Here is a 57,671-nt window from a genome sequence, read left to right as displayed (position 1 = left end):
GTAAAGGCACCTGTTTGTTTTCCGAATTCCAGGGCCGCCTTTGTGTAAGGAGTCCTTCCACTGGCAGCAATGCCGATCACACAATCATCGGCCGTAAGCTTCACCCGTTTTAAGTCCTCCACTGCCAGTTCTTCTGAATCTTCTGCCCCCTCCACCGCTGTATACATGGCCTTATCACCGCCAGCAAGAAGGCCAAAGGCCCGGGTCGGGGATACGCTGTAAGTGGGAGTCAGTTCCACTGCATCCAGAGTGCCCATACGGCCGGACGATCCTGCACCGCAGTAAATGATCCGTCCGCCTTTTTTGAAACGCTCTACAATCCCATCCACTGCTTCCGCGATTTGGGGGAGCACCTTTTCTATGGCTTCAGCCACTTTTTTGTCTTCATTATTTATTAATGTAACGATTTCCAATGATTCCAACCTGTCAATGTTTAGGGTGGATTCATTGATTGATTCCGTTGTAAGCTTTTCTATATTGCACATAAAACTCCTCTATTTTTTTATTTTCAGCCCTGCTACCATCTTTCTGGTTTTGATCAGCTCCACCTCATAATGCTCTAAATTATCCTGGATCACTCCCATATACAGAAGATCCGCCATCATGATGGAGGTATGAAGAGAGGTAAATGCACCGATCCTCATGACCTTTTCGTTGTCCGGCACATGGAGGCATATATCTGCAAGATCCTGAAGGGGAGAATCTCTTCTGCGGGTGACCGCTATGATCGATGCTCCCTGTTTTTCTGCAATCCCGCAGGCATAAAGGACTTCCTGGGACTGCCCGCTGTAGGAAAATGCGATCACCACATCCCGTTTATCAATGTAGTTGAAAAACTCCACCATCATATTGATGTCCTGGTAAAAATTTGCATTGAGGTCGGCCCGCTTCAGTTTATGGAACAGATCATAAGCAGGCAACGAGGAACTTCCGATCCCCACCAGATAAATGCGTCGGGCTTTCTTAATTTTGTTGATAGCTTTTTTTAATGCATCTTTATTCAGCTGATAGAAAAAATCCTGAAATGCCGCACCCACCAGGGCATCCATTTTCCGGCACAGCGTATCTAAATCATCTTCTTTGGAAATAATGGGGTCTACCATATCTTCCTTATCATTTTGGGCATCAGTTGCAGCAAGTGCCAGCTTAAAACCTTCCAACCCATCAAAACCTAGTTTTTGAACATAACGGATCACAGAGGCGGAGGATACCCCGCTTTTTCCTGCAATATCCACTGCCGTCATCCCAAGACAGTTTTTGGTATCTGACAATACAAAATCTGAGAGTTTCTTCTCTGCCTTACTCATTTCATTGTATTGTTCTCTTATCTTTAACCGTACTGATTCCATTCCGCCTCCTCCTGCATCCGATTTGTTTTACAGCATGTTTAATATCGACTGGTCCGACTCATTGGGCAGCATCTGAGCCGTTACACTCACTCCCAGCTGTATCATTTCCCGGATATCCTTTTCATCGTCTTCCGTCAAATTCACTGACTTTTTAATGGGTCTGCTGCCTTCTCTTTTCGCCACATTTCCCACGTTAAAAGCTTTGATCGGAACATCAGAACGAATCAGCGTTGCCATATCCGTCACATTCTTTGTTATAAGAAATACCTTATCCTCTTCGTAGGCCTTTTCTGCAAATTTTTCAGCAGCCCGTTTTAAAGACAGGATGGAAAGCTTTACTCCTGCCGGTTTTGCCATCTTAAGGCCTGCAATGATTAGTTCATCCTTTACTGCTTCATCGTTAACCACAATGATCCGAGACGCTCCTACGGTATTTGTCCAAACCATAGCCACCTGACCGTGGATCAGTCTCTCATCTACTCTCGCATGCACAATTGCCATGGATCTTCCTCCTTATCTTTTCACTATTCTTCCAGTTCACATGCATCATCCGATGTATGAAAATACATCATATGCTGTTTTCCCATTTCCATGGAGGCATCCAAAAGCTCTCGGATATCCGAAATCATACCCCTGGACATGTAGGCATGAAGGACCAGAGGAAGATTGATGCCTCCGACTACCTCCATATTTTCATGGATACCGGACATTTTCAGTCTGGAAGCCATATTAAAGGGAGAGCCTCCCGTCAGATCCGCAAGCACTGCAACCGATTCACAGTCCTTAAGCCTCTGGATTGCTTCCTTTAACTTTTCTGTCAGAAGTTCCGTGGAATCCTCCGCTTTAAAATCAACAGCTTCATAATATTCCGTCTCTCCAGCCAGCAGCTTTAACCCGCTGGTTAAACCAGAGGCAAATTCACCATGACCAGTTACTATGATTCCAATCATACCACTATTTCCTTTCCTGTTTCAACTTCCATTTTTCTAAAATAAACCAGCCACATAGGTCAGCATGGATTGCAGATTACCAAGTATCATGCCTAAACCAATGAGAATAAAAATTAATTTTGTAGAGTTCACCTTTTTCTTTCCAAGTAACCAGTATGAAAATACTACGATACCAAGAGGAAGCAGGGAGGGCATGATTTTATCCAGCATATCCTGAAGTGCAAAGGTTACTTCTCCCATGGTAAACTGCAGATCCGTACGGTACTTGATTACAGAAGGGATCAATGCCCCTACCACAGTCAGACCAAGGATGCTGGCCGCCTCTGTAATAGGAGAAATTTTATCCGCAAACCCGGTTGCCATTTTTCGTCCTGACTGATAGCCAATGCAGGTAAATTTATACCTAATCCATAATACCCCGGCACATGCAATGAGAGGTATGATAAGTCCAACGGGATTCCCCTGCATAGCTATATAAGATGCAATGGAGAACACGATGGCCCGGTATATGGCGATGAACAACGTATCACCGACTCCTGCAAACGGTCCCATAAGTCCGGTCTTTAAACCAGTAATAGCCTCTTCCGCCTCAATTCCCAGTTCTTCCTCCAGTGCCATATCGGCACCGATGATCAGATGAGACATTGCCGGAGTGGTGTTAAAATATCCCAGGTGCATCTTCAGTGCGCGTTTCATCTTCTCGGGATCTTTTGAGTACAGCCGCTTTAAAACCGGCATGATGACATAGGCATATCCAAGTCCCTGCATCTTTTCATAATTCCATCCAAACTGTAAAGTAAACAAATTGCGCAGATATACTTTATTGATGTCGCTTTTTTCCAATTTCACGCTTCCTGTCTGGTTTTTGTCAGCCATCGATTTCTACCTCCTCATCATCCAAAGTCTGTACTGCCACCCGTTCTCTAACTCTTGTAAGATGAAGAGCAGCCAGTGCCAAGCCGATCAATGCGGCCGCCATAACGGTAAAAGTAGCGCCTCCAAAGGCAATCAGCACGAATCCGATGATAAAATATGGATAGTATTTTTTAATGGGCAGATAGCGCATAAGTATTGCCATACCCATTGCAGGAAGAATGGCGCCTGCAGTTTTAAGTCCTGTCATAAACCAGGCCGGGATAATGGCATTAACTCCAGTTACCACTGCCTCTCCAAAAATCAGTCCCAATGCGACCGGAATAACTCTGGAAAGGACCCAGGGCAGCAATCCCAGTAAATTTGCCCGCTCCACTCCTTTATAATCCGCCTTTTCCGCGCAGCGATCTGCGTAATGCTGTAAGAATGAGTTGGTCATCCTACCCAGAATATCCATCTGAGTCAACAGCAATCCGATGGGAATAGCAAGACCGATTCCGTATTCTGCTCCCTGTCCGGAAATAATTGCATAAGCGGTACCCATAATCGCTCCTGACAAATAATCCGGAACCGTAGCACCTCCATAAGTAGCAACTCCCAATGTCATAAGCTGCAATGTCGCACCAACTACCAGACCTGTTGGCAAATCCCCCAATAATGCCCCGGTAATCACAGCCGCAAACAACGGGGTATACAATCCGCATTGAATGGAAATCTGATCAACCACAGCAATCACGGTATACAGAATCAATCCAATAATAACCAGCAAAGAAACTCCCTGCATGTTTTACCTCCTTTTCCTGCCTCATGCCTTCACTCCATAGGCAATGTGTATGGTTTTTTATAGTATAAGCGCTTATATTTAGTATTATAGCATGTATGTAATCATTTTACAATATATCAAATAAATTAGTTTTAAATGTAATTATATTACATTATTCGATAAAGTAATTTGTTATTTAAAGAAATAAAAGGGCTTATTTAAGTGTACACCACCATATAAGAAGTCAAAAACAAGGTATCGACCGTCTCGCCCGATACCTTGTTTTACTTTGTTTAACCGTCATATTGAAATAAAATGATTTTTTATTGTATCTATCCGATCAATAATTAGGTTTTTCAAGCTGGCTGGACTGATCGAGATAATCCTTTCACCGTAAATCGTGAAATAATCGGCGATAAACGGTTCTTCTCCTTTGTTATAAAAACCTCTTACATAATATTTCCCATTTTCCTGATACAGCTCCATTGATGGATAATGCTCTTTATAGAATATATCCACGCCTTTGGCCGTAACACCAACCTCAAAGTCAATGGAATCATGATCCCGAAACATTTCTTCTGGGGAAATAAGTAATTCAGAAAGCGTCTTTGCTGTATATTTATCGCTAGGCTGTACAAAATGAATTTTATCGCAGCGGAATACTTGCGGCTTTTTCGTTTGGAAATTGTACGCCGTTGCATACCACTGTCCATAGGCAGAGGTAATATCAAAGAACTGAACATAATACTGCTTCTCCAGTTCTCCCTTTGTATAGAGAACTTCACACGGGTTTTCATCAACCGCCATTTGCAGAATATCTTGCAAGCGGTTACATTCATTCTTGCTTTTATAACTGCCTAAGCTAAAAATCAATTCCATTTTTCGTAGTTTTTTTATTCGTTCTTCTGATATACACCCTTCAAATTTTTGCTTTAGCTTTTGGACGTTCAAGTGAAAAGGCGTCGATTGATAAGCGTTAAGCGTCTGCATGGCAAAATACAACGCATTGACCTCGTCAATCGTAAAAACAATTGGGGATAATAACCGATTGGGAAGTATACCATAATATCCGTTCCGCCCAGACTTAGAGTAAATCGGCATGCCGATTTCTTCTAAGGACTGAATATCCCGAAGTGCTGTACTTTTGGAAATAGAATATCTATCCATTATGCTTTTAAGACTGAAAAACTTTTTATCGTTTAAGTAAATCATCATATCATTCAGCCGTTCTGATTTTTTCATGGATTTTTCCTCTTTCTGATTAAATGGTTTCACAAAATGAAACCATTATACATTATACTGCAAACATAGCAATAAATAAAGCAAAGGAGAATTAATTATGAACGCAAAACAAGAATTCACCCGAATGATCAACACTCAAACCGAAATTGCTTTGGCTACTTGTACTGATGGCCACCCCAGTGTGAGGATAGTAAATTTCTGCTTTGACGAAGCCGCCAAAGTGTTGCTCTTCACCACTTTTGGAGATAATGAGAAAGTAAAGGAATTGGAAGGCAATAATAAGGTAGCATTTACAACCATTCCCCACGTAGGCAATGAGCATATTAAAGCGAAAGGCATGGCTAAAAAAAGCAACAGAACGATATTTGACGTAGCGGAACTTTTTATAAAAAAAATCCCAGGCTACGGAGATATGATAGAACAAGCTGGAGATTACTTAGTTCTCTATGAAATTTCCTTTGAATCAGCCGATGTCACCTTAGATTTTGAGAACAAGGAAACATATGATTTAGCTGATTGATCATGAGCATAAATATATAGAAAGAATGGCACAGCCTTTGCGCTGTGCCATTCTTTCTATTTTATGATAGCCTGATACTCTCCTTGATCTTACAATTCTTCACCGTTGGTTTCTATCACTTTTTTATACCAGTGGAAGGAATCCTTTCTGGATCTGTTTAACGTACCATTTCCTTCATCATCCTGATCCACATAGATGAAGCCATAGCGTTTCGTCATTTCCGATGTTCCGCAGCTGATTAAATCAATGCAGCCCCACGTCGTATAGCCCATTAAATCCACGCCGTCGGTTACTGCCTCCTTCATCTGCTTTACGTGCTCACGGATATAGTCTATCCGGTAATCATCATGAATGCTTCCATCTGCCTCCATCTTGTCCCTGGCTCCCAGTCCATTTTCAACCAGGAACAGTGGCTTTTTATAACGGTCGTACATTTTGTTCAGTGTAATACGAAGCCCGATAGGGTCAATGGGCCACCCCCACTCTGTCAGCTTTAAATAAGGATTCTTGATCGGGCTGTCCAGTTTTCCAGCCAGTTCATTTGCATCCGGCCTGTCCTCTGTAACGTGGGTCATGTAATAGCTGAATGCGATGAAATCTACCGTGTAATCCCTGATGATCTGAAAATCTTCCGGTTCAGTTTCCAGTTTTATGTTCTTTTCTTTGAAATACCGTGACATGTAGGAAGGATATTCTCCTCTTGCCTGTACCTCCGGATAAAAGAGGTTGATCTGGTCAGCCTTTAATGCCTGCAACTGATCCTCCGGCTTGCAGGTCTTTGCATAGGACTCAATCCGGTTGATCATACAGCCGATTTTCGCATCAGGCATGATTTCTCTTCCCGCCTTTACTGCCAGGGAACTGGCCACAAACTGGTAATGAGATGCCTGGTAAGCCGCCTCTTCTAAGTGATCCACTCTGTCAGGAAAACTTCCAGCCCCGGTGTACAGGCTGTTTAAGTTCATATTCATTTCGTTAAATGTGATCCAGTATTTCACGTCATTCTTGTATCGTTTGAAACATGCGGCTGCAAACCGGACGAAACAATCAATCAACTCCCGGCTCTGCCAGCCGTTATACTTTTCTGACAGAGTGATGGGCATTTCATAATGGGACAATGTAATAAGGGGCTCTATGTGATACTTTTTCAGCTCGGCAATCACCTTATCGTAAAATGCAAATCCAGCTTCATTTGGCTCGGTTTCCAAACCCGTTGGAAAAATTCTCACCCAGGAAATGGAGAAACGGAACACCTTAAATCCCATTTCCGCAAACAGTGCAATATCCTCCGCATAACGATGGTAGAAATCGATTCCCCAGCGCTTGGGAAATTTATATTTATCCTCATGGCCCCGGTACTCTTCCAGTTCCTTTGAGGTAACATTGAAAGTAAAATTGTTTACTTCTCCTGTTGCATAGGGATCTTTATAGGCTGCATAATCCGATGTGGACATTCCTTTTCCATCTTCTTTATAGGCTCCCTCGATCTGATTGGCAGCGGTTGCCCCGCCCCATAAAAAACCTTCTGGAAATCCGTAGTTTACTTCCTGTTTCATAATTATTCTCCTTTTTTGAATCGTATTTGAATTGATAGGAACTGCTTGTCTTATATTGGAATGTTACTGGAATGCGATCAGGACCTCACTGGTTCCCGCCTGTGCCATATCCATAGGGATATCCAGTACATTCACATATTCATCTGAATTTGTTACAATTATGGGAGTGATGGGATTTAAATGGTTCTCCCTGATGAAATCTAAATCCACCTTCATCAAAGGCTCTCCCTTCTCTACCCACTGATCTTCTTTTACGAGGACTTCAAAGCCCTTTCCCTGGAGATTCACCGTATCTATCCCGATATGGATCACTACGTTTACCCCTCGGTCAGAGATCAGACCGATGGCATGCTTTGTAGGTGCTATCATTTTTACCTGTCCTTGAAAGGGTGCTTTCACTATCCCTTCATCCGGTATGATTGCGATCCCTTTGCCAAGGATGCATTCCGCAAACATCTTATCAGGAACCTGATCTAGACCTACCGCTTTTCCAGTCATGGGAGCAGCAACCGGTATTTTTACCATCTGCCCTTCATAATCCTGGGAGATTTTATCAACCTCTTTCTCCTTCCCCTCTACCTTTTCCTTTCCTTCCATAGGAAGCAGCAGCGTTATGATAAAAGCAGTGAGAAATGAAGCAGCAACACCGATACACGCCCAGATAAAGTTGTTTAACTCCCCTTCTTTCAAATAAGTAGGCAAAGCGGTAATTCCCGGAATGCTGAACGCATAAGCCTTAACATGAAAGATTCCGTAAATAGCTCCTCCCACAGCTCCACCTGTCAATGCGGCATAGAAGGGCTTTTTATATTTTAAGTTCACCCCATATATTGCAGGTTCCGTAATGCCAAACAATGCGGATAGCGCACTGGAAAATGCAATGGATTTCATCTTTTTATCTTTTATTTTAAAAGCAGCTCCAAGTACAGCACCACACTGTCCCATATTACTTACAATACTCATGGGAAGCAGTAAGATATCGTAGCCAACACCGCCCAGCCCATCAAAGGTAGACGGGAAAAACGCATAATGCATGCCGGTTATTACGATGACCGACATAAGCCCTCCCATCAGTAAGCCGGCCACTGGACCCGCTACTCCAAATAAGGCGATGAAAAAGGCTGCCACATATTTGCCTACATAACTTCCCAGTGGTGCGATGAATACAAGAACCACAGGGGCTGTTATCAGAAGGGAAGCCACTGGCGTCACGATCAGTTTTAAAAAGCTCGGTATAAAGCGGTCTATAAATTTGTATACGATGCTCAGTAACAGGACACCCAAAATAATTGGGATCACCGTGGAATTGTAATCCATTACGGGAATATTCAGAAAAAGGAATTTCACCGTACTGATCCCCTGCCCGCTTAAATTCACAAATGCAGGATACATGATGATTCCGGCAAGAGTCGCAGACAGATGTTCATTCACTCCGAATTTCTTTCCCGCTGAAAAAGCAACCAGAAATGGAAGGAAGTAATAGGTGGCATTGGAGATCATGTCTAATACAAAATAATTATTTGATTCCGGATTCAGCACTTTAAGAAATATCAGCAGGGCCAGGATCCCTTTTATAATTCCGGCTCCTGTTATCGCAGGTAAAATGGGATTGAAAATACCTGAGATTACACCGAACAGAACGTTGATCGGATTTTCCCTTTTTTTATCCTTCTTCGTCTTTTCTTCCGAAGTAACAATAAGATCTCCCAGCTCTTTCTTTACCCCTTCAAATACCTTTAATACTTCATTACCGATGATCACCTGAAATTGATCCCCCTGAAATTGGGCTCCTAAAACACCGTTTAAAGCCTGTATGGCCTTCACATCTGCTTTTTCCCTGTCTTTTAAGTGAAAACGCAGCCTGGTAATGCAGTTCCAGGCCTGGGTAATATTATCCTTTCCACCACAATAGAGGATGATTTCCTGAGCTAACTTTAAATGTTCCATACACAAAGTCTCCTTTTCGTTTTATTTTTGGTAGTCACTCGGATATTCACAATCCGCTTTGCTACCTGCTCATAACCTCATAGCTGCTAAGGCAGCTTGTCAGAAGGGACTTGAACCACTTCTGGCACAAGTAAGTCCTATCCACCACTTATGCCTTCCCGGTATTGAAATGGGAGACTTACTTTATGAGGTTAAAATAAACCCCAGTTCGCAGACAATGCCTAATTGAATAGTAACACTCTTGTTTTAATTACTTGTTTGTAACATTTGTTATTCTTTCGATGTGAAGCAGTAAATAAATGATTTCATCCTTGGAAACATCCCAGGCATAAGCATCATAAAGATATTTTGCAATCTTAACGGCGCATTGATAACTTTTTTTATAACGGATTTTTACCGTTTCCAATAAATCTTCGTCATTTAGTCCTATGGTGTCCTTCATATGCGTTTCCTGCCGTATGATAAAATACCTCAGATGCACGATAAACCTGGAGTAGTATAAAGAATTTTCATCCAATATCAATTGAAAATGGTAGCTGACAATATCCAGGATCCGGCTGATGATCTCTGTAATCTTTAAGGTATCACTCATATCCTGACTTTCAAATTGTGCATTTACAAAATGAAGGGCTATAAAGGATGCCTCCTGCGGCGGCAGTTTAACCTTAAGACGTTCCTCAATTAATTTCACCCCCTTTCCTCCGATTTCATATTCCCTTGGATATAGGTGGGGGACTTCCCATTGCAGCGGATTGTCCACATTCTGATTTTTCTTCGCCCGCTCAATAGCAAAATACAGATGATCGGCAAGTATGATTAAGATAGAGGCATGAAGCTGTTTTTCCAATATCCTGGAGCCATACTGTATGATTTCTTCCGTTACGGAAACGATGTCTTCCGACAGGTTCTGAACCATGGAGGCCAGCCGTTTATTGCTGCCGTTGATAAAAAACTTACTGACAGAAGATTCTGGAACCATATCTCCCCTCTTCCGGTTGAAACCGATCCCGGTTCCAAACAGCACAACTTCGTTATGATTCTCGTCGTAGGCAAGAACGATATTATTATTCAGTGATTTAACAAACTCGAACATAAAACACCTCCTTTCTCTTTAAAATTAAACTGTTTTAAGTAACAATTATAAAAATAGGACAAAAAAAATCACCAAACACCAATATCCACTATTATGCGGACATTTGCATTTGATGATGCCTGATCGAGTCAGTAACACTCACTATTAACTTGTCTTCAATATAGCATTATTCCGTCATATTGTCAAGAGAATGATTCTAAGGTTTAAATGAACCCGACAAAACGTTATTAGGCAAATGATTGGACCTGCAGTATTATTGCAGTTTTACCGAAATCTTCCTACTAAACAGCCCTCCTGTAAAATATGCCCTTGCATAGCAGCCAATAAATCCCGCTTTCTGGATTTGTCTGGCAGATCCAACATGCAATCCAATGCATATACATTGAACTGATAGAGATGAGACCAGTTGAACGGCGGTTTTGGCCCGCGGTATCTGTTTCTTCCGTATCCATGTCCCTGAGTTGCCCCATTAAGTTCTGCAATATGGGATCCATGAGGGATGTTTTGGGGGATTGTCTCCATGACGGGAATATTCCAAATAACCCAATGATTATATGCGGGAATTGGGTGTCCCATATCATCCATTATGATAGCCAGGGACTTGGCGTTTTCATTTATGGATGACAGATGCAGCTCTGGTGAAATATCCTCTCCGCGCCCTGTATATTGAATCGGTATAACTGCTTCGTTCTCAAAAGCCGGACTGGTTACTATTAGTTGGTTTTTCATATTATCATCCTTTTCTAAGTGAAACTCAGTGAATCCACTAAGCTCATAATTAAATCCATTTATCCATATATTATACAAACCTTCCATTTATGAGGCTCCCATGCAGATAATCTCTAAAAAAACGCTGACGGATATCATGCGATACAACGGAATCACTGTGTTTACCTATGCGATTCATTATCCCCAGTTTACCACCTCATGCAGTTCCGACGCAGCGCAGAGTATTAATAAATTCTATGAATTCCGGTCGAGACAGTCTGAAGTCTACTGCCGAACCGTGCTGTATCCTCAGGCCGTAGATCAGGCAAGGTACGTACAAAAAAATCAGTTTCCCTTTAACAGCTATCAATTTTTATCGGTTTTTCAGACCACATACAATAAGAACTGCATCACCAGCCTTTATACCGACCAATATACGTATCTGGGAGGAGCCCATGGAAATACAACCCGGGATTCCCAAACATGGGATTTTAATACCGGCAAGCAGCTGAGCCTCGAGGATTTTTTCCCTAACAATCCCCAATTTACGGAATATATTTTTAAAGGAATACAACAGCAGATAGAAGAACAGATGAAAACAGGCTCCTCGCAGTATTTTGATGACTATGCATCTCTTCTGCGGGGTAACTTTAACATCAATGGATTCTTTATTAAGCCATCGGGGATTGTCATCTACTATCAGCAGTATGATATCGCTCCATATGTAAGAGGAATCCCGGAATTTCTCTTTCCTTTTCAAGAAGGCTCTCCCAATGCCTGACTTTTTAAGCCAATGATATACACAGTGTACATCTTCACAAAGTGTTCACAATTCTATCAAAGTTTTATCATATTTCCCCGGTATATTAATAATTGCAAAGGGCAAAACCTTTTAAATTAAACTTTTTTTCATACAAGCCGGCAGGATCCCCCCATCTTGCCGGCTCCCTCCATATCTGGCCGTATTTACGCTTCCTCATCATATGCTTCCAAAGCTATGGGCAAGGACTTAACTATTGTATTCCCAACAGCGGGTAATCCCACCAGAATACTGCTAATAATTTCTTCTCTTGTTGCTCCTGTGGATTTTGCCATCTTAACATGGAACGGCAGACCGCTTTCAAGACCAACGGCAGCCATCACCGCAAGATAGGCAAGTTCTTTCGTCTTTTTATCCAGTGCGCTTGCACCGTCCACTTTTTGTACCATTTCCATCCAAGCCTCTTGTACCTCAGGTGCTTCTTTTGCAAATGCCTGAAACGCTGGGCTAACCTTCATATCATCACATCTCCCTTTTTAACTATTGAAATATTCCTTCCATGCCGGAAGCTTTTTCATGCTGCTTTCGGCCATTTGGGCCGCAGCCTTTTCATCAAACCCCTGTGTTTTGATGATAAAGTTAGTCATACCTGACTTCTTCTCTTCAAACGATTGCATAGAGCCGTCAGGTCGGGCGCAGTGTACACAATAATCTTTCGTTGTGTCACCGCAGGCAAATTCAGAAGCATCTGCCATTGGCATACCGCAAGCAATACAAACTTTCATTTTAAATCCTCCTTTTATTTTTTAATCAATTTTAAAAATGTTACCGTAAGTTCTGAGCCATACCGCTCTATAATCGGCGTATCCGGTGAAAACAAATCTTTGTTTAATAAATAATAATGGATTAGACCCACCCATGTATTAAACAACAGGTGAACAGGGATGTCCTTACATGTATTGTTTTCGCGTTCAAATACCTTGTTAAAATGGTAGGCAACAATGGATTGTATATTGGAAAACGTTAATCTTGCCTCCTCCGGCAATAAACTCCTTTCAGCGATCAATCGGATATAAAACTTCTCATGTCTGGCTAAAACATCTAAATGAGCCTTCAACAACTCTTCCATATTATCTTTTGTTTCCGCCAGGCGGTGTATCTCCGATCCCAAAGCATCACCGAAATCCTGTATCAGACAGCAAAGCAGTTCATCCAGTGATGAGAAATGGACGAATATAGTGCCGTGAGATACGCCCGCTTCCTTTGCAATAACAGCTGTTGTAGCTGAAAAGCCTTGTTCGGAATAAATCTGATATGCTGTTTCAAGTATCTTTTTTCTTGTATTTTCTTTTTGCAATTGCCTTTTTGATTTCAAACAATGACCTCCAACTCAGTGAGTGTATACTTATTATATTTTATTTTATATTGAGCGTCAAGATATTTTTAAATATTTTTTATATCTGACAGTTACAACTTTAAATCCTTTAGCGCAGGCAGAAGTTTTTTATAGAATCTATTCTATTCTCTGCTTACCAGGGGAGACAGCCTTTTCCTATATCTAAAATCGAATTAATGAAGCAGTACGGATGCCTTCACCGATTCAAAGCAATTATTTACTTCAGCAGTAATTATCGTACATTTTTGCTTAATGCCCATTTAACATGACATTCAAATGATTATATAGTTATGTAAAATCTTTTTTATATTATTAATTAGTTATATCAAATCATTTTTAATCGTTTATTTAGTACTTTTAATAAGGTCGTGAAGCAACTTAACGCTGATCCTTAGACTTTAACACTGATCCTTAAACTGTAGAGGGACTTTCAAAGCAAGATGGATCAGGCCGCCTCCGGACTACTGGTGCTGATAAATATTTATGTATCTACTATGGTAAAGTAAAAGAATACCTGGATTCTTTTAATGAAAACAGGTATTCTATACTTTTTCTATTCTATACTTTTTCCTATCTATATTCTTTGTATCCCAGGCCAGTATGATACGGTTCACAACAAATATGGTATACTCCACCTTCATACTTATCAAGGATTAAAAAGCAGGGGTGAAATTATCCTTTTGGATATTCTCACCCCTGCTTTCCAGGACACTCACTCCGTATTTACTGGTAAAGATCCCGGAACTGCACCAAGTCCACCTCCGGAATCTGCACTTCATCCTCCAGCTCTTTCTCATGTTCTTTTAACAGTGTCAGGAGTTCCCTTACTCTTCCATCATACTGTTCCTTAAATACCAAATTATCGGTTTCAAATACATCCTGATCCAAATCATAGAACTCTAAGTAAGTTTCATCCTTGAACAAATCTACGATCAGTTTATCCTTCCCTGCTACAACACAACGACTGAAATTGCCCCTCGACGCATTCCCGTCATACTGGATAAATACAGGCAGCTCATCCAATTCTTCGCCGTCTTCCAAAAGGGCCTTGAGGCTGCGCCCATCCATCCTGTGACGGGGTGAAATCGAATAATAATCACATATGGTAGGCAGAAGGTCGATGTGGCTGACCGGTGCCTTTAAGTGCCTGCCTCCGTTTCTTCCTTCTGGAAGGCGGATGGAAAGGGGCGTCCTTACGGACTCTTCATACATGCACATCTTCTGGAACAGACGATGTGCCCCCAGCATCTCTCCGTGGTCGGACGTAAAGATAATGACAGAATGATCGTAAAGGCCTTTTCTCTTTAATACATCGAGCACCCGTCCCACACAATCATCCAACAAAGCCACCAGGCCTAAGTAAACGCGGAAGGCTTCCTCCCACTCCTCCATGGAATACTGATTGCCGATCACCCCGGTTAAATTATATTTCTGCAGGGGAGACTGGTGTGGATACCAGATCCCTGTATTCTCCGGGAGGCGGACCTCCTCTTTTCTGACTCTGGAATACCATGGCTCCGGTACATCAAGGGGCGGATGGGGTGCCAAGTGCATCATGCTTAAAAACAGCGGCTTATCTGTATTCACTTCCTCAAGCGCTTCCACGGCCCGGTCAGTAAAATAGCCGTCGAAATAATAGGAATAGCCTTCTTCGTACTTCCCGGTGGAGGCATTGGAATAGCTGCGCACCTGGGTATAGGTTCCGCCGTTCATCTCCGGAACCTGGGTGCGGAACCGATTTCCCCCTGGTAGACGCTTCCCCTGTTCATTTAAGAACTCCTTATAGGTCTGCTCAGTAGTCAGCCATCTGGTTTTGGATTCCGGACGCTTCTCCAGCGGCTCCCCTTCCATGAAGAGATGCTGCTTCCCGCTATGGATGCATTCCATATCCAGCCGCTCCATCATATCATAAAGATTATCTATGCCGGCCCTCACCTTAGCGTAGGCCTTCTCCGGCTTGTACCAGCCATTAATAAGGCTTCCGTTCCTCCCCGGATAGGTCCCTGTAAACAGAGCTCCTCTGGCAGGGGCACATAAGGGGCAGGCACAGTAAGCGCGGTCGAATACCACGCTTTCTCCCATGAGCCGGTCTAAATTAGGCGTTACTCCAAGTCCCAATACATCATAGCGCAGCTGGTCCGCGGCAATGACGATCAGATTATCTCTTTCAAATCCAGAATTTTTCATAGTTTTCTTTCCTTATTCTTCTTCCCCGGCCTTCTTTTTCTTCTTATATTGGAAGGGTGTGACGCCGTAGGTTTCTTTAAATACTTTAATAAAATACTGGGATGAGCTATAGCCCAGCCTGGAAGCGATCTCCTTCATGCTGTAATCCTGGTCGATCAGCTCCAGCGCCCGGTTCAGCTTCTTTTCCCTGATATATTCGGTATAGCCTTTACCCATCAGCTGCCGGAACATCCGGCTTAACACATCCGGACGGATGGAGAGGCTGTCTGAAAGATAATCAAGAGAAATATCATGCTCTAAATGATCCCTTATGATCTGTTCCATCCGTTCCTTAAGATCCCCGTTCTCCGGTCTTTTCTTCTGGCGGATATTCGTCAGCAGTACCTCGCAGATCCTGTTCACCCATTCACAGTATGCGTCTATATCTGACAGCTGCTTATAATACTCCCGGATATCATAGCCAAATACAATCCACATATCCAGCTGGTATCTCTGTATGGTCTGATAAAGCAGCGTCACCAGGTCGCGAAGAGTGGACATACAGTAATCAATGGTGTAATTGCCCGTCAAAAAGGAGACCTTAAGTGCTTCAACGTGGTATTTGAAATCCAGGATATTTTCACTGTTAATATCTTTTTCTATCGCTGCGAATAGCTTCAAATGGCTGCCATTGCCTTTTCTCTCAGGGATCTTAAGCTCATCCCAGGACAGCTGGACCTCTCCGGAATAGATGAACCGGTACCGAGCGGCCTCGCTGGCGCTTAAAAAGCTCTTCCTCAAATTCTCCGGATCCAAATCCTGAGGCACTCCGCATACAAAGCCAAGAACCTCCACGTACTGTTTCAAAATCTCCAGAAGGATCGCCTGCACCTGTTCTTCCCGTTCTCCGTCATACACAGTAACCGCAGCCAATTCTCCTTTGTTTAAGGTGGTAAAGAAGACCCGCCCGGTGACGCCGTGACTGTTAAACTCATCCTGCAGGCCCTTTAAGGTCAGTTCTTCCCAATCCTGTACCTTCAGATAGACGATGTAACAACAGACACGGCCAGACTGGCAGTCGGAAAACAGCGTCTCATAGGCCTGGTCTGATTTCCTGTTCAGGATCAGAGAACGCAGGGAATTCTGGTACAGGACCGTCTCCGAATTTTTCACCGTCTCACTTAAGCCGGAGATCCTCTCCGACAGCACCGTTAAGGATCCGTCAAAGCCCTTGCCTTCTCCGCCTATGGCGATGCCTGCTTCCCGGGAAACGGTTAATACCCTCTTGCGGTACACATAATAATTTAAGTAGGAAACAACTACCAGAACCATGATATTAAAGAGGATCGAAATGGCAAAATTCAACAGGAAAATCCTGCTTTTTACATTAAAATCTGCCAGAAATGTACTCTCCGGCATGTAATAGACATAGTTGAGCCTGGTCAGCGCAGAAGATCCGGAAAATACCATGTTTGGTTCGCCGTTCAGCTTCATCTGCACCGGCCGGTCTTCCTCCCTCTCCGCCAGGGGAATCTTGCTTATATTATTCAGGACTTCTAAAACCCTCCCCTGATCCGCGCCGGATCCCGACTGGTAAAGGACCCTAAAAGCTTCGTCTGCCAGCACAAAGCTTCCACTGCTCATATCTATGTAATCCTGCAGGCTGTCCGGCGTGATATGGAATGCAGCTACAACGCTCTGCCCCTTCCATTTCGGCCGGGAAATCCGTTTGACATAGGTAAGTACCGGCGCCTTGGTCGGATAGACTGCATTGGACAGGGGGAAAAAGTACTGGTTTACCTTAAGCTTATCAAAATCAAAATACCAGGGAAGGTATTGGTTCACCTCTGTTTCATCCTGGATAAAGTGGATCTTGTCATAGCCCGTGACGATGGTCTTCGTCCCTTCATAATAAATATCCATGCTGACGACATGAGGGTATACCTTCCGCATCTCCTCCATCTTTACCTGCAAAGCCAGAATATCTTTGGGAGAACCGCTGATGGACTGCATCTGAGGCAGAAAGATTGGCTCGTTGGGTTTCACATCGGAAAAATAAAGCTGGGGGATATCGATTAAGGACTGCATCACCTGCTTATCAATATTCTTAAATGCCAGGTTCATGACCCGTTCATTATAGTCTACAAAGCTTTCCAGATAGGCATTTTTGTTCATTTTGTGAAATACAAAATAGTTAAATCCGGAGAGAATGGTGATGCTGAAAAGATTGATACACAACAGGATATAAAATATGGAAAATTTTTTCGTCATGGAAAGCCTCCCCCAAAAAGATATTGATATTCTATTGTAGCATACTTCTCTCCGCTTGTCTTTCTTAGCCTTTTACGGAGCCTACCAACATGCCTTTTACAAAATACTTCTGTAAAAACGGATAGGTACAGACGATGGGAAGCAGAGACAGGACGAGCGCCGCCATCTTCATGGTCTCCGTGTGGATGATCACATCCACCATCGTCTCCATATCTGCCGTCTGGCCATTGGTCAGGATGGTCTGGAGTACATATTGTAGTACATAAAGATTGCTCTTGGTCACATAGAGCATGTTATCCATCCAGGAATTCCAGTGATGTACACAGTACCATAAGGAGATGGTGGCCACCACCGGCTTTGATAAGGGCAGGTAAATGCCGAACAGAACCCGCCAGGGGGTCGCTCCGTCGATCTTCGCTGACTCCTCCAGCTCTACCGGAATACTCATAAAAAAGTTCCGCGTAATAATCAGGGCAAAGCCTGTGATCAGGCAGGGCAGGATGTAAACCAGGAAATTATTGGTTAAATGGAGATTCTTGATCAGTAAGTATTTGGGAATCATTCCACCAGAAAAATACATGGTAAATACCACAAACAGCATCAGGCCCTTCCGGTAGGGAAGGTTTACCTTAGACAGGGGATATGCGGTTATGATGGTAATCAGTACGCCGCTGGCTGTCCCTATGGCAGCCCTTAAGATGGTATTTAGATAGCTGTGCCAGAAATTATTATCCGTAGCAATCTTTTTATAGCCTGAAAAATCAAATTTCGTAGGAAGCAAGTGGAACCCTGTGGCATTCACCACCGAAGCCGGGCTCATGGAAATCGTGATAACCTGCATAAAGGGAAGGATGATCGCAATCACCAATATGGCTGCCATCCCATAGGCAAAGCCATCCACAATCCAGTCTTCACGGCTTCTCTTTCTTTTTCTGACGGAAGCCATCTCGCCGTCATTATTCTTTTTCTTTTTCATTTTTATCCTCCTTACCACAGTGCGTAGTCATTCGTCTTCCTGGCTACATAATTGGTCAGGATCACCAGAATAAAGGAAATCGTGTTTTTAAACAAATCCACTGCCGTGGTGAAGCTATACTGCATCTTCTGGATACCCATGCGGTAAACGAAGGTGGAAATCACGTCACCTACGGAATATGTACTGGGGGTCAGGAAGTTATAAACCTGCTCAAAGCTGTCGTTTAGGATCTTGCCGGACTCCATGATCAGCATAACCGTGATGATAGGCGCCAGCGCCGGTAGGGTCACATGGATGATTTTCTTAATTCTTCCGGCGCCGTCCATCTCCGCCGCCTCATACAGCGTAGGATCCACAGCAGTCACTGCCGCCAGATATACGATAGAGCCCCAGCCAATGGATTTCCATAGGTCTGACAGCACCAGCACACCCCTAAAGCACTTGGGCTCCGCCACGAAGAAGATGGACTCCAGCCCCAGGTTCTGCAGCAGGATATTGATGGGACCTCTGGACGGGGAAAGGAATTCGATGATAATTCCGGACACCACAACCCAGGAAACAAAATGGGGCAAATAGGAAATAGACTGGGCAAACTTCTTAAACGGCATACATTTAATCTCATTTAAAATAAGACTTAAAATGATAGGCGCCGGGAAACAGATTAAAAGCTTATAAAAGCTGATAATCAGTGTATTCTTCAGCACAGAGACAAAAAACGGGTCGCTGAAAAGCGCCTTGAAATGCTTAAGGCCCACAAAGGGACTGCCGCTGATCCCCTTTAGCGGATAATAATTCTGAAATGCGATTACCAGGCCATACATGGGGCCATAGCAGAATATCAGGAAAAACAGGATGCCGGGTATCAGCATGATGTAATATTCCTTATAATGTGACATATTGTACAGGAAGCCTTTTTTGACGGGCTTCCCCTTTGCTGTAACTGCTGTCATATGAATTCCTCCGTTAGAGAAGGACAGCTGCGGATACTCTCCTCTCGCAGCTGCCCTTCTATGCCCCGCTTAGTTATTTGACTGCGGCAAGTTTTTCAGCATAAGCCTGCTGAACTGCTTTTTCTGCTGCTTCACCGCCTGCTTTCTTGAATTCTTCCACAAAGGTATCAAAATAATCGATTGGCTTTGCACCTGTAATCATATCGAAATATGCCTGGTTGGTGAGAGAATCCAGAGTTGCGATGACATTGGAGACCTCTTCTACCGGCGGTGCATTGAAGCGGTAATATCCGTTTCCGGTCACATCATGGCCGAATTTTCTCTTCTCCGGTGTCACATTCTCAGCAAAGGTCACAGTGCTGCCGAAATCCACCTGAAGCACACCTTCTTTTCTCAAGTCTGTGCCTTCCATGATCCTGATAGGACCCTGGTCTGCCATCTTCCAATGCTTTCCTTCTAATCCATAGTTAACTAATCTCGCATAATCCATGTCAGAATAATATGCATCAAGCATAGCCAGGAAAGCATCTACGATGCGCGGGTCACTGGCTCCCTTGGTGGTAAGACAGGTCATACGTCCGGTTAAATTCCAGCCCTCTGTTCCGGACTGTCCGTCTGGACCAATGGGTGCCGGCCCGATTACGATATCTCCATCAGGATTGAGGCCCTTGAATTCCTTCATGCAGACACCCCAGTTCTCCTCATTCTTCGTGTCGGTGCTGGCATTTAAGTAATGATAAGGCTGTGCGGAGGTCAGACCGATCTTCCCATTCATGAAGGAATGAGAAAGCCATGCATATCCGCCGTGGTTTTCGCCTGTGATAAATTCCTTGTCGATAAGGCCCTTGTTATACCAGTCATGTAGCTTAGCAAGGACTTCCTTGGCTTTTGGCTGGATATAAGGAAAGTACGGTACATTATCCTCGCCCAACTGCATCTCCTCTACTTTAAAGCGGGGGTTGCCGCCGGTCACGCAGCGCAGGCCATAAGCACCGAAAACAGCACCGAAGGTACGCTCTGCCATGGCTGCCGTATCCTTCTTTCCATTTCCATCAGGATCCTGCTCCACAAATGCGGTCAGTACCTTTTCATACTCATCCAGGGTCTTTGGAACCTCAAGACCTAACTTATCCAGCCAGTCCTTTCTCCAGAACATTGCCATGGGAACTGCATCCATGGGGTTTGTCACACCGTAATTCTTGCCCTTGTAGACCAGGGTGCTCCACAGGGATCCATCGTCGTAGGCATCTGCAATCTTTGCATAGTTTGGTGCCTTCTCACGGATCTCTTCTATAGGAAGCTCTCCAATGATTCCGCCGTCTACATAATCAGGAAGCTGGCTTAGGTTATCAATTACCAGAACGTCCGGCATCTCGCCGCCGGCAAATCTGACATTTAAGTTTTCCTGGTATTTATTGGAATCCACATACCAGGCTTTTAAATCAATATTGAAGCGGTCCTCAATTATTTTCACCACTTCTGCATTATCATCCACCTCTGCGGAGGTAGCGCCTACCAGCCATGTCATCTGTACCGGCTCGCCTTTCTCCTCTGCTGCAGCGGAAGAATCCGTGGTCTGAGCCTGGGTGCTTTCCGATGGCTTTGAAGAACAGCCTGCCAGAACCGAAGCTGCCATCATTGATGCCATGAAGCCGGCAATCAGTCGTTTTGATTTCTTCATCTCTTCATAATCTCCTTTTTAACATTGATTTTTCAAATTTTTTCTTTGCATGTCACATCATGATCAGGTTGGGACCGCGTTTGTTTCTGAGCACATGCTATCATACCATTTTTCTGATGGCAACCCATAAAAAATTGAAAAATAACACTTTTTTGAAATCCCTTTTTTACATGCGAAACCCTTGTAAATACTGGACTTTCTGTTCCTCATACAATTTTTCCATTTCAATTTCCACCTTTTTGATGGTGATTTTATGGGATTTCGCCCATTTATCATTCGTCTATCATTTGTTACCTGCAAAATATTGGTATTTTGCAAAAAAATATGGTTGAACGTTATTTTTTCATTTCCTATAATTGGCTTAACATGAAATTAGTTTTAATATGGCTTAGAAAGGAATCCATCACCTATGCAGCAGAAACGCCAACCAAACATCCTGTTCCTCATGACCGATGAACACCGTCCCGATCTGGCGGGCTGGGCGGGAAACCCGGTCATCCGGACACCAAACCTTGACCGGCTGGCGAAAGACAGTGTCATCTTCGACCATGCCTACACCCCCTCCCCGGTCTGCATCCCCGCCCGTCAGTGTCTCATGAGCGGACAGCTGCCAAGAACCTGCGGATGCCAGGTCTTTGGAGAAGACTTACCTCCCTTTTATCCGACCTTTGCCCGCACCTTCTCCGAACACGCCTACCATACGGTCTGCTGCGGGAAGCTCCATCACAACGGCCCTGACCAGATGCAGGGGTGGCTGCGCCGGATCGGCCGGGACTGCCGCATCACCGAACGGTTTGTACCGGGCCTTGATACAAAAGAGCTGTCCCGGGTCAGGATCTCCCAGGCAGACCACCGCTGGACCAATGCAAAGGAGGTGCAGCGCTCAGGTCCGGGCCATGCGCGCAATACGATGGATGACGAATATACCCTGCAGGGTGCTCTGGATATCCTGGAGGAAATCTTTGAATCCCCTTACTATGACAAGCCTCAGCAAAACCAGCCGCTTCTATTAAAGGTAAGCTTTGTCCTTCCCCATTACCCGTATTTCTGCCGGGAGGACTTATTTAAATACTATTTAAACCGGGTACCCATCTACGGGGCAGAGCAGCTGCTTTCCGGCCACCCCTATCTGGACACGAAGCACCTGGAGATAGGAAAGGATGTAACGTTAAGGGAGGTGCAGCGCACCACAGCCGCTTATTATGCCATGATAGAAACAGTAGACGGCTACATCGGGCAGATCCTTGAAAAGCTTGAGGAAACAGGCCAGGATCCGGATGACTGGATCATCCTGTTTACCAGCGACCATGGCGAAATGCTGGGAGAACACGGGATATGGGCCAAACACAAATTTTATGAAGCAAGTGTGAGAGTCCCCCTGTTTCTCCGTTATCCAAAGCGCTTTGCTCCCCGCCATGTTTCCGAAAATGTGAATCTCTGCGACTTATATGCTACACTTTGCGACCTTTGCGGCATACCCATCCCTCCGGGGCTGGACAGCCGCTCCTTAACCGGTCTTATGGACGGCAGTCAGGACGACTGGAATGATGAAAGCATCAGCCAGTACTTAGGAGAATACTTAATGATCAAAAAAGGACCGCTTAAATACCAGTATTATGGCCCTGACATGCCGCCGGTACTCTTTGACCTGGCTAAGAATCCGTCAGAGACGATAAATTACATCGATGCGCCGGAGTATCAAGAAGTCATAAGAGCTTTTAAGCAGCGCAGTGCAGAGCTGGGATTTGGAGCACTCACATCCGGTCCTGTCTGCCCATAGCAAAAGGAGGAAAAACCATGACAGAAATCTACCCTGCAATCAAAGATATCCTTCCGGAAGGAATGAGTGTCTCCACCCTGCTGTCTCTTCTTCGGTCACGAGTGCTGGAGGCCAACCAGCAACTCACCGCCCTGGAACGGGGGCAGCTCGTTAGGGAACAGTTTCCCGAGCTTGCCGCGGACACGCTGCGCCTTGCAGACGAAGCCCTGGCCGGAAAGCTGGTCCTTCCCGGCACAGGCCCGGCGCTTTACTACATAGGCAATCCCCCAAAATGGACTGTGAATCCTGCAGGGGATAATGAATACACCTTTCATTTAAACAGGATGCATCACTGGAAAACCATGTGTGAGGCCTACAGCCTGACCGGAGATCTCCCATATGCCGAAAAGGTCATACAGGAGATCACCGACTGGATCGACCGCGTACCCTGCCCAGACCTTATGGTTGAAACAGGGGCTAACGCACCCGGCCGCTTCGACGGTCTCACCCCATGGAGGGCCCTGGAGGTGGGCATCCGCGGATACCGCACCTGGCCCTATGTGGTGGAGCTATTGATAGATACTCCCTATATGACGGAAGCCTTTCTGGAAAAGCTGCTTCCATGTATCTACGTCCATTGCCGGATCCTGTATGAGATATCCCCACTCCTTTGGCCCAAGGCAGACCACAACCACTACCTGATGGAGAATTTAGGGCTGCTTTCTTTCTCCTGTCTCTTTCCGGAGATGAAAAACAGTGAAGTTTTCCGGATCCATGCCTTAAGAGAACTGGACCGTTGTATGGATGCCCAGAGTACCCCATGCGGCGGACAGATCGAGGGCTGCCCCTCCTATCATAACGGCTGTGTCTTCTGGTTCGCCATGCGGAATGTATTCTCCAGAAAATATCATATGGAAGAATCGGAAAGCTACACCAGGAGACTTAACAGCATGTTCCTCCACTCCATCCACGCCACCCGTGCCTGCGGCGGCAATTTCCCCTGGGGCGACAGCCACACAGCCGACAAGGAAACCATGTGCCTGGCGGCCGTATCCTGCTATATGGCCTCCGGCAACCGGAACTACCTGGCTATAGCAGCACATTTTTATCCCATTGCCTCCATCTTATCAGACATCCGGGACAATTTGTGGCGGATTCCGGAGATTGGCCGTTTAAAGGAAGATCTGACCTGGGCAGAGAAGCATCCCCAGTGCCCGGAGCTTCCCCTTCTGGCCTGGCAGAGGGATTTAAACCAGGTATATCTGCGTACCTCCTGGGAAAAAGATGCCTTAAGTCTCATGACCGCCTGCCGCACCCCTGTGCAGAACCAGCACGCCCATATGGACCCGGGCGGCTTTGATTTCACCGCCTACGGACTGCCCCTGATCTCCGACCCGGGGATCTATACCTATAAAAGTGATGAAAACCGTTACCGTTTCAAGCGTACGGCTTCCCACAACTGCCTCACGGTAAATGGTGCAGATGCCTGGGAATACCAAGGTTCCTGGGCATATGGGCCGCAAAAAAAAGGCAGCATCTGTGCGGTGGAGCAGACAGAAGGGGTAACCTGCATCACCTCCCGCCATGAAAATTACGCCCCGGCCATTGCCACAAGGCACTTGGCCCTGGTAGATAACCGGGTCCTGGTGATCATTGACCATGTGACCGGACTTTCACAGACGGATATAGTTCAGATTCACTATCACTTAAACCGGACCGAACTGATCCACAGCGGAATGCGCTCCCTCATTTCCCTTGATGATGGCCCTGCCATCGAACTGGCGGTAGGGGATGATCCGGCCGATTTGGTAATAGAGGATGGAAAAATCTCCACTATTAACGACGTCTGGCATGATTCTAAGCTGGTCTGCTTCCATATGACCCCTGATGAAAACGGAGAATGCTGGTTCACTGCCCTGGCTGTCCCCCATCCTCAGTCCCCCGGAAAGCAGACGGCATCGGTCCGGCAGCTTCCGGCAGACGGACGCCTCGTGCTTGAATGTCATGCAGACAACCGTGCCTTCCGTCTGACCCTGAACGGGAACCAATTGATCAGGGAGGAACTTTAAAAAGACCACAGTTCTTTTGAATACATAATACAACATGGTGGAAGACGCACATCATTTTTTATTACTATTTGCCGCAAGCGTCAGCGGCGGAATGGAGATTAATATGACCGAAACCAATTCCCACACTGCTTATTCCACGAAGGGTATGCTTCATCATCGGCTCATCCCTGAACGGGAAGCAGAAGTTTCCGATCACCAGCTGTTTGAGGCCCTGGATTTGGAGCTGCCCGGGCTTTCAGCGGTGAAATCTGCCTGGAGGCGTGGCGATACCGCCGCTGCCAAAAAGGCCCTTGTCGGCTATTTTGAAACCCGGAGCAATGTGGTCTATTACTATGATTACCGCCGGCTCCCCCTCCAGAAGATGGAGCCGGATGAGCTGCCCTATGCCTATCAGTCCTCTCTGGGCCTTAGGGGCAGCTTAAAGGAATTCTGCCTGCGGTCCGGGAAAAGCATGATGGAACACCGCTATCTCCTGCCCGGAGACAGAAAGGTAGAGGATTTGGGGCCTGCCTTTGAATCCATGATCCATTTTAATTTCCTGGAGGATCAAGGCAAACGCCACCGCCACAGCCTGAACATGTTTGTGAGAGGCCAGTTCCTCGAAGCCCTCTGCGTTCTGTATCATGAAGACGGGGACCGGAACGTCCTAGCTTCCTTCACTGAAATCGTCCATAAATTTTTCGAAACCTATTCGCTGGTGGTCGAGGATCCGTCGCCGGAGGCAAGCCGTTTCCAGTTTACGGAGGATCGGGATGCCATGAGCGTGGGCTGGCTGACCATGGTGCTCATCAGCCTGTTTTATACCAGAGTTCCATATGAAATCGACACAGACACAGCCTTCGGGCTGCTGAAGCATATCTGGTTTCTGGGCATCCAGTTCCAGCGTTTTGAGACAGATAGTTACCGCCCCTATAACCACCACATGTGGGAGCGCGGCCTTGTGCCCTTCCTCCTTAGCATCCTGCTGCCTGAGATTCCGGATTTCCGAGCCTATAAGGAACGAGGTGCCGGGATCGTATGCCGCCATATCAAAGAGGATTTTAACGAGGATGGCGGCTACAACGAGCATTCCATCGCTTACTGGTCAGGCGCTGCCGTAGGGGAAATGCTGTTTCGCGGGATCTATCTGGCAAAGTTAAACCAGGAGCAGCTGTTAGATAAGGAAGCGGACAGGAAAATGTACGCCACCTTTTCCCTCCTAGCTATGCTGGCCCCTCCCGGTCCCTTCTATCCCGCTCTGGGCGATAATGGAGGCCCTATGGTGGATCCCATCCTGGGATTAGGCAAAAGCATCCTGGATCATCCCATGTGCACAATGCTTCTAAAGGCCAGAGCTGCCGGGCAGGAGACTGATCCAGCCGTGGTTCCTCTGGACATTTGCAGCCAGAGAGCCGGCTTCCTCTGCAGCAAAAGCTCCTATGGCCCCAAAGGGAACTATCTTCTCATGTCCGCCAAGACGGGCTGCGGCTGTTCCGGCCACAACCACATGGATATGCTGTCTCTGTTTGTCACCTTCCGTGGTGAAGAATTCATCGGAGAGCCTTATAGCGGCAAGCTGTATCATTCCATCCGCATGGGCAGTCCGCACCGTGGATATATGTACAACATGACTTCCCACAACACGGTCCTGGCCCATCAGGAGCCTGTACTGCCGGATTCTGTGTACGCCAACAAGTGGGGGGTATACCGACCGGGCTCTCCTGTGACAGACTTCCGGCCGGAACCTGACGGCATATATGTCAGGGCTCACCATGATGCCTATACCTACTGCCGTCATACCCGCAGGCTTTTATTCCACCGTACACGGGGACTTATTGTACGGGATGAAATGGAACGGGGAAGCCGCCAGCCGGCACCCCACATAGAACGCTGGCACTTAATGCCCGGGACTGTCTGCAACGTACTGGATGAAACTTCCGTCCTGCTTGAGAAAAACGGAGTCTCCATCTTGTGCGTATGGTCCGGCTGTCAGGATATCCGCGTATGGAAAAACACCGTGCTTTGCCCGGAAATATACCCCTCAGAGGATCTGCTTGCACCGATTTTAGACATCTCTTTTGCGGCGCCCGAGGATAAGAAAGCAGATATCAGCACAGTGGGCTTAAGTCTTCTTATGCTGGATGTGACAGACGCCCCGGACAGATCCCCGGCCGCGCCCTGGCCCATAAGCAGCTTAAAGGCGCAGCTGGAAGCTGTGATTCCCATGATGGAGGATAAAGAAGCGCTGAACCATTTTCCTTCGCTGTAACCGAAGAACCACACCAATGGAACCCATTAAAAACAACCGCACTGCAGAATGAGAGGAAACCATGACCAACGAACAATTGATGAAAAAACCCGAACTCACCCAGGAAGAGGCAAACACTGCGCTTTGTCTCGCTATCCGCCAGACAGAGAGCTGCCTTGACGAATTTTCCCAGCAATTCAAAGCCATATTCTCGGAAAACGGCTTCTACTCCCCCGCCCCCAACGAGCAGTGGACCAATGGATTCTGGACAGGCGAATTGTGGCTGGCCTATGAAAATAGCGGGGATGACCGCTTCCGTGAGGCTGCTGCCAGGCAGGTGGACAGCTTTCTTACGCGCATCGAAACCGGAAACCGCACGGACACCCATGACCTGGGGTTTCTCTACTCCCTTTCCTGTGTGGCAGGCTATAAACTGACAGGGAACCAGACTGCAAGAAAGGCTGCGCTCCTGGCCGCCGACCAATTAAAGGCCCGCTTCCACCAGAAAGGCCGTTTTATCCAGGCCTGGGGCTCTTTAGAAAACCGGAATAATTACCGGCTGATCATCGACTGCCTGCTCAACCTGCCGTTACTCTATTGGGCCACAGAAGAAACCGGACTTCCTGAATACGCCGATGTGGCCATGGCCCATCTGGAAACTGCGATAAGCGTTATCATCCGCCCTGACTACTCCACTTACCACACCTATTATTTTGATCCTGATACCGGAATGCCCTTAAGGGGCGTTACCCACCAGGGCTACTCGGCGGATTCCGCCTGGGCCAGAGGTCAGGCCTGGGGCGTCTATGGCCTGGCCCTAAGCTATCGTTATACAAAAGATCCCAAGTATCTGGAAGATTTTAAGCACGTGACCAATTATTTTATCTCCCACCTTCCGGAGAATCTGATTCCTTATTGGGATTTCATTTTTGAAGAAGGCAGTGAGGAGCCATGGGATTCCTCCGCCTCCGCCATCGCCGTATGCGGCATCCTGGAGATGTGTAAGTATTTACCGGAAGCGGAAGCGGCCCCTTATCTGGCTGCCGCCAAACGGATGTTAAAAGCTCTGGTGAACCTCTGCTCCGTCACTTCGCCGGAAGTTTCCAATGGCCAGCTGCTCCACGGCGTTTACGGAAAGAAGACTCCTTATAACGACTGCATCGATCACGGCATTGATGAATGCAATCTCTGGGGCGATTACTACTATGTGGAAGCCCTGACCCGCATGACCAGGGACTGGAATCCCTACTGGTAGGAGGATGCTATGAATGTAATCACCATTTTATCAGACGAACATTCTTATGAGATGATGCACTTTGTTAACCACTCCCTTTTACGGACACCGAACCTAGACCGGCTGGCCGGGGAGGGCATCGTCTTTGACAGCTTTTACTCTACCTGCCCTGTGTGTGCACCGGCAAGGGCCAGCTTCTTTACCGGGAATTATGTACATCAGCTTGGAACCTGGGACAATTCCACCCCATATGACGGGACCGTGGTGGGTATCTCCCACCACGCGGTGAGAAACGGGCGCACCTTCGCCTGCTTCGGCAAGACCCATTTTCATCACGAGGGCAGCTATGAATTTACTTATGAGTCACTGGCCGGCTACATGCACAAGCCTGATATCGGCTGCTATTTCAGGGATCAGAAGATCGGAAGGATAGGGGCGGAAAAACGCTTTGAGCGGATTGGTATCAAGACCGAAGAAAGCTTTGACGACCGGGTTCTGGCAGAAAGCCTGTCCTGGCTGGAAGCTCACCGGGATGAGGATAATTTCATGCTTTATATCGGCTTTCTGGATCCTCATTTTCCCTTTTATGTAAAACAGGAGCACTGGGACTACTATAACTCCCGGATCACGGAAATCCCTGATGAACTGCGGCCGCCCTTTACATCCCTCAACCCTTCCCTGGAATGGATGCGCACTTATTTTAAGTGCGAACAGGTTCCAGAGGAAACCATCCGCAGGGTCCTGGTGGGGTATCACTGTGCCATCGAAGAGTTTGATGAGCGGCTGGGCGTCCTCTTAGACGCCATCGACCGTCTGGGTCTGCGGGGCAATACGGCAGTCTGCTATTCCAGCGACCACGGCGAACAGCTGGGTTACCATGGAATGTGGTGGAAATGCTGTATGTTTGAGCAGTCTGCCCATATCCCGCTGATTTTCCGGGTTCCAGAGACTAAAGCAAAGCGCATTCCCGCGCCTGCCAGCCTGACAGACCTCTATCCTACCTTCTGCGATTTGTTAAACATCCCGCAACCGGAAGGGATCGCCGGACATAGCCTCATGAAGCTAATCAATGACGGCATAGACCCGGACCGGCCGGATTTCGCTTTCAGCGAATATCACGCCCATGGCATCCCGGATGGGATGTTCATGATACGCTGGAGGCAGTATAAATACGTATTTTACTGCGGCGACAAGCCTCAGTTGTTTGATTTAAAAAAAGATCCGGGGGAACATGAAAATCTCCTGGAGACCAGCTCCGACGACCCGGAGGTCCAAAGAATATCGGACAGCTGCCACAGACGTCTTCTCTCCGTCTGCGATCCCCATGCAGTCAACACCCGGGCAAAGGAATTTCAGAAACGTATGAAAAAGGAGATGGGACTGGAGGATTATGCTTCAGAAATGGGGCAGTGGGTCCCCCGCCCGGAAGCCATTGTTCCGGGAAAAAATAAGATCATTTAACCAAATCAAGCATAGAATCGGATTGCGAATATCCGATGGACTAAGAATAAGAAAGGATATCAACTATGAATATATACTGGGGTGACATTCACAACCACTGCGGCATCACCTACGGCTACGGCTCCCTCAAAAACGCCCTGACCGCCGCCGCAAACCATCTGGACTTCTGTGCAGTCACAGGCCACGCCATGTGGCCGGACATGCATGAACGGACGGAGGAAACCGCCTTTGTTGTAGATTTCCATAACAGAGGCTTCCAAAAGCTTCGGGACCACTGGCCGGAAGTAAACGGCTTCATGGCTGCCGCTAATTCGGACCGTTTGGTGACCTTTCAGGCCTACGAAATGCACTCTTCCCATTACGGAGACCATCATCTGGTGAGCCCGGATGACGCCCTTCCCCTGATTTACCGGGATTCACCCAGGGAGCTTAAGGAGGACTGCGGCTGCCGTTCCCTCACGGTGGCCCATCACATCGGTTACACGCCCGGCTACCGCGGCATCAACTGGGACGAATATGATGAGACCGTCACACCCCTGGTGGAGGTTTGCTCCAAGCATGGCTGTGCCATGAGCGAGACTGCTGCCTATCCCTATTATCACAACATGGGACCAAGAGACAGCCGGAACACCGTTTACGAGGGGTTAAAAAAGGGTCACCGCTTCGGCTTTGTCGGTTCTACAGACCATCACGCCGGCTATCCCGGCTCCTACGGTGACGGCAAGCTGGCGGTGCTGGCAGAGAAAAAAGACAGGGAAAGCATCTGGGATGCCCTGGTAAACCGCAGGACCTACGCCGTTACCGGCGACCGGATCCGGTGCGCCTTTGATGTAAACGGTTGCGTCATGGGCTCCATCGTAAACCATTCTTCCGCCGCAAGGGAAATCCACTATTCAGTAGAAGCCTGCTACCCCATCGACAAAATCGTGATCTACCGAAATCTGGAGCCTATCCGCATCGTAGAGGGTCTCCTCTTAAAACCCCAGGCTGCAGACCGCCGTTATAAGGTGCGGGTAGAAACCGGCTGGGGAAACAACTCAGACTCCTTATACCGTTTCGACTGCTCTGCCGATATCGAGGACGGCCGCCTTCTGGGAATAGAGCCCTGCTTCAGGGGGCGCAGCGTCCTGGCCCCTTCCGCAGAAGACAATACCTCTCAGGATGATATCAATCAGATTGACAACCAGATCCTTCACTGCGGGGAAACAGACGCCGCATGGCAATGTGAAACAGTTAAGAATCTTTCCACTCTCCATCCCCAGACCTGCGCCGTTGTCCTGGAGATCGAGGGAACGCCGGATACGAAAGTCCGCTTCTCTATCAACGGTCAGGAGACATGCCGCACAGTAAGAGAGCTTATGGCCGCAGGCTGCAGCGCCCATATGAAGCCATACCACAGCCAGGCTTATAAGATCCATACGGCCATCAGCGCTTCCCAGTACATGGTAGAGGATACCTTTACGGACACAGCAAAAGGCCCCAGAGACTTTTACCATATGGAGGTATCACAGCAAAATGGGCACTGGGCCTATGTAACTCCGGTTTATTTCCAGTAGGTGATTTCGGGGCTAAAAGCATGTTTTTAGTACGCTCCATGTCCGCTTCGTTCTTTTACAATGTAAAATAAGGTGTCGGAAGACACCTTATTTACTTATGATTATAGTTGCACCTTGAAAACGGATTATATTTTTAAATATATTGGGTTCTGTCCTCCCTCGCATCATAGGTCAGGGCTCGTCCTGCCGCCTGCACGGTCCTGGTTTTCTTTTCGAAAACTGGATTCAAAGATTTTGCATATTCCATGAAGATTTCCAGTGTTTCAAACTCCTCTCTCCCCCCGCAGATGCAGCAGTATGCCATTTCATCCCCGAAGCACCGGTACTCACAGCCAAAAAGCTGGTCATCATGGGGTTTTAAAGCTCCGCTGCACCAGAGGGCCGTATAGCCGCTCCCTTTTTGTCCGAACAGCCAGCTCTCCTCTGCCTCCATGCGGTCGAACTTTACCCCAGGCCAGAAGACATGGGTGAAATGGATGGGATGCTCCTTTGGTATAACGTATACGGCCAGGAGAACTCCATCCCCTTGCGAAATGGCCGGCATGACCCCGTTTCCATACCAGTACCCCGGTCTCATCTCGCTGGAATCGCATGTGCCTCCTGGGTGATTGGTAAACACCTCTGTCTCGCTGTCCAAAGCCGCGCTCCATAAGTGCTGCTGATAGCCGTAAACCCCGGGCTCAAAACATGTGGTCCCATGGAACCGTTCGTTTAAAGACTTCGTGTACTCATGAGAGCCCTTATCCACCGTTTGTACTTCCTCTAAAAGAGTTAAGTTCTCCCAGCGAACGAAGCCTTTGTCCTGTCTCGGGGACTGTACCGAGGTCATGCAGTAATTCCGGTTCTTTTCCAGACGGACCAGGGCGTTGCCGGTGGCGTACTCGGTATTTAACTCCCCCTCCATCAGCACATCAAGTCCCTCCGGAATCTGGTAGCCGCTAGTGGCATAAAAGGCCAGCCAGCCCTCCCCATAGGAATAAGGCACCTTTGGATTCACCAGGTTCATTAGGGCCTGGGCTCCCTGGAGAAACGGATAGATCACCTGGCGGTAAACTCTTCCCATGGGAGCGATCACAGAACCCTTATAGGTATGCTGGGATAGCATGATCAGAAGCCGGTCCGTCACACGGGCCGCCCGGACTTTTATCTCCTCTGTTGTATAATCGACTGCGTTTAAAAGCCCCGCAAAGGTCACGCACATATAGACCGTACTTAAGAATTCTTCAAAGCCGTGAAGCTCCACATCGGCGAGCCACTGCTCCAACCGCCTCTTTCCTGCCTCATAGAGCTCCCTTCCGGTCATGTGAGCGCGTGTAAAATACTCATCCGGATAAAGCTCTCCGGCATTCATAGCGGACACATAGAACATGAGGGAGTGGTTTTCGCTCCAGAAACACATGGCATCAGGCCCTTCCTGGTCCATCCAGTAACGGTAATGGAGGAGTACAGATTTCACCCGCCGCGAAAGCGCCTCATCCATATTATAATTTTTCATATACCGGATCAGGCCGCAAACCAGGAAATCGGAACAGTCATAACGGCTCTCAATCTGGTCCAGGGTTTCAAAAAGCAGCCTTCTGTCTCGCTCATCTTCTGTGCCCAGAGCCTTTCTGGCCAAAATGTTGGAGATGGAAAAACCAAATTTTCCGCCGCGGCTCAAGGACTCCACGGCAGCGGTCCGCCGAAAGATCTCTCTCTTGTTTTTCTCAAAGTCAAGGCCGGCAAGGCTCTTTGGGCGGATTTCTCCGATGTCCTCCATACGCCTCATAAGCCTCTGGCCGTTTATCTGGCATTCCACAAGAACATAGGGGCGGTTTCTCTCCAGAATCACATCTTTTGCTCCCGCGACTGAAAAGCGTTCAATCTTCGTCCCTGCCTGGCTAAAATCCGGACTCATGGAATCATAGCCCAGCGTTGTCCCCTCTAAAGCCGGGCCATTAAAATGCAGGGAGTGATTTTCCAGCCTTATGCCAGACATCCAGACCGCCTGTTCCATGACCGGTACGGTATTTTTTGCGTCTGGCAGAGTCTGGATTATCTGATCCGCCCCGTCTAATATCTGGATTCCGAACAGGGTCCTGGTGTCCCTGACCCCCAGGGTCTGAAGCCGTATATAGAGAAGATTTTCCCCATTCTTTAATGGCAGCGATATCTCCTGCCTGCGGATGGGTTTATATACCGCAGGCTCCATCACGCACACCTTATCATTTCCGCACCAGATGTCCAATGAGGCGTAGGACCAGACGGCAGCCTTAACCACCATATCACGGGGGGCCATGAGGATGGTGCAGGCGTCCAGCTCCACCCTGGTGAGTACCGAATAAAAGGTGCTCAAATCCACGAACCAGTTTCCGTAATTATAATAATACCGCCATGGAAGCCCCAGTCTCCCGGACTCTCCCAGGCGGATTTCTCCTAAAGGCCTTCTGTCCTGCTTCTCTGTTACGATGGAACGGAGATATTTTTCATAACGGAGCTGGTTTTCATCCGCTGTGCTGTCCGCAAAAGGGGTTTCCTTTAATCCAGAGACCAGATATTGAGTGATGAATCCTGATTCATTGCATTCGTATCTCCTGTAATCCTGCTTTTTTACTTCCATTTCCTTCCCTATCCTTTCACTGCTCCGGCTGTCATGCCGCTCATAAACTGTTTGCTGGTAAAAATATAGATGATCACGATCGGAATAATGGAGATGGTGGCCCCAGCAAACATCAGATTCCAGGCTGCCGTTCCGTCGCCGCTGTTTTTCAGCATGGTAACTCCCACGGTCAGGGGCCGCATTTTTTCATTAGACATGGTAAATACCAGGGGCATGATGTATTCGTTCCAGCCGGCCCGGAAGGAAAGCAGTCCGGTGGTGGCCAGGATTGGCTTTAACAGGGGCAGAATCACCTTATAATAAATCTGAAAGAAGGTGCAGCCGTCTATTTTTGCCGCGTCGTCCAGTTCCTTTGAAATGGTATTCATATATCCTCTCACCAGGAAAATATAGGTGGCCTGGCCGGTTCCGGCCGCGATGAGAATGACGCTTAATAAAGAAGTGTTCATCTTCACCTTCACTGCCAGCTCAAAGAGGGGTCTCAAGGTGACACTGCCCACATTGACGAACATGAAGGCCACAAACAGGCTGTAAAGAAGCTCCTTTCCCTTGAAATTCTTCCTTGCGAACACGTATCCAGCCATACTGGAGGACAATAGAGTCACCAGCATGACGCCCACGCTGATAACCACGCTGTTCAAAGTATATCTGGCGAAATTGGCCTTGTGCCAGGCCTGCTTGTAGTTTTCCAGCACAAATGTTTCCGGCAGAAGCTTCGTTCCGCCCCGCAAGAGCTCTGCGTTTTCCTTGAAAGACCCGAACATGATGTAGATCAGGGGATATAGGGTCAAAGCCGCCACCAGGATTAAGAAAACTTCTATGAAAAGGTGGAGCGTTTTTGTCTTTTTTGAATATACCGTATGGCTCTTTTCCATGAGACCTCCTTAAATAACATCATCCAGCTTCCTGGCAACGAACATGTAAACAGCGGTTACGATCCCGATAATCAGTGCCGCCACGATGCTCAGCATGGTGGCGTATCCAATCTGAGGAGTGGTACTGGAGCTGAATATCAGCTTGTAAATATAGGAAAACATAACGTGGGACCGGTTGTTGGGGCCTCCATCGGTCAGAACCAGGATGGACTGGTAATCCTTGAAGGCGTTGGTAATCGCCAGCATCAGGATCACCTTGAGCACAGGGCTCAGCATGGGCAGGGTGATTCTAAAAAAGGTCTGTATGCCGTTTGCCCCGTCTATCTTGCTGCTCTCATAGACTTCCTCCGGGATGCTGGTCATTCCGGAAATGAACAGGATCATATAGTTTCCAAAGCCGCCCCATACCGCCACAATCACAATGGAGAGCATGACGATACTGGCGTTCCCCAACCAGTCAATTGGGGCTCCTATAATCCCCAGTTTCTGCAGGGAGGCGTTCAGCACACCGTTGTAGACTGCAAAGATGAAGCCAAAGATCAGACTGTAAATAGCGGCGCTGATGACGGTAGGCATAAAATAAATTCCCCTGAAAATACCGGTTCCCGTAAGCTTCTGGTTCAGCAGAACCGCCAGGAGCAGGGATAGGGGAACGATGAATACCAGCTTTAAACCCGCGTACTCAAAAGTATGGACCACACTCCGCCAGAAAGTGGTATCCCCTAGCATCCGGACGAAGTTCCTGCTGCCCGTGAAATAAGCATTAAAGCCGTTGTAATCATAGCACACATAGCGGAAGAGCCAGAAAAAGGGATAGACCGACATGGTCACCAGCAGGAACAGGGAGGGCAGCAGCATGAAGAACGCAGCAAAATCCCCCCGGCTCCCCGCCTTTTTAGCCCTTTCCGATACGTTTAAGAGTTTCTCTTTCATGATTTTCTCCATTCTTTGCGCGTTTTTGGACCTTTCATCCAATTCAAAGGGGCTGCTGCGCTGAGCGCACATATTCACATTTTTTAGAAAGCCGGCTGATCCAGCGATCATCAACCACGATTCTCATATAAAATCTATGAATATGCGCTCAGTGCCACAGCCCCGCGTCACAATTTGCCTATCAGATTATTCGGTGTATTCAATGGTTCCCTCGCCTGGGTGGAGTGGATCAAAGTCCTGAATGACAACCCGTTTCAGCTTACCCAGCTTGATGTCATTTTCCAGGGCTTCATTGTAACGCTTGTTTAAATCAGTGATCGCATCATCAGCGCTCACATCTCCCATGATGGCTCTCCAGATCACGGTTCCGTAGTCATCGCCCTCCAGGGAAATAGCCGGCACAGCAGGGTAAACGCTCTCATAATCGGTCAGCTTGAAATCAGCCAGACGTCCGGTCTTGGTTTTGTCGATGACTCCATCCATGTAGCTGGAAATGGGGAGGTAAAGCCCTGCCTCCAGATAGCCCTTTAAAAATTCCTCGCTGCTGAAATACTTGATAACCTCCCAAGCCTTATCCTTGTTTTTGCTGGATGAGAACATCATATAGCCCTTCTGTGGCTGAATAGACTGGGCTCCCTTTCTGGTTCCGTCTAAGGACGGGACCTCGGCCACGCCCCAGTCAAACTTGTCGATGGGGAACTGGGAGGTGAACACGCCCGCCTCCTGAGAGGCATTTCCCCAAATGCCGAACACGCCTTCTACGAACTGGGCCCTCATGGCATCCACACCCTGAGAGGTGGAACCCGGAAAAACGCTTCCGTTTTCAAAGAACTTATGGGCAGTTTCAATGATGGGCTTATATCCATCAAAATTAAAGGTTCCCGTTTTGTAGTCATAGCGGAATATTCCGCTGGTTTCCGCTGTGCCCTCCAGCCAACGGTTGAAAGGAACTGAGGAAGTGAAACCGACCCCGTAATAGGTGCCGTTTCCATCCTTCGTGATTTTATCAGCCAGCTCTACTACGCCGTCAAGGGTATTGGGGAATTCTGAATAGCCGGCCTTTTCCACCAGATCTTTATTGTACTCAATCCTGGTGCCGCTCCTCATCCCTGTGGGAATCCAGTATACATTTCCGTTGATCATATTGATGCCCTCGAACTGGAGCTTGCTTGCTTCGGTCACCTTCTCATATTCCTCATCCTTGATGTAATCATTAAGGGGATCGATGATTCCGGCTTCCACAAAGGTTTTTAAATCGAAGCCGCTGGTGGCTCCGCCCACGCCAGCGATGTCAGGGGCCGTCCCTGAGGAATAGGCCAGTGCCATCATGTTGGGATAATCATCGGTGATCACGTTTAAAACGATCTCAATTCCCTTGTCATTGGTGGTGTTGAATTCCTCAATTTTGGATTCCACATATTCAGAATCGTGGCGGTCCTGAGTCCAGACCGTAATCACTGTCTTTTCATCCGATTTCGTATTCTCTGCCTTGGATTCTGTCTTTTCTTCCGCCTTGGTTTCTGTCTTTTCTTCCGTCTTCTCCTGAGCCTTACCTCCGCCTCCGCAGCCCGCCAGGCTCACGGCCATCATCCCTGCCAACAGAATGCTCACCATCTTTTTTCTCATAAGTCCTCCTTTTCCTGCACCGCCTTGAAATTTTGTTAAGCCTCCGGCATTGTACCAAGGTCTGTTTATTCCCACAGCAGCACTTTTATTGATATAATTAATTTATCATTTTTTCCTGTACATTTTAATGACATATTCTAATAAATATGTTGCATTTTCCATGATATCGCACATATTTCATTGATGATACATACCGTTAATGATATAATTTATACAAATACCCACTCATAGATACCTTACTGGAAAGGAGACCGTCATGAACATCCTTCAGCCCATCACCGTCGTCATCGCTGATGACGAGGCCTCCATAAGAAACGGCCTGAAATCTTCCATTACCTCTATGGATCTGAACATGGAGGTGTTGGGATCCGCCAAAAACGGAATGGAGGCGTGGAAGCTCATCCGCAGCTTAAAGCCTGAAATCGTTGTGACCGATATCCGCATGCCCGTCCTGGACGGTCTGAATTTAATGAAAAAATGCCGGGAGAACCATATGGATATTGACTTCGTCATTTTAAGCGGCTACGACGACTTCACCTATGCCCAAACTGCCATCCGCTACGGGGCCAGGGCCTATGTGCTAAAGCCATTTAAACTTCAGGAGCTGGAAGAAGAACTTAAGAATATAAAAAAAGAGATTGAAGAAAAAAGGAGAAAGACATCGCTCCCGGAGAGCAGGGAGCAGGACTCCTTAAGAGAGCTCTCCAAAAATCTTTTCTTAAACCAGCTGATTCACAATGAATTTCATCATCCCGCTGACGTGGAAAGCGGAATCGCCCGATCCGGCCTTTCCTTGACAGACTCCCCATGCCAGATTCTGATTTTTTCCCTGCAGCCCCAAAAGGAGCAGCCCAGGCTCCCTGATGTAAACGCACTGGGCCTTCTAAAAGAGATCATCGCAGAACATACGGCCTCCCTAAAAGGGGAGGTATGGGAGAATAGCGCCCTTCAGATAACAGCTCTCATATTCCCGGACTGTGAAAAGAAAGGCCTTGCCTTTTCGGCCGCTGAACATGTGATCAATGACTGGAAAAAAAAGGAAGGGGCGGCCCTGCTTGCAGGCATCGGCACCCTGGAACCGAACTTGATCTGCGCCGGCCGTTCCTTCGGGATGGCGGTCACCGCTCTGTCCTATCAACTCTATGATACAAAGAAAGAAATCTTCGACCAGTCCATAATCTGCAGCCAGGCCCCCTCCATATCCACCAGCAGCATTGACACCTCTCCTCTTTTAGAGGCTATATGGAAAAATGACCGGGCCGCCGTTAATTCCTATTGCCAGGCGTTCTATCACTCCCTGCTCTATGTTTCCATGCCTCCGCCCAGCTTCATCAGGGGCATGAGCATATTCCTGGTGACTGACCTGCAAAACTCCTTGAGGAAGCAGGTCGAACAGGGCCTAAGCCTCACCCTTACGCCTCCCTATGCCAAAATCAATGAGCTGTCCACCTTCACACAGATCGAGGGCTGGTCTGTTTCCCTGTTTCTGGAATACGGACAGGCCCTGGAAAAATACAAGGCTTCCGGCAGGGACCGGGTCATTTTCCAGGCCAAGGAATTCATACGCCGGAATATGAACCGGAGAATCCAGGCTGAGGATGTGGCCGCTGTCGTGAATTTAAGCCCTCCCTACTTTGCAATCTATTTTAAATCCAAAACAGGCGTCAACTTTAGGGACTATGTTTTAAACGTCAAGATGGATCACGCCAAATACCTTTTAAACACAGAAGATGCCAACATCGGCGAGGTTTCCTACTCGGTGGGCTATGATGATTACCGTTCCTTTTACCGCGCCTTCAAAAAATATACCGGTTTGACCCCGTCAGAATATCAGACCGGCCAGCAAAAGGGGGAAAACAATGAAAAAAGCCGCTGATTTCATCGCCAATTTAAAAATCTCCTCGAAAATATGGCTCTGCATGATCATCATAGCCTTATGCTTATCTGCCTTCATCGGAATGTTCAGCAGCTGGTATTTTCTGCGGCTGTATAAGGAGGATACCTACAACCAGACCGCTGACTCCTTACAAATCGGAAGCCAGTCTTTATCTGATGCCTACGGCGTCATGCTATCCAATGTCATTGATTTCGCCTCTACCTCTCATTTTTCCAGGCTGGTAACGGATGTTCACAACAATAACCGGAAAAATGAGGTAAAAAACAAGGCCGCCCTCCAGGAATCCATGTCCTATCTGTCCGTTTCCACCCCGCTTTTGGACTCCTTTGCCGTGATCGGAAAAAACGGGGAATACTACTCTCTTTACTCCAACACATTAAAAAAAGGCGATTCTCCTTCTGACGCCTTTAACTGGGATTTGTCATCCATAACCGGCATCACCTGGCTGCCCGTCCGCCAAAATCCTTATATGAAAAACAACGCTGTCGTCCCGGTCATCATCCCCATAGCCCAGCTCACGGGCACCCGCTACTTAAACATTTCAAGTGATCCAGGGGAAACTGACGTGTACCTCATACTACTGCTGGATTTTAAAAATCTTACCGGAAGGCTAGCCCTCTCCTCCTCTTCCTATTCTGACCGCACGCTATACGTGGCAGGGCCTGACGGGGTGCCTTTAAGCCTTCCTCCTGATTCTCACTGGTATGAAACTGCATCGAGCAGCCGGGTTATAAAAAACATAGCGGAAAGCAGCCGGGATCCGGGGTTTTATTTTCTATATGACAACCGAGAATATAGTCTTTACACGGAGCCTCTTGAATTCTGCGGCTTGAGCCTGGTGGGTATCCTGCCCAAGGCTTCCCTCTATGAGCGGATTACCCGAATGAACGTATTCCTGCTCCTCCTGACGGTTGTCGGACTGGCGCTTGCAGCCTTTCTATCCTTACTGCTGTCCCGTTTTGTTACCAAGCCCCTTGACCGCCTGATAAAGAATGTCCGGGAAATTGAAAACGATACCTACCATACGCCCTGCCAAATGAAATACCAGGATGAGATCGGCCGCCTGAACATGGCCATTAACTCCATGTATGCCACCATTAAGGAACAGTTCGAATGCTTAAGGCAGAGCGAACGGGCCAAATACCGCTCAAAGATACAGCTTTTGTCCGAACAGATCAATCCTCATTTTCTTTATAACACCCTGGAATGCATCAATATGGAGGTGCTTGACAACCATAAGCAGACTGCCTCCTCCATGATCACCAGCCTAGGGGATTTCCTGCGGATCGGACTCAACTACGGCGATGAGATCATCCTCCTCTCCAAGGAGCTGGTCCATGTAAAAGCATATATCGACATCATGAATTACCGGTTCAGCAGGAAAATCGTTTTCTCCTATGAGGCCTCTCCCGAACTTTTAAACGTTTCCATCTTAAAATCCCTCCTCCAGCCCTTGGCCGAAAATTCCATACTCCACGGATTTGAACTGGCGGAAGAGGCCAGTGAGCTGATCCCCCTGCCGGAAATCCGTATTTTGATCACGTTCCATGACGGTGATCTGGTGATCGAGATCATTGACAACGGGCGGGGCATCGATACGGAAAAGGCTGAAGCCTCCCTCTTCTCCCAGCCCAGAGAAGACGGAAAAAGGCGCCATGTGGGACTAAATAATATTTATCAAAGGCTTCGGGCCTACTATGGAACAGCGTCCATTACCTTTGATTCCATTCCATATTTCCAGAACACTGTGAGAATTACGGTGCCATACCAGTCTTAAGGGAGGCGGCTGTCTTTTTCTCTCAAATATTCCTCAAGGCAGAGGTTTTGATCTTGCATATGGGTGGCAGCCTTAATTCCTACATAGCGATAGTGCCACGGCTCATTGCTGACACCAGTGATTTCTGTTTTGTCCGGCGGATAGCGGAGGATAAATCCATAACGGCAACTGTTTTGTTTCAGCCATTTATAAACTTCACTTCCGTTTGATTTAACCCCATCCGCGTTGATATCCACTGCAATTCCCAATTGATGTTCGCTTGTGCCGGGAATGGCGACCCATGTTTCTGCTTCGGTTTTTGCCTGGGAATCGGTATATCCTTCCGCTTTATATGCGGCAATTTTTTCTTCCATCAGGCTCTGCTGTTTCTCAGTCGTCCGATATCCTGAAACGACTACGGGATAAACACCGTCAGCCCTTGCTGCATCAAACATGTTCTGAAGTGCTGGGTATATCCGTGTATCAACAGTTTGTCCATTCGATAATTCGGTCAAATCTACGTCGTAATCCTCCGGAATCGCATTCCATCGATTGACTAAAATCAGGCTCCACGAAGTCTCATCGGTATTATTTTTTTCGGTGTCGGCTGAACGAACGTTGAAACTGCCCGTCCCAACGGATAAAATGGGTTCGGGTGAAACTCCTTTCAAGTTCAAGCCATTGATGCAATACCAGAGCAGTCCGATAACCGCTGCCACTGTAATCAGCCGCAATATGATATGATTCTTTCTAATGCGTGAATGTTGTTTCAATGCTCTTTTCCTTTCATAGCCGCTAAAATTATCATTGCAATTAACCATAAATATTAAGTTCTCTCCCTTCCATAAATCGGATGCAAGAAGCTCCTGCTGGTAAATATCTTACCAAACAGGAGCTTCCTGCATTTTAATATGGAGTTGTTTAATTCCTAAGAAAAGCCTAAGATCCGATTGATATCCTACTAATTCGTAACCGGAAGAGATACCGTAAAAGCCGTAATACCGTCTTTGCTATCCGCCATTATCGTTCCTCCGTGCATGGTTATGATTTCCTTTGCAATGGCCAATCCCAAGCCAGCTCCACCCGTATTGGAAGCGCGGGCTTTGTCCAGCCGGTAGAATTTCTCGAAAATAGAGGATAACTCTTCCGCGGGGATCGTCGTTCCCTGATTTCGAAACGTAATCACCACCTGATGATCCCATTCCCCCGCGGAAATGGAGATTTCCGAATGGGGATTGCTGTATGCCACTGCGTTTTTCAGAATGTTATTGAATACACGGGCCAACTGTGTGGGATCTCCATAAGCGGTCAGGTTTTCATCCGCGTGGACCGCAATGGTATTTCCCTTAGTGGCGAGAATGGGATAAAATTCGTCCGCCATTTGAACCAGCATATAGTATAAATCAACTACTTGTTTTTCAAGCTTGATCTGCTGCGAGTTATAGCGGGTGATCTCAAAGAACTCATTTACCAGGTTTTCCAGCCGGTATGCTTTCTCCAATGTAATATGGACATATTTTGCCCTTTGTTCCAACGGCATGTCCGGGGCCTCGTCCAACAGGCTTAGATAACCAATCACAGAAGTGAGCGGTGTCCGTATATCATGAGCCAGATACATGATGAGGTCGCTTTTCCTCTGTTCTGCTTCCTGTGCACGGTAAGCACGGTCAGCCAAAGTTTTGCGGACAGTGTTCAGCTTCTCCTCAATGGCGGCCATTTCAGGAACGAGTTGTATGAACTCATCCTGTTCTGATACCAGAGCATCAATCCCATGATTGATTATATCAAAATATCGGGTGAACCGCTGGAGAAAAATGAACAGTAACAAAAAAAATACGATTAACGCAGCACCAAGGAAAAAAAGTCCAAAATTATAGCGGAACACATAGTGATAGGTGGTAAACGCTTCTTCTTGCGTCATGTGTAAACCCCTTTGGAAAAACTTTACCAGAAGGTTGCCTACTTTGCCTTTCCAAACCATCATATAGATGACTACAATCACTGAAAATGATATAACAGCCATAATAATCAGCTGCCAGAGCATCTTTTGCCTGAACTTCCTGTATCCAGATGCTTCCTGCATATTATAGTTCAATTTTATACCCCACTCCCCAGATTGTCTTAATGTATTGCGGATTCTCCACAGTATCCCCCATTTTTTCCCGTAAATGGCGGATATGGACGGTAATGGTGTTATTGCTTTTCGTGTAATATTCGTCTTTCCATATTTCGCGGAAAAGTTCTTCCGCGCTGACCACTTTTCCTTTACGTTCTAAGAGAATACGAAGAATGTAAAACTCGGTGGGCGTAAGGTCCAGTGGTTTTTCATTCAAAAGGCATTCATGGGTGCTGCTGTTAAGCAGCAAACCGGAATGCACGATGATACTTTCTTCGGATGTATTTGCCTGAACTGAATTATACTTTTTATAGCGCCGAAGCTGTGCCTTTACCCTCGCTACCAGCTCCAACGGACGAAATGGTTTTGTAATATAATCATCGGCTCCCAGGGTGAGCCCGGTAATCTTATCAATCTCCTGGTCCTTGGCTGTCAGCATGATGATAGGATAGGCATGCTTCTCCCTAATCTTCTGGCAGAGTGCAAAACCGCTCATGTCCGGCAGCATGATGTCTAAAATAGCAATATCAAGCTCCGTGGTCTCAATGCAAGCAAGAGCCTCTTTTGCGGTATAAAACTTAAATACCGAATAATTTTCATTTTGTAAATAGAGTTCAACCAAATCTGAAATCTCGTGCTCGTCATCTACGACAAGTATTTTTTCCTGCATAGATTTTAATTCCTTTCCCTGAACGTCAGTTATGTATGATTTTACCATTTTGTATGGGGTTTATTTTGATTTTTTCCATGATAAATCATTAATAATTTCTTAAGACTATCGTTTGGGTTTGATCTTAGGCGCATACGAACGTATTATACCCATGTGCATTGTGTATCATGCCTTTTATTGCTAATATCTGATTCTGCTGTTTATCTTTTACAATTTCAGCTAAAAGGAAGAGCCGGATGAAACGCTATAAAAGCGTCTCTTCCGGCTCTTCCTTTTTAATAATCATCTTTGACTCAGGCCCAATCTATATCCTCTCATTCGCAGCAATCCTTTACCGAATATCAAAGACACTTCTCAGACGCAGTCCCTTAAGCGAACCGCTGATAATGCTCACCCGCTTTTCTCCTGCCTCCATATCAAAATAATTATCTGTAAGAACCAGATCCTCATTCTCATTGAGAATCTCAACCGATTTGGCATATGCCTCTGCCGTAATGATGATGTCTGGCCCTTCCATGCGCCATGAAAGCTCCGGTTGTTCGTAGCGGTAGAATTTGGGCATGGTAAAAATGGCTGTTCCCTCAGAAAACACCACTCCGTCCTGTTCACAGGCAAAGTGTACATGATCCTCATAAAGACTGACCTCCGAACAATCTACCTTATCCAGCCATATGGTGCTCATTGCAGGGACCTTTCTTTCAACGATCATTTCTTTTCCAATTATTTCTGATTTGGTATTGCGCAGAGAATATCGCACTTTCACCAACTGCTCACTCATCGTCTCATTGGCCACATTTAAGCGAAAGCTTTTCTCTAACGGATAAGGACGTGTGTTAATATTTGGATTCTGGGAAAGCTGCCCCTCCTCTTCACAGGAAATCATAATCGGAGCAAAAAACCTTTTCTCATAATAATGAAGCGCTTTCCAGCGTCCGAAATAGTCAATGGATGACCAGGAAGTCACTGGCCAGCAATCATTTAACTGCCATACAATAGCTCCCATACAACGTCCCCGGTGACGCCGCCAATGTTCCACCGCATACTTCATGGCTTCTCCCTGCATTAACTGGGATGCATAAACCAATGTTTTTAAATCAGTTGGATATAAAAAGGTCTGAGCCATGTAGTTCATCATCTTGGCATAGCCCATATTGCTTCTCTGGTGGCGCTCCATCACATAAGAGAATAAATTCCGGTCATCCTCGCCGGTAAAGCTTTCGATGGTCTTATACGCCGGCATTGCTTCAAAGCCGAATTCCGAAGCATAGCGGAACATCTGTTTGCGGTATTCCGTAAATGGCTTGAACCCGTGCCATACCGCCCAGTAGTGTGCATCTCCGCGATTTGGGTCATTGGGAAAATCATAACCGCCTCCTGAGGAAGGGCTTGAAGGCCAGTAGAAGGTGTCCGGATCTTCACTCTTAATGATTTTGGGAATGATATATTCAAATATCTTAATATAATCTGCGCGCAGAGACACAGTTTCTTCAAAGCTTCCATACTCTCCTGCAAGGATCAGCTCTTCCAGCTCATTATTTCCGCTCCAGAGCCCCAGACAAGCGTGATGGCGCAGCCTTCTCACATTTTGAACCAATTCTTTTGTAATATTCTCCTCAAATTCCGGAGTCAGCAGATAGGTGGAACAGCAGAACATGCCATCCTGCCAAATGATCAATCCCATCTCATCACAAAGATCAAAAAAGTAATCATCCGGATAGTAACCTCCGCCCCATACCCGGACTGCATTGTAGTTGGCTAGTATACACTGAGTCAGCAATTTTTTTGTTGTCTCCCTGTTTACCCGGGGAACCAGACAGTCTTCGGGAATATAATCCGCCCCCATGGCAAAAACCTTAACTCCATTTACTTCATGGGCAAAGCTCTCCCCCCACTCATCCCTCTCAACCGCCATGGTCATGGTGCGAAGACCAATGCGTGTGCTATACACATCCTGAAGGTCGCCTCCAATATAAAACTCAACCTCCACCTGATAAAGAGGCTGATCCCCAAGACCGTTGGGCCACCAAAGTCTGGGATTCTCAATTTCTATGCTTTCCGGGCTGTTCTCATAGATATTCAACCTGCCCTCAGGATCGGTAATCCGTACTATCGTCTCTATCTTTTCTGCATCTCCGGTCATCGCTCCATTGATTTCATGCTCGGTAACCAGGTTTAAGGTAACCCGCCCATCCATATGCTGCTGGCGGATATGGACATTGGATAGACGTCCCTTTCCCACCACCACAATAGAAGCTTCCTTATAAATCCCCATGTCTGGCAGGCGGGGTGCCCAGTCCCATCCGGACATACAGCTGGATTTTCTCAGGTAGGGAAATCCGTCCAAAGTATCGGTGTTACAGGGGATTCTTCCATTTTTTTCAATCTGCTCATTCATATAATGAATGGGGGATTCAAATTCCACCCGCAGATGGTTCGTTCCCTTTTTCAGTGCGTGATTCACAGGAAACTCAAAGGTACAGAACATATTGTCGGTATATCCTACATGGATATCATTTAAGTAAACGTTAGAAATGGTGTCAACCCGGTCGAAATTCAAAAAGTACTGCTTTCTCTCGTCGATTTCTTCTATAAATGCAAAGTCATTCCGATAGATATAATCCTTTTCCGACAAGCTTGTCAGAAGGGTTGCATTATCCCGGTAAAAGGGATCATCAATACGCTTATGGTTCAGCAAATCGTAATAGAGGGAAACAGGAATCTGCGTATTTAATGTCTCACCTTCATAATCCAGTCTCCACCCCTGATTTAATAATATTTTATTCATCTAAACTGCCTCCCCATCCCTATAGGCGCCAGGCTTTGATTTTGAAAGGATTCGTTCATGTTTTCTTCCTCACTTATCCAGATTCACTCTGTATGTCTTAACCTCAAAGGGCTTGATGGTAAAGGTAAAGCCAGCCTCTGTTTTCTCTACCTCACCTTCAACCGGTTCCTCCATGAGATTGCACTCGGTCACCGTCAACAACCTGTTATCCATGCCAAAGGTAAGCATTGCCGTAGTCTTTGTGTTTTCGCTTTCGTACAGCCGGATGATGATTCCATTTTTATCTTCCGCCATCTTCACCGTTTCCACAATCACATTTTTCCGGTCTGTCCATAAAAAGCTGTCCTGTTCCTTTGGTGCTCCTGCAAGTACAACGTGAGAAGGATAATTCAGTTTATAGCCCTCCCTAATGGTATCTCCACCGTAAAGGCTTCCCTCATGGGGATAGAGCGAGTAGGTAAAGAAATGCTCCTCCTGATCGGTGGTCTTATTCGGCTCAATACCGGATTTAATCAGCGTCAGGGATACACAGCCATTCTTTACCGAATGTCCATATTTACAGTCATTTAATACGCTGACGCCATAATGGCCTTCTGATAAATCCACCCACTTATGTCCGCAGCTTTCAAATCGCGCCTTATCCCAGCTGGTATTTTGATGCACCTTGCGCTTCAGGTTTCCAAACTGAATGTCAAATGCCGCTTCATCCGAATGAATATCCAGAAAGAACTCTACCTTTAGAAGACACTGACTGTCCTTCCAGTCCACATAAGTATCAAAGTCTATACGCTTTGCATGTCTGTAAAAGCTGATCTTTTGTACAATCATTGAATTGCTTATTCTTCTCTTTATCTTAAGCACCGCACTTACCGGACCGTTGGTCATCCATTCAAACTTATCCGCCTCATCAGCAATCCAGCTTTTTTCCGTATGGAATATGTCAATATCCCAGTTATCATAATAGATAGGCTTATCTTCAAACATCCGGAACTGATTTGCGCACCTGCCCTCCTGGACCAGCTCACGCCCGGCTGCTTTGTCATATATGGAGGTAAACATTCCCGCCTGATCCATCTCCACCCGGTAAAATGGCGTTTCAAAACGGGAACCATCACCGGAAATCCGAGCGGTAACGTCCCCGCTTTTTTCCGGCTCATTCGTATAGGTGTTATACCCTTTGGAGCTAAGACGCTCCAGATATACGAAGTTGGTACTTTCTCCTTCCTGAATGGGATAAGTATGTCCCTCTGCATCCTTAAGGCTTCCTGTCACCTCTTTGGGCAGACTTACTACATCACTGCGGTCAAAGGACAGCGTATTAAACACGGTTATTTTACCTTTTTGCCTGCACAACGAATCAAGGCTTTGCTGAATCAATTGATCACCAATGTGATTAATTTCCTCATACTCTTTCCGGGTTACTTCGTACACTTCCTTAATGGAAGTTCCCGGTAAAATATCATGGAACTGATTCAAAAGTATTGTCTTCCACAACTGATCCAGCTCTTCAGACGGATAGTTACACCCTTTCAGAGCGCATAAAGTCAGGAAAAATTCAGCATCCATCATCATCACTTCGCTTTTGCGGTTAGCCCGCTTATTTCGTGCCATGGAGGTGTAGGTTCCCCGGTGGTACTCAAAATAAAGTTCCCCTTCCCAGGTCTCCAAACGGCAGTTATCTTTTACCCGCTCATACAGCTCATCAAAGTACTGTCTGGTAAATTTCTGTTCCACTTTGGGAATTCCTCTGATACCTTTTTCCATGCGCTTAGAGGTTTCTAACATCTCCCTTGTGGGGCCTCCTCCTCCGTCTCCGTAGCCATAAGAAATCAGAATATCATTGTTGAATTCCTTATTTTGATAACGTTTCCACCCACCCATAATGGCATCAGGATGCAAAATCCCATTGTAGGTAGTAAAAAAGTCGTCTTCACTCTGGCCCACACCGAGGGTTGTAATGAGGTGGGTAAATACCTCGCTTCCGTCAATTCCTCTCCACATAAAGGTATCATTGGGAACCTTATCCACCTGATTCCAGGAAAGCTTTGTGGTCATAAAATAATCAATACCGCTCTTCTTCATAATCTGAGGCAGGGAACCGGAGTACCCAAACACATCCGGCAGCCACAGTTCCCGGCATTCTATGCCGAACTCTTCCCGAAAGAAACGCTTCCCATACAGAAACTGACGGACCAGAGATTCGCCGGAGGTCAGATTTGTGTCGGCTTCCACCCACATGCCGCCCTCCACTTCCCAGCGCCCCTCCTTTACTTTGGCTTTCACCTTTTCATACAAATCCGGATACCGCTCTTTTAAAAACACATAAAGCTGAGGCTGGCTGGACATAAATTTATAGTTTGGATATTCGTCCATTAATTTAAGTACCGTAGAAAAACTTCTTGCCACCTTTTCCCTAGTCTGCTCCACCGTCCACCACCAGGCAACGTCAATATGGGTATGTCCGATGCAACTTGCAATTACATCATGATAACCAGACATCTTAACATACAGAGCCTGTTCAATATAATTGACTGCCTTGTGTACAGAAGTATAAAATTCCGTGGAATAAGGTGTCCTTAAATCCAGCAGGTTGATGGTGTTGTTTAAAACCGTCTCAAGGTCGAGCCGTATTTTGTCATCCTTGTCCATCCGGGTAAACGCCTGCAGCGGAACTAAAAGATCAAAATACAACTGTTCAATTAACAAATCAACCTGCTGCATCTCAAGAAACAGGTTAAATTCGGAATGAAGTGTACCTGTATACGCCTGTAAATCAAAGATGTAGTTATCCCCCCGAATGGCATGATCGATAAGATGAACAACCCGGTGATTCATATCCAGCCCCTGAATTGCTGTTTTATTCAGAAACAACAAAAACTGAGGGTTTTTCCCGTCATCCCACTCGTCAACCTGGGTTTTTACCCCCAGCCGAAGAGTCTTTCCTTCCTGTTCATCTTCCACCTGATAATTCGCCCTGAACCAGTAATGGGCGTCGGGGCCATACCATTTCATTTTCTGCTGGTCAAATTTCTCCCATGGCTGCACATTTGCATCCGCATCCTCCGGGTAGAAAAATCTCCCTTTTTTATATTCAATCTCTTTGACAGGCTCTTTTTTTACAATTGCCAGCTCTTTCAGCTGATTGCAAATAACCTCAATCCGTTTATCAATAAACCACATAATGTCTCCCTGCGTCTTCGCTCACTCTCAGCTTTATTATTTTACAAAAGGGGCATATTCCACATGCCCCTTTCATCTCTTTATTTTGCGGCATTAACCTGTGCCTGGGCTGTAGCAAGAATCTTTTCATATCCTGCTTTATTCAGCTCCTCCCTCATGGTCTTCACCAATTCACGTGGTTCTCTGGCACCTGTCCATAGTTCAGCCTTATACTTCTCATATACTGCCGTACAATTTGCAATTTCTGTTTTTACCTCACTGGTATCCATATCAAATCCAAGCATAACCGAAGGAGCCGCGTCAGCATTTAATTCCTTTACCTCATCCCACTGGTTAAATTCATCACTAACCAGCTGACCCACAATAAAGAAGGTTCCCTGAGTATACCCGGCCATGCCCCAATTTGAATTCAGTTTGTTTATCTTTTCACCTTCATAGACAAAGTTTTCACCTTCCACACCATAGAAGAACCAGTTTCTTACCTTTGGATCCGTGTTCACAAGATTAAGAAGCTGCAGTGCTTTCTCCGGATGTTCACAACCTGCAGAAATGCCGTTTAATGAACCTCTAACGGTGGTATTGGACACAACGGTTTCGCCAAATTTTACTGCCACACAGTCATCAATACCATTCTGAGGACCCCATATGTTCTTTGCAGCCCCACTCCAGCCCTGAGCAGTAAAAAATGTTCTGTATTTGTTTGCATCATCCGCATTTGGCGCATCACCATTGATGATGCCCTCTATGTACATCTTGTGGATAATATCCAGGTCTTTCAGTATCTCTTCATCCTCCAGCGGATTTACCACCGTCCTGGTCTCATCATTGTACTTTACACCCAAAGGCACAAGGCCTGCACCTATCTGATCGAAAAAGTTGGTAGCAAGGAATTCCGCTCCGTTCTTGGACATATAATAGGGGGCAGAACCTTCGCCTGTCTTGACCGCCTTTAAGGCTTCATACAGCTTCTCGTAGTCTGTTACATGTTCAAAATCAATCTTATATTTATCTGCAATGGCTTTATCCCAGATAAAATACTGGGAAGACGAGCTGTCTTTGTAGGTTGGCACTGCATAAACCTTGCCGCCGATGGAGGTCGCCTTCCAGTAATCCTCCGGCACCATTTGATACAGTTCAGGAGTCTTTTCCTTCAGCAAATCAGTAATATCCAGAAATGCTCCGGTATTTACCTCCGAATTATAACGTTTCATATCCGTAAAAAGAATATCAAACTTCTCGCCCGAGTTGACGATTACGCTTCGCCGATTATCCCAGTCACCCCAAGGAACAATCTCCATCTCAACATTTACACCGATTTTTTCTTCCAGGTAAGGATTGATCTGTCGAAGCCAGGCGTCATAATTTTCCGGCATTCCATTTCCAACCTGAATCCATTTAATCGTTACCACCTCGCCATCGGCTGCAGTTTCTTCTTTCGCTTCCGTTACTTTTGTCTCTTTGTTACTCATTGCCGCATTGTTTCCTCCGCATCCGGCCAGCATGGATATCCCCAAAACCGATACTGTAAAAAGCCCCAATAATTTTTTCTTTTTCATAATACCTCTCCCTTCTTTTTTTGAATAAATTCTATCCTTTCACTGCCCCAACCGTAAGTCCTGAAATAAAATATCTCTGGAAGAACGGATAGGTGCAGGCAATTGGTACAATAATTATAATCGCCATCGCCATTCTCGCCCCTTCTTTAGGCATGTTATTCATATACTGCTGTAAAGTCACACCTAACGAAGGGTTCTTTGCCATCATCTCCATATTTCTCTGAATATGATCCAGTAAAGATTGGATGGAAAATAATTTTGTATCTGTTATGTACAGGGAAGACTGAAACCAGTCATTCCAATAGGCGAAAGACAAAAACAATGCAATAGTGGCAACAATGGGCTTGGACAGCGGGAATGCAATCCGTGCAAAGATGGTGAAATGACTGGCCCCGTCTATCTGGGCGGATTCTACAATGGATTCCGGAATGTTCAGCTTAAAAAATGTTTTACAGATAATTACATGAAACGAACTGACACACAGGGGCAGAATAAGCGACCAAAGTGTATTTTTCAAATGCAGAAACTGGGTGTTGATTACATAAGAGGAAATCATACCCCCATTAAAAATCATTGGAATGAATACCACCATGGTAAAAAATGAGTTAAATTTAAATTTTCGGATTGACAGAACATAACCCATAAGAGTGGTCAGAATAACCCCAAAAGCTGTTCCTGCCACCGTTACTGCTGCCGATATGCCCAGTGCCCTTATGATCATCTTTCCTTCCTTCCACAAAAAGAGGTAGGATTCCAACGAAAACTCTTGAGGCCAGAAGCGGTATCCGTTCAATTTTATAGACTGCTCAGATGAGATAGAAATAATAAACACAAAAACAACCGGGATAATACAAATCAACGCAAACAGAATGAACAGAACGTTAAAGCTGATGTTGATTGCGGGTGATATGCGGTTAAGTGTTGAGCTGTCGGCCATATCCATATCTTTTACTGCTCTTTTTCTCATTTCAGTTTTCCTTTCTAAATGATTGAACTTTCGTTATCAATCTTTTTCACAATCGCATTTGCCACCAGAATGGTAATACAACATGCCACCGACTGGAAGAAGGATGCCGCCGATGTCATCCCGATTGGAGTTGCTGACTTCAATGCATTAAACACATAGGTGTCAATGGTTGCAACCGAATTGAAAATCGAGCCTTTAGCCCCCTGTGACAACTGGTAAAAAAGTCCGAAATCAGAATAGAAAATCTTGCCAACATTCAAAATGAACATCATAATAATTACATTTTTCAGGCTGGGAAGCGTAATATATCTGGTCTGCTGCCATTTGCCCGCGCCATCAATCACCGCCGCTTCATAGAGTGTCTGGTCAATTCCCGAAATACTGGACAAATAAATAACCATGTTATATCCTGTACTCTTCCACAAATACATAATAACCAGAATAAATGGCCATACATTTTTATTCATGTACCACTGATTTGCCGTCTTTCCTACATCTCGCATCATATTATTAATCAGACCGTTGTCATAATTTAAAAACGCATCCAGAAAATATGCTGCAACAACCCAGGACATAAAATAAGGGAAAAACATCAGCGTCTGATAGACTTTGGATCTTTTTCTGCTATGGAGCATATTCATCATAATGGCAAGTATTACTGCAAGTGCAGTGCCCATAACAATAAAAATCAGATTGTAAACAATCGTGTTTCTTAATATCACATACAAATCATTGGATTTAATCAGAAACTCAAAATTCTTAAAGCCCGACCATTCGCTATGGATCACATTGTAGATGAAACCTTTCCCAGGCTGAATTTTATAATCCTTAAAAGCGATAATAAGTCCAAACATGGGCATAAAGCAAAACAAAATATACCAAATGGTTGTGGGCACCGCCATCAGGGTAAGTTCCCAGTCACCTTTAGTAGCCTTTCTCTTTTTTGCCTTTGTGTTACTATTTAATGTTTTCAACCTTATCCCTCTTTTCAATTCGTTCCTCATCGTCCAGATTAAGATTTTTCACTGAATTCCGATAGATGATTTCGCCTTCAATCCGCTTTATCTCGGGCTTCTTATCAGGTTTTTCGATTCTTTCAATTATCTGCCTGACAGATACTTTTCCAATTAATGAAGCATTCACTGCTACGGTAGTAAGCTGGGGATCCGTCAACTTGGCATAAATATCATCATCGAAACTGCCTATGGAAATATCACCCGGCACTGTATATCCATGATTGTTCAGAGTTCGTGTCAGCCGGAAGGCTGTTTCATCACAGTTACAGATAAAAGCAGTGGGCATCTCTTTTGGCAGCTCTATATCAACAGCTTTTCCCTCCAGACTCCGGTCGGGAATTACCCAATCGTCTCTTAACTGCATGTTTTTTTCCAGCATAGCCCGCAAAAAGCCAAGATAACGGTCGGTAATACTTGTAGTGGAATTAATGGTTCCCACAAATCCAATCTTTCTGTGACCCATCCGGATAAGATACCGTGTCATGTCGTACATGCTGTAAACATTCTCGGACACCACCGAATCTGAACGGTGCGTCCGGTCATAGATATCCACGTAAACCTTGGGAATATCAATTTCCTTAACCTGTTCACGTACCTCTTGATCTAAAAGACCCAAGACGAGAATCCCCTTAAAAAGATTCTCCTTCTTCATCATAGAAATATCATCGTAAATAGTCGCAGGGCTGGGTGTGAGCATCATGGTGGAATAATTATAGCGGCCAAGCTCTCTGACAATTTTCTCATACATCCGCATATAAATAGCCCCGCCGCCACCTTCAGAGATAAAGCGGCCATTCATGATGATGCCAATCTTCTTTCGTTCAGTTTCCTCTTGAACCGGCATAATATATCCCTGTCTGGCAGCAGCCTCTTTAATCTTATTCTTTAATTCCTCGCCCACTCCTTCTTTATCATTCAGAGCTTTGGACACCGTTACCTTACTGATTTTCAGTTCATCTGCTATACTTTGCATGGAAACCTTACGTTTTTTCATCATCTTTTTCTCCAAAACCTTTACTTTAGTTAACTTTAGCTAATTGTAACTTAACATATTTTTGTATGAAATGTCAATTATATTTTTAATTTAAATATAAATTTGTATTATTTAGATAATTTTTAATTTATATTTTAGTAATTTTTTCCTTCTTTTTTCTTCATTTTAAAACATCAACTTTTACTGTAAGGTTACAAAATGTGCATATCCATATGCCAATCAGCCTCTACTTTTCACCGCTCCTCTTTTGCTTCATCATTGCAGCCAGCTTGAATGTGTACTTTGACAGCCCTATATACAGTGATGGAGGCTGGTAAAACATACATCTAAAAAAGAGACCTAACATTTATTAAGTCTCCTTCACTCTTTTACTCACACTACTTTCAACACAAGTTCCGACAATTTGTCAAAGTTCCAATCACCACAAACTGTCTCCGCCGCATATCCCACGGCCGCCGTCCTCATGCCGCAGGCGAAAGCCGCTTCAATTCCAGGGTTTGGAACGGTTGTTCAAAATGCAACGGCACATAGGAAGACTTTTCACAAGACCTTCTCCATGTGCCGCTGCAGGTAAATTGTTAATTCCTATACAATCTCACATCATCAATATGTACCGTAGTCCCACCGCTGGAAGAACAATAGAATCCAACGTCAATGGTACCATTTGTGACCAATACATTGCCTGCCTCTATTTTGTGCCACCCGCTTCCCGACTTTGGCATATCCACGTAAACCGCATTGCCGCCGTAGTTTGTGATCTCCATGCGTCCGACACCCGGAGAGGTATTTACTACCTTCACAAAGGCTTCCACCCGGTAGCTTCCGTTTTCCACGTTAAGCCCCTGATGAATGCTTTGCTCATAAGCGGCTGCATGGTAGAAATACGCCCGTTTGTCGCCTTCCACCGGAGATTCCGGCTTATTCGTGCCGGAACCGGAATCAATGCCGTAAGCTAACGCCTGGCCGCTGGGATGCCACTCCGTCCAGTTGAAATTAAAGGAAGTGGGGCGCTCGAAATCCCCATTGTCCAAAAGGTTTTCCCGATAAGTACCGGAACCGGCACCAGACAGGGTCAATTTGTCAAGGTTAATGTTGCCGGAATTGCCCGCGTCGTAGCGAAGTGAAATCCGGTTTCTTCCCTTTGAAAGCGCCAGATTGGTGCTCACGGTCTTCCAGATGTTCCAGTTTCCGCCTGAAGCGGCAAATTGCAGATTGTCTGCATAAATTCCATTTACGTATAAGTTTAAATCCTTCGTGCTTTGGTTTCCGTTGCTGTAGCGGAAATCTGCGGTATAGGCTCCGCCTTGTTCCATATCGACCTCAAAGGCTACTTCCGCATTCTGTGAAACCATGGTATCCACAAAACCGCTTCCGCTGTAGAACCAATGATCCTGGTTCGTTTTTGCAGTCCCGTAAAGAGGAGCATTCTCCGCTTCTATTACCATGCGTTCCGGTTCAAAGGGAACCGCCAGATAATCAATATTTACAAAACCTGTATCCCCTGCCTTCGGATCATATTTGAACGTGATGCTGTTACTGCCCGCGGTGAGGGGAAGGAGTATTTTCACATCTCCCCAGGAATCCCAGTTTCCGGTAGAAGCGATGTCCGCCTGGCCGCTGTATGTGCCGTTAACGTATGCGGATAAGGTTTTTGCGGTCTTTGCAACGTTGGAACAGCGCAAGGTCACCTCATAATCCCCCGGATTTGCGGTTTTTGCATAGAAAGTCACTGCCGCCTGCTCTGTTTCCATACCGTTCACAAAACCAGTGCCGGAAAATCCTGTATGGTCACTGCCCACCTGGGGCTGGCCGGCCACTGTTTTACCGGAAAGTGAGGCGTATTCCGCTTCGTACTTCTGATCGGAAAGTGTGACTGCCGGGTTACCGGTTAACACCAGTGTATCCGCATTTGACAAGCCCGCTGGGGTTTTTATATAAGTAACTTCCCCATAAATGTCCCTGGAATTTGCAAATCCCCCGCCGTTTGCGGCAAATAGGGCATTTAAGTCGGCGTATTCCTGTAACTGGGAGGCATTTTTCTTCACCTGTCCGGCGGCGCTGCCATGAACAGCCAGGTAATAGTAATCCACACCGTTTTTGTAGCTTCCGGATTTGGCCGATATGCCGACGTTAACCTGTCCGGAACTTTTCTGACCGGATATGGTCTGAGAGAAATACGTTCCGTTTTCATAATCATAGGTAATGCCATCATCGTCATAATACTGAAACTCCGTCTTCTGGGATGAAGGGAAAATGTCTACAAAAATGCGTTCCGTTTCCTTCTGACCTACGTAATCCTCTACATCCTGTGAGGGGATTATGGCCCCTTCCTTCACAAAGAGTGGCAGGTCGGACCAGGACTGGGTGTCCAGGCTGTAAGGAATATATTCTCCACCTTTATATGCGGTTCCCCTATTGTAGTCAATCCAGTTTCCCTCTGGGAGGTAAATCCATTTGCAGGACTGCCCCCGCTCTGTAACCGGAGCCGCAAGGAGCCAGTCCCCCAACATCCATGCGTCCGAATAATCCTTTACCTTGTCGTCCTGAGGATAATCAAACAGCAGAGGGCGAACCAGGCCCAAGCCGCTTTCGTAAGCCTCTCTTTCATAGGCATAGAAATAAGGCATCAGGGAGTAGCGCAAGTGAATGGCTGCTTTTACATTTTCCTCTGCCGTATAGCCGTAATACCAGGGCTGGCGCTGTTGGTTTAAGTTGCCGTGCACCCGGAACACAGGCACAACGGATTCAAACTGGAGCCAGCGGGTATAAAGCTCCGGACTGGGGTTTTCAATGGTTCCTGAATTTTGATTAAAGCCTCCTCCGTCCGAACCCCATTTCGGCTGTCCGTTGTTTACAGTAGAAAGCAGAGCGGCCTTCTGTTCATTTAAACCAGCGGCCCAGGAAACCCGCTCACCCTTATAAAACTGAGTGGCAACGTCTCCTGACCATATACTGGTGGCAAAGCGCTGGGTACCTGGATAGTAGTTTCTGCCCGTCTGCCACACACGGGTATTATTCTTGGAATAGTCCCGCTGTCCTTCATAAATAGACTGGGCAAGATGCAAGGTGTTATAGTTTCCGAACCAGTACTCAGCCCCATTGGAGGAAACCTTATCTGTTTCATCATTCCACCAGCCCACGATCCCCTTTGTAAATGCATCAATGGAGTGGTTCCACCACCAGGCACGCTCTCC

43 protein-coding genes (2 of these 43 running past the window's edge) are annotated in these 57,671 nt (G+C 46.3%); 10 read left to right on the top strand and 33 right to left on the bottom strand.

The window, feature by feature from the left end; translation table 11 throughout:
- The 7 genes from murQ to BMW45_RS17720 form a co-directional block, all read right to left on the bottom strand.
- Positions 1–485 carry the 5' portion of an N-acetylmuramic acid 6-phosphate etherase gene (murQ, locus tag BMW45_RS17750; RefSeq protein WP_092247093.1) on the bottom strand. Its footprint begins 427 nt before the window's first position, so only the first 485 of its 912 coding nucleotides appear in the window; its start codon is at positions 483–485; the stop codon falls past the left edge of the window.
- Positions 486–494: 9 nt separating this feature from the next.
- Positions 495–1,349 carry a MurR/RpiR family transcriptional regulator gene (locus tag BMW45_RS17745; RefSeq protein WP_092247090.1) on the bottom strand — a complete coding sequence of 285 codons (855 nt, stop codon included), beginning with the start codon at positions 1,347–1,349 and terminating at the stop codon, positions 495–497.
- Between the two features lie 27 nt (positions 1,350–1,376).
- Entirely contained in the window at positions 1,377–1,850 is a 474-nt protein-coding gene (locus tag BMW45_RS17740; protein WP_092247087.1) for a PTS sugar transporter subunit IIB, read from the bottom strand.
- Positions 1,851–1,873: 23 nt separating this feature from the next.
- A complete protein-coding gene (locus BMW45_RS17735; RefSeq protein ID WP_092247084.1) occupies positions 1,874–2,299 on the bottom strand; it encodes a PTS sugar transporter subunit IIA in 426 nt (141 codons plus the stop codon).
- A gap of 36 nt (positions 2,300–2,335) precedes the next feature.
- Positions 2,336–3,175: a PTS system mannose/fructose/sorbose family transporter subunit IID gene (locus BMW45_RS17730; protein ID WP_092247081.1), complete on the bottom strand. Its 840-nt coding sequence runs from the start codon at positions 3,173–3,175 to the stop codon at positions 2,336–2,338.
- Positions 3,168–3,956 (bottom strand): PTS mannose/fructose/sorbose/N-acetylgalactosamine transporter subunit IIC, encoded by a 789-nt coding sequence (locus BMW45_RS17725; protein WP_092247078.1) that lies wholly within the window; start codon positions 3,954–3,956, stop codon positions 3,168–3,170. Before BMW45_RS17725 ends, BMW45_RS17730 begins: the two co-directional genes overlap by 8 nt.
- A gap of 279 nt (positions 3,957–4,235) precedes the next feature.
- Complete coding sequence (locus BMW45_RS17720) at positions 4,236–5,177, bottom strand: helix-turn-helix transcriptional regulator (RefSeq protein ID WP_092247075.1); 942 nt, start codon at positions 5,175–5,177, stop codon at positions 4,236–4,238.
- Between the two features lie 97 nt (positions 5,178–5,274).
- On the opposite strand from BMW45_RS17720, the gene BMW45_RS17715 reads away from it, so the two are divergent.
- On the top strand, positions 5,275–5,697 hold the full coding sequence (locus BMW45_RS17715) for a pyridoxamine 5'-phosphate oxidase family protein (RefSeq protein ID WP_092247072.1): 423 nt from the start codon (positions 5,275–5,277) through the stop codon (positions 5,695–5,697).
- 89 nt (positions 5,698–5,786) lie between these two features.
- On the opposite strand, the gene BMW45_RS17710 is transcribed toward BMW45_RS17715, so the two are convergent.
- The 4 genes from BMW45_RS17710 to BMW45_RS17695 all read right to left on the bottom strand — a co-directional run bounded on the left by BMW45_RS17710 (position 5,787) and on the right by BMW45_RS17695 (position 11,109).
- Positions 5,787–7,253: a glycoside hydrolase family 1 protein gene (locus BMW45_RS17710; protein ID WP_092247069.1), complete on the bottom strand. Its 1,467-nt coding sequence runs from the start codon at positions 7,251–7,253 to the stop codon at positions 5,787–5,789.
- 63 nt (positions 7,254–7,316) lie between these two features.
- Positions 7,317–9,200: a beta-glucoside-specific PTS transporter subunit IIABC gene (locus BMW45_RS17705; protein WP_092247066.1), complete on the bottom strand. Its 1,884-nt coding sequence runs from the start codon at positions 9,198–9,200 to the stop codon at positions 7,317–7,319.
- Between the two features lie 250 nt (positions 9,201–9,450).
- On the bottom strand, positions 9,451–10,293 hold the full coding sequence (gene licT, locus BMW45_RS17700; protein WP_092247063.1) for a BglG family transcription antiterminator LicT: 843 nt from the start codon (positions 10,291–10,293) through the stop codon (positions 9,451–9,453).
- Positions 10,294–10,557: 264 nt separating this feature from the next.
- Positions 10,558–11,109, bottom strand: a complete 552-nt coding sequence (locus BMW45_RS17695; RefSeq protein ID WP_242883153.1) for a YbhB/YbcL family Raf kinase inhibitor-like protein — start codon at positions 11,107–11,109, stop codon at positions 10,558–10,560.
- 13 nt (positions 11,110–11,122) lie between these two features.
- Here BMW45_RS17695 and BMW45_RS17690 point away from each other — a divergent pair, with 13 nt between their 5' ends.
- Positions 11,123–11,782, top strand: coding sequence for a DUF3298 and DUF4163 domain-containing protein (locus tag BMW45_RS17690; RefSeq protein ID WP_092247059.1), 660 nt, complete (start codon positions 11,123–11,125; stop codon positions 11,780–11,782).
- Between the two features lie 185 nt (positions 11,783–11,967).
- On the opposite strand, the gene BMW45_RS17685 is transcribed toward BMW45_RS17690, so the two are convergent.
- From BMW45_RS17685 to BMW45_RS17650, 8 genes are all read right to left on the bottom strand, one after another.
- Complete coding sequence (locus tag BMW45_RS17685; RefSeq protein ID WP_092247056.1) at positions 11,968–12,279, bottom strand: carboxymuconolactone decarboxylase family protein; 312 nt, start codon at positions 12,277–12,279, stop codon at positions 11,968–11,970.
- An 18-nt stretch (positions 12,280–12,297) separates the two neighbouring features.
- Positions 12,298–12,546: a zinc ribbon domain-containing protein gene (locus tag BMW45_RS17680; protein WP_092247053.1), complete on the bottom strand. Its 249-nt coding sequence runs from the start codon at positions 12,544–12,546 to the stop codon at positions 12,298–12,300.
- A 14-nt stretch (positions 12,547–12,560) separates the two neighbouring features.
- Complete coding sequence (locus tag BMW45_RS17675; protein ID WP_092247051.1) at positions 12,561–13,136, bottom strand: TetR/AcrR family transcriptional regulator; 576 nt, start codon at positions 13,134–13,136, stop codon at positions 12,561–12,563.
- A 744-nt stretch (positions 13,137–13,880) separates the two neighbouring features.
- The gene (locus BMW45_RS17670) at positions 13,881–15,344 is read right to left on the bottom strand and encodes a sulfatase family protein (protein ID WP_092247048.1); all 1,464 of its coding nucleotides are present in this window, start codon (positions 15,342–15,344) and stop codon (positions 13,881–13,883) included.
- Between the two features lie 12 nt (positions 15,345–15,356).
- Entirely contained in the window at positions 15,357–17,594 is a 2,238-nt protein-coding gene (locus tag BMW45_RS17665) for a helix-turn-helix transcriptional regulator (RefSeq protein ID WP_092247046.1), read from the bottom strand.
- A gap of 64 nt (positions 17,595–17,658) precedes the next feature.
- Entirely contained in the window at positions 17,659–18,570 is a 912-nt protein-coding gene (locus BMW45_RS17660; RefSeq protein WP_092247043.1) for a carbohydrate ABC transporter permease, read from the bottom strand.
- An 11-nt stretch (positions 18,571–18,581) separates the two neighbouring features.
- The gene (locus BMW45_RS17655; protein ID WP_207649103.1) at positions 18,582–19,520 is read right to left on the bottom strand and encodes an ABC transporter permease; all 939 of its coding nucleotides are present in this window, start codon (positions 19,518–19,520) and stop codon (positions 18,582–18,584) included.
- A gap of 73 nt (positions 19,521–19,593) precedes the next feature.
- The gene (locus tag BMW45_RS17650; RefSeq protein WP_092247040.1) at positions 19,594–21,201 is read right to left on the bottom strand and encodes an extracellular solute-binding protein; all 1,608 of its coding nucleotides are present in this window, start codon (positions 21,199–21,201) and stop codon (positions 19,594–19,596) included.
- A 409-nt stretch (positions 21,202–21,610) separates the two neighbouring features.
- Between BMW45_RS17650 and BMW45_RS17645 the strand changes: the two genes are divergently transcribed.
- The 6 genes from BMW45_RS17645 (at position 21,611) to BMW45_RS17620 (ending at position 31,507) form a co-directional block, all read left to right on the top strand.
- Complete coding sequence (locus BMW45_RS17645) at positions 21,611–22,981, top strand: sulfatase-like hydrolase/transferase (protein WP_092247037.1); 1,371 nt, start codon at positions 21,611–21,613, stop codon at positions 22,979–22,981.
- 17 nt (positions 22,982–22,998) lie between these two features.
- Positions 22,999–25,029 (top strand): alginate lyase family protein, encoded by a 2,031-nt coding sequence (locus BMW45_RS17640; RefSeq protein ID WP_092247034.1) that lies wholly within the window; start codon positions 22,999–23,001, stop codon positions 25,027–25,029.
- A 103-nt stretch (positions 25,030–25,132) separates the two neighbouring features.
- Positions 25,133–27,277 (top strand): heparinase II/III domain-containing protein, encoded by a 2,145-nt coding sequence (locus BMW45_RS17635; protein WP_166433414.1) that lies wholly within the window; start codon positions 25,133–25,135, stop codon positions 27,275–27,277.
- Positions 27,278–27,338: 61 nt separating this feature from the next.
- Positions 27,339–28,511 carry a glycoside hydrolase family 88 protein gene (locus tag BMW45_RS17630; protein WP_092247029.1) on the top strand — a complete coding sequence of 391 codons (1,173 nt, stop codon included), beginning with the start codon at positions 27,339–27,341 and terminating at the stop codon, positions 28,509–28,511.
- A gap of 9 nt (positions 28,512–28,520) precedes the next feature.
- Entirely contained in the window at positions 28,521–29,951 is a 1,431-nt protein-coding gene (locus BMW45_RS17625) for a sulfatase-like hydrolase/transferase (protein ID WP_092247026.1), read from the top strand.
- A 65-nt stretch (positions 29,952–30,016) separates the two neighbouring features.
- Positions 30,017–31,507 (top strand): DUF3604 domain-containing protein, encoded by a 1,491-nt coding sequence (locus BMW45_RS17620; protein ID WP_092247023.1) that lies wholly within the window; start codon positions 30,017–30,019, stop codon positions 31,505–31,507.
- Positions 31,508–31,640: 133 nt separating this feature from the next.
- On the opposite strand, the gene BMW45_RS17615 is transcribed toward BMW45_RS17620, so the two are convergent.
- The 4 genes from BMW45_RS17615 to BMW45_RS17600 form a co-directional block, all read right to left on the bottom strand.
- Positions 31,641–34,106: a hypothetical protein gene (locus BMW45_RS17615; protein WP_092247019.1), complete on the bottom strand. Its 2,466-nt coding sequence runs from the start codon at positions 34,104–34,106 to the stop codon at positions 31,641–31,643.
- An 8-nt stretch (positions 34,107–34,114) separates the two neighbouring features.
- Positions 34,115–34,981, bottom strand: a complete 867-nt coding sequence (locus BMW45_RS17610; protein ID WP_092247016.1) for a carbohydrate ABC transporter permease — start codon at positions 34,979–34,981, stop codon at positions 34,115–34,117.
- Positions 34,982–34,990: 9 nt separating this feature from the next.
- Complete coding sequence (locus BMW45_RS17605) at positions 34,991–35,914, bottom strand: carbohydrate ABC transporter permease (protein ID WP_092251107.1); 924 nt, start codon at positions 35,912–35,914, stop codon at positions 34,991–34,993.
- Positions 35,915–36,100: 186 nt separating this feature from the next.
- Positions 36,101–37,540: an ABC transporter substrate-binding protein gene (locus BMW45_RS17600; RefSeq protein WP_092247011.1), complete on the bottom strand. Its 1,440-nt coding sequence runs from the start codon at positions 37,538–37,540 to the stop codon at positions 36,101–36,103.
- 256 nt (positions 37,541–37,796) lie between these two features.
- On the opposite strand from BMW45_RS17600, the gene BMW45_RS17595 reads away from it, so the two are divergent.
- Both BMW45_RS17595 and BMW45_RS17590 read left to right on the top strand, forming a co-directional pair.
- Positions 37,797–39,416 carry a response regulator gene (locus BMW45_RS17595; RefSeq protein WP_092247010.1) on the top strand — a complete coding sequence of 540 codons (1,620 nt, stop codon included), beginning with the start codon at positions 37,797–37,799 and terminating at the stop codon, positions 39,414–39,416.
- Entirely contained in the window at positions 39,400–41,214 is a 1,815-nt protein-coding gene (locus tag BMW45_RS17590; RefSeq protein WP_092247009.1) for a sensor histidine kinase, read from the top strand. Before BMW45_RS17595 ends, BMW45_RS17590 begins: the two co-directional genes overlap by 17 nt.
- Here BMW45_RS17590 and BMW45_RS17585 read toward each other — a convergent pair.
- The 10 genes from BMW45_RS17585 to BMW45_RS17540 form a co-directional block, all read right to left on the bottom strand.
- Positions 41,211–42,014, bottom strand: coding sequence for a M15 family metallopeptidase (locus tag BMW45_RS17585; protein ID WP_092247008.1), 804 nt, complete (start codon positions 42,012–42,014; stop codon positions 41,211–41,213). The genes BMW45_RS17590 and BMW45_RS17585 overlap by 4 nt on opposite strands.
- 140 nt (positions 42,015–42,154) lie before the next feature.
- Positions 42,155–43,276: a sensor histidine kinase gene (locus BMW45_RS17580; RefSeq protein ID WP_166433487.1), complete on the bottom strand. Its 1,122-nt coding sequence runs from the start codon at positions 43,274–43,276 to the stop codon at positions 42,155–42,157.
- Position 43,277: 1 nt separating this feature from the next.
- The gene (gene vanR, locus BMW45_RS17575; protein WP_092247004.1) at positions 43,278–43,979 is read right to left on the bottom strand and encodes a VanR-ABDEGLN family response regulator transcription factor; all 702 of its coding nucleotides are present in this window, start codon (positions 43,977–43,979) and stop codon (positions 43,278–43,280) included.
- 331 nt (positions 43,980–44,310) lie between these two features.
- The gene (locus BMW45_RS17570; RefSeq protein WP_092247000.1) at positions 44,311–46,764 is read right to left on the bottom strand and encodes a glycoside hydrolase family 2 protein; all 2,454 of its coding nucleotides are present in this window, start codon (positions 46,762–46,764) and stop codon (positions 44,311–44,313) included.
- A gap of 69 nt (positions 46,765–46,833) precedes the next feature.
- Positions 46,834–49,944 carry an alpha-mannosidase gene (locus BMW45_RS17565; protein WP_092246997.1) on the bottom strand — a complete coding sequence of 1,037 codons (3,111 nt, stop codon included), beginning with the start codon at positions 49,942–49,944 and terminating at the stop codon, positions 46,834–46,836.
- A gap of 80 nt (positions 49,945–50,024) precedes the next feature.
- On the bottom strand, positions 50,025–51,500 hold the full coding sequence (locus BMW45_RS17560; protein WP_092246994.1) for an ABC transporter substrate-binding protein: 1,476 nt from the start codon (positions 51,498–51,500) through the stop codon (positions 50,025–50,027).
- Positions 51,501–51,531: 31 nt separating this feature from the next.
- The gene (locus BMW45_RS17555; protein ID WP_092246991.1) at positions 51,532–52,467 is read right to left on the bottom strand and encodes a carbohydrate ABC transporter permease; all 936 of its coding nucleotides are present in this window, start codon (positions 52,465–52,467) and stop codon (positions 51,532–51,534) included.
- Positions 52,468–52,481: 14 nt separating this feature from the next.
- The gene (locus tag BMW45_RS17550) at positions 52,482–53,369 is read right to left on the bottom strand and encodes an ABC transporter permease (protein ID WP_242883278.1); all 888 of its coding nucleotides are present in this window, start codon (positions 53,367–53,369) and stop codon (positions 52,482–52,484) included.
- Positions 53,370–53,424: 55 nt separating this feature from the next.
- Complete coding sequence (locus BMW45_RS17545; RefSeq protein ID WP_092246986.1) at positions 53,425–54,480, bottom strand: LacI family DNA-binding transcriptional regulator; 1,056 nt, start codon at positions 54,478–54,480, stop codon at positions 53,425–53,427.
- Positions 54,481–55,055: 575 nt separating this feature from the next.
- On the bottom strand, positions 55,056–57,671 hold the 3' portion of the coding sequence (locus BMW45_RS17540; protein ID WP_092246983.1) for a TIM-barrel domain-containing protein. 1,215 nt of this gene lie beyond the right edge of the window; the window shows 2,616 of its 3,831 coding nt (coding positions 1,216–3,831); its start codon lies off the right edge, out of view — the gene reads right to left on this strand; it ends in the stop codon at positions 55,056–55,058.

Origin of the sequence: Lacrimispora sphenoides (assembly GCF_900105215.1) — a bacterium.
Taxonomy (GTDB): Bacteria; Bacillota; Clostridia; order Lachnospirales; family Lachnospiraceae; genus Lacrimispora; species Lacrimispora sphenoides_A.
The sequence above is the reverse complement of the archived record's forward strand: the minus strand, read 5'-3'. Positions and strand labels throughout refer to the sequence as shown.

What these genes read in the sequence shown, in the direction of transcription:
- BMW45_RS17745 (WP_092247090.1), bottom strand. Translation starts at nt 1,349, where the DNA reads ATGGAATCAGTACGGTTAAAGATAAGAGAACAATACAATGAAATGAGT.
- BMW45_RS17740 (WP_092247087.1), bottom strand. Translation starts at nt 1,850, where the DNA reads ATGGCAATTGTGCATGCGAGAGTAGATGAGAGACTGATCCACGGTCAG.
- BMW45_RS17735 (WP_092247084.1), bottom strand. Translation starts at nt 2,299, where the DNA reads ATGATTGGAATCATAGTAACTGGTCATGGTGAATTTGCCTCTGGTTTA.
- BMW45_RS17730 (WP_092247081.1), bottom strand. Translation starts at nt 3,175, where the DNA reads ATGGCTGACAAAAACCAGACAGGAAGCGTGAAATTGGAAAAAAGCGAC.
- BMW45_RS17725 (WP_092247078.1), bottom strand. Translation starts at nt 3,956, where the DNA reads ATGCAGGGAGTTTCTTTGCTGGTTATTATTGGATTGATTCTGTATACC.
- BMW45_RS17720 (WP_092247075.1), bottom strand. Translation starts at nt 5,177, where the DNA reads ATGAAAAAATCAGAACGGCTGAATGATATGATGATTTACTTAAACGAT.
- BMW45_RS17715 (WP_092247072.1), top strand. Translation starts at nt 5,275, where the DNA reads ATGAACGCAAAACAAGAATTCACCCGAATGATCAACACTCAAACCGAA.
- BMW45_RS17710 (WP_092247069.1), bottom strand. Translation starts at nt 7,253, where the DNA reads ATGAAACAGGAAGTAAACTACGGATTTCCAGAAGGTTTTTTATGGGGC.
- BMW45_RS17705 (WP_092247066.1), bottom strand. Translation starts at nt 9,200, where the DNA reads ATGGAACATTTAAAGTTAGCTCAGGAAATCATCCTCTATTGTGGTGGA.
- licT (WP_092247063.1), bottom strand. Translation starts at nt 10,293, where the DNA reads ATGTTCGAGTTTGTTAAATCACTGAATAATAATATCGTTCTTGCCTAC.
- BMW45_RS17695 (WP_242883153.1), bottom strand. Translation starts at nt 11,109, where the DNA reads ATGGAAGGTTTGTATAATATATGGATAAATGGATTTAATTATGAGCTT.
- BMW45_RS17690 (WP_092247059.1), top strand. Translation starts at nt 11,123, where the DNA reads ATGCAGATAATCTCTAAAAAAACGCTGACGGATATCATGCGATACAAC.
- BMW45_RS17685 (WP_092247056.1), bottom strand. Translation starts at nt 12,279, where the DNA reads ATGAAGGTTAGCCCAGCGTTTCAGGCATTTGCAAAAGAAGCACCTGAG.
- BMW45_RS17680 (WP_092247053.1), bottom strand. Translation starts at nt 12,546, where the DNA reads ATGAAAGTTTGTATTGCTTGCGGTATGCCAATGGCAGATGCTTCTGAA.
- BMW45_RS17670 (WP_092247048.1), bottom strand. Translation starts at nt 15,344, where the DNA reads ATGAAAAATTCTGGATTTGAAAGAGATAATCTGATCGTCATTGCCGCG.
- BMW45_RS17665 (WP_092247046.1), bottom strand. Translation starts at nt 17,594, where the DNA reads ATGACGAAAAAATTTTCCATATTTTATATCCTGTTGTGTATCAATCTT.
- BMW45_RS17660 (WP_092247043.1), bottom strand. Translation starts at nt 18,570, where the DNA reads ATGAAAAAGAAAAAGAATAATGACGGCGAGATGGCTTCCGTCAGAAAA.
- BMW45_RS17655 (WP_207649103.1), bottom strand. Translation starts at nt 19,520, where the DNA reads ATGACAGCAGTTACAGCAAAGGGGAAGCCCGTCAAAAAAGGCTTCCTG.
- BMW45_RS17650 (WP_092247040.1), bottom strand. Translation starts at nt 21,201, where the DNA reads ATGAAGAAATCAAAACGACTGATTGCCGGCTTCATGGCATCAATGATG.
- BMW45_RS17645 (WP_092247037.1), top strand. Translation starts at nt 21,611, where the DNA reads ATGCAGCAGAAACGCCAACCAAACATCCTGTTCCTCATGACCGATGAA.
- BMW45_RS17640 (WP_092247034.1), top strand. Translation starts at nt 22,999, where the DNA reads ATGACAGAAATCTACCCTGCAATCAAAGATATCCTTCCGGAAGGAATG.
- BMW45_RS17635 (WP_166433414.1), top strand. Translation starts at nt 25,133, where the DNA reads ATGACCGAAACCAATTCCCACACTGCTTATTCCACGAAGGGTATGCTT.
- BMW45_RS17630 (WP_092247029.1), top strand. Translation starts at nt 27,339, where the DNA reads ATGACCAACGAACAATTGATGAAAAAACCCGAACTCACCCAGGAAGAG.
- BMW45_RS17625 (WP_092247026.1), top strand. Translation starts at nt 28,521, where the DNA reads ATGAATGTAATCACCATTTTATCAGACGAACATTCTTATGAGATGATG.
- BMW45_RS17620 (WP_092247023.1), top strand. Translation starts at nt 30,017, where the DNA reads ATGAATATATACTGGGGTGACATTCACAACCACTGCGGCATCACCTAC.
- BMW45_RS17615 (WP_092247019.1), bottom strand. Translation starts at nt 34,106, where the DNA reads ATGGAAGTAAAAAAGCAGGATTACAGGAGATACGAATGCAATGAATCA.
- BMW45_RS17610 (WP_092247016.1), bottom strand. Translation starts at nt 34,981, where the DNA reads ATGGAAAAGAGCCATACGGTATATTCAAAAAAGACAAAAACGCTCCAC.
- BMW45_RS17605 (WP_092251107.1), bottom strand. Translation starts at nt 35,914, where the DNA reads ATGAAAGAGAAACTCTTAAACGTATCGGAAAGGGCTAAAAAGGCGGGG.
- BMW45_RS17600 (WP_092247011.1), bottom strand. Translation starts at nt 37,540, where the DNA reads ATGAGAAAAAAGATGGTGAGCATTCTGTTGGCAGGGATGATGGCCGTG.
- BMW45_RS17595 (WP_092247010.1), top strand. Translation starts at nt 37,797, where the DNA reads ATGAACATCCTTCAGCCCATCACCGTCGTCATCGCTGATGACGAGGCC.
- BMW45_RS17590 (WP_092247009.1), top strand. Translation starts at nt 39,400, where the DNA reads ATGAAAAAAGCCGCTGATTTCATCGCCAATTTAAAAATCTCCTCGAAA.
- BMW45_RS17585 (WP_092247008.1), bottom strand. Translation starts at nt 42,014, where the DNA reads ATGGTTAATTGCAATGATAATTTTAGCGGCTATGAAAGGAAAAGAGCA.
- BMW45_RS17580 (WP_166433487.1), bottom strand. Translation starts at nt 43,276, where the DNA reads ATGCAGGAAGCATCTGGATACAGGAAGTTCAGGCAAAAGATGCTCTGG.
- vanR (WP_092247004.1), bottom strand. Translation starts at nt 43,979, where the DNA reads ATGCAGGAAAAAATACTTGTCGTAGATGACGAGCACGAGATTTCAGAT.
- BMW45_RS17570 (WP_092247000.1), bottom strand. Translation starts at nt 46,764, where the DNA reads ATGAATAAAATATTATTAAATCAGGGGTGGAGACTGGATTATGAAGGT.
- BMW45_RS17565 (WP_092246997.1), bottom strand. Translation starts at nt 49,944, where the DNA reads ATGTGGTTTATTGATAAACGGATTGAGGTTATTTGCAATCAGCTGAAA.
- BMW45_RS17560 (WP_092246994.1), bottom strand. Translation starts at nt 51,500, where the DNA reads ATGAAAAAGAAAAAATTATTGGGGCTTTTTACAGTATCGGTTTTGGGG.
- BMW45_RS17555 (WP_092246991.1), bottom strand. Translation starts at nt 52,467, where the DNA reads ATGAGAAAAAGAGCAGTAAAAGATATGGATATGGCCGACAGCTCAACA.
- BMW45_RS17550 (WP_242883278.1), bottom strand. Translation starts at nt 53,369, where the DNA reads ATGGCGGTGCCCACAACCATTTGGTATATTTTGTTTTGCTTTATGCCC.
- BMW45_RS17545 (WP_092246986.1), bottom strand. Translation starts at nt 54,480, where the DNA reads ATGATGAAAAAACGTAAGGTTTCCATGCAAAGTATAGCAGATGAACTG.